We start from the raw sequence: 57,088 nt of genomic DNA, 5'->3' as shown, positions 1-57,088 counted from the left end.
CATCACCCGGTCTGCCAGCATGGTCGCCGGCTGGATGGCGGCGGGATTTGTCCATGGCGTTCTGAATACGGACAATATGAACGTCTCTGGCGAGAGTTTCGATTATGGGCCCTGGCGTTTTCTGCCTGAGGCGGATCCGGCCTTTACCGCCGCCTATTTCGACGAGCGCGGGCTTTATTGTTATGGCCGCCAGCCAGAGGCCGTCGGCTGGAACCTGGCGCAGCTCGGCGGTACGCTGACGAGCCAGGCGAGCCAGAAATCGCTGAACGCGGCCATCGCCAGGTTCCCGCTCATGTATGAACGCATGATGGCGTTCCAGTTCTCGCGCCGTTTCGGTGTCGAGGGCCTGACCGGCGATTTCGTCGGCTCCTTGCTGAAATGGATGGAGGCGACGAGAATCCCGTTCGAGCGGGTCTTCTTCGACTGGTTCTGCGGCGCGGCCAGCGAGGCGCGGGCTGATCGCTCGCCTCATGCCGATCTCTACAAGGCGGAGGAGTTCAAGCCGATCCGTGACAGGCTGATGGCGGCGAAGCCGGTCCGGCCGGAGCGGCTTGAGAATGCCTGGTTCGACGGCGAGCCCTGCACCATGCTGATCGACGAGGTCGAGGCGATCTGGGAGAAGATCGACGAAGACGACGACTGGTCGGCCTTCGAGCAGAAGCTGGAAGACATCGCCGTCATGCGCAAGGCCTACGCGCTCTACGGGCCTAACACCGCCTGATAGCACGGTCTGATCACAGGGCTGGCATTCGCCGCGAGGGCAGTCTATAGCCGCCGCAAAAACATGCCGCGCGGCGGAGGAGGCAGCTGTTGTTCGACCGGGCAGTGATCATCGACAAGGCGTTCATCGACAGGGTCGGGGCAGGGGACCTGCCCGGGCCATTGAGCGATACAACGCTTGCCGATTCTGGCCTTGACGCGACCGCGCTGGCCGGCCTGTTCGAGACGCAGGTGATGAGCCGCCATCTCGACCTGATGGCGCGCCGGTCCAAGGGCAGGACCTTCTATTCCATCGGCTCGTCCGGCCATGAGGGCATGGCGACGCTGGGGCGCCTGTCGCGGCTGTCCGACATGGCCTTCCTGCACTACCGCGACGGCGCCTTTCTGCTCGAGCGGAAGAAGTCCGTATCGGGATCGACCTATCTCTATGACATGTGCCTGTCTTTTGCCGCCAGTGCCGAGGACCCGGTCTCCGGCGGGCGCCACAAGGTGCTGGGCGGGCATGAGGTGTTCGTGCCGCCGCAGACCTCGACCATCGCCTCGCATCTGCCCAAGGCTGTCGGCGCTGCGCATTCTATCGCGCTGTCGCGCAAGCTGACCGATGTCGAGGCGGTGCTGCCGCGCGATGCAGTGATCCTGTGTTCCTTTGGTGATGCTTCGGCCAATCACTCGACGGCGCAGGGCGCGTTCAATACGGCCGCCTGGACCGCCTACCAGAACCTGCCAATGCCGATCGTCTTCATCTGCGAGGACAATGATATCGGCATTTCCGTGCGCACGCCCAAAGGCTGGATCGCGTCGACATTCTCCCATCGTCCGGGGCTGACCTATATGGCCTGCGACGGGCGCGACATTCTCGATGCCTGTCGCGGAACGGCGGCGGCGGTGGATTATGCGCGGCGCACGCGGCGGCCTGTCTTCCTGCACATGAAGACCGTGCGCCTGATGGGCCATGCCGGGGCTGATATCGAAGCGGCCTATACGGATGTTTCGCATATCGAGGCTTGCGAGGCACAGGACCCGCTGCTGCACACGGCCCGCCACCTGATCCGCGAGCGCGTCATGAGCGCGGAGGATATCTGCCGGCTGTATCACGAGACCGGTGAACGCGTTATGCGCGTTGCCGAAGACGCCTGTGCCCGGCCGAGGCTGACCAGCGCGGCGGCGGTGATGGCGCCGTTGGTCCCGCCGGTCTCGGCCGGCAAGGCGCCGGCCCTGCCGGGCGAGGCGGCGCGGTCTGAAGTGAAAGAGCTGCGCCAGAAGGACAAGCCGCTCCCTCTGGCCCGCCACATCAATCTCGCCCTCGCTGATATCATGCTGCAGTATAAGAATATCGTCGTCTTCGGCGAGGATGTCGGGCGCAAGGGCGGTGTCTATTCCGTCACCACCGGCCTGCAGGCGGCCTTCGGCCCGGCGCGGGTAATCGACACGCTGCTCGACGAACAATCGATCCTCGGGCTCGCTATCGGCATGGCGCATAATGGCTTCCTGCCGATCCCGGAAATCCAGTTTCTCGCCTATATCCACAATGCCGCCGACCAGATCAGGGGCGAGGCGTCGACCCTGTCCTTCTTCTCCAACGGTCAGTACACGAACCCGATGGTCGTGCGCATTGCCGGGCTGGCCTATCAGAAGGGCTTTGGCGGGCATTTCCATAACGACAATTCCTTTGCCGCCCTGCGCGACATTCCCGGCATCATCATCGCCTGTCCGTCCAACGGCACCGATGGCGCGCGCATGCTGCGTGAATGCGTGCGGCTGGCGGAGGAAGAGCGGCGCGTCGTCATCTTCCTCGAACCCATCGCGCTCTACATGACAGCTGATCTTCACGAGGACGGCGACGGCAAATGGGCCTCACGCTATCGCGCCCCGGCGGAGGATCATCGCGTCACGCTGGGCGAGGCCGGGCACCATGGCGACGGGCGGGATTTGTGCATCCTGTCCTATGGCAATGGCTATTACCTGTCACGCAAGGCGGCGAAAGTGCTGGGCGAAAGTCATGGCATCCGCTCGCGCGTCGTCGATTTGCGCTGGCTGCATCCGCTGCCGCGCGAGGCGATGCTGAAGCACGCCCGCCAGTGCCAGACCGTGCTGGTCGTCGACGAGACACGGCGCACCGGGTCCGTCAGTGAACAGATCATGACGCTGCTGGCGGAGGCCGGCGTGACAGCTAGGACCGCCCGCTATTGTGCCGACGACAGCTTCATCCCGCTCGGGCCCGCCGCTTATGAGGTGCTGCCCTCGGTTGATGGTATTATCGATGCGGCGGTGAAACTGTGTGGAGGCGGCAAATGACCAGGAAGAAAGCGGTCATCGTCTGCCCCGGGCGCGGCACCTATAATGCGGCGGAGCTCGGCTATCTCACCCGCCACCATGGCGACAAGGCGGATTTCATCGCCATGCTCGATGCGTTGCGCGAGGCCGAGGGCCAGACGCCGGTCAGTGCGCTCGATGGCGCCGAGCGGTTCTCGCTCGCCCGCCACACCTCCAGCCAGAACGCCTCGCTCTTGATCTTCGCCTGCGCGATTGCCGATTTCATGGCCATCGACCGCGAGCAATACGAGCCCGTCGCCGTCACCGGCAATTCCATGGGCTGGTATCTGGCGCTGACCGCCGGGGGGACGCTGTCGCACGAAGAGGGCGCGCGCCTGGTCAACACAATGGGCACGCTGATGCAGGCCGAGGGGCGCGGCGGGCAAATGGTCTATCCGGTCGTCGACGATGACTGGCAGCCGGACGCCGCAAAGCAGGCGCTGATCGACCGGCTGATCGCCGAAAACGATAATGTTCACCAGTCGATCAGGCTCGGCGGGATCAGCGTGCTTGCCGCGGACGAGGCCGGGCTGAAGCTGCTGGAGCGGGAATTGCCGGCCTCCGACCGCTATCCTATGCGGCTCGCCAACCACGCGGCCTTCCATTCGCCGCTGCTCTCCCATGTGCCGCCGCTGGCGCAAGAGAAGCTGGGCGCGGAGATGTTCGCCAGGCCCGCCATGCCGCTGATCGACGGCAAGGCCAACCAGTGGTCGCCCTGGTCGACGGACACGGACGCCCTGCACGGCTATACGCTGGGGGCGCAGATCGACACGCCCTATGATTTCTCGAAGGCGATCGAGGTTGCGGCCAAGGAGTATGCGCCGGACGTGTTCATCCTGCTCGGGCCGGGCACGACCATGGGCGCGCCGGTGGCACAGGAACTGATCCGCCATCGCTGGCGCGGGCTGACGGGCAAGGGCGCGTTCAAGACCCGGCAGGGCAGTGATCCGCTGGTCCTGTCCATGGGGATGGAAGACCAGCGCAAACTGGTGGTGCAATAGCTGTTGCAAGGCACCGCGCTGCCGCCTAAACGATTGGGGTTATGGCTGATTTACTCCTTGAACTGTTCTCAGAAGAGATCCCCGCGCGCATGCAGGCGCGCGCCGCCGCCGACCTTGAGCGCCTGGTCAACCAGCAGCTGCTCGATGCCGGGTTCATGCCGGAAGGCGCCAAGGGCTTTGCCACGCCGCGCCGCCTGGCGCTGGTCGTCACCGGTCTGCCCAATGCCCAGCCGGACCGCAAGGAAGAGCGAAAAGGTCCCCGCGTCGGTGCACCGGAGAAGGCGGTCGAGGGATTCCTGAAATCGGCGGGTCTCGACAGTCTCGACCAGTGCGAGGTGAGGGACGACAAGAAGGGCCAGTATTACGTCGCCCTGATCGAGGAGAAGGGCCGCCCGACGGCGGAAGTGATCGCCGGGTTCATGCCGGAAGTGATCGCGAAATTCCCGTGGCCGAAATCCATGCGCTGGGGCGATGGTGAGCTGCGCTGGGTGCGCCCGCTGCACGCGATCCTGTGCGCCTTCGATGGCGAGATCGTGGCGTTCGAGATCGACGGCGTGACCGCCGGCGACCGCACATGGGGTCATCGCTTCATGGCGCCGCAGGAGATCCAGGTCCGCAATTTCGAGGATTACGCCGCGCAGCTGAAGCGCGCGAAAGTCGTTCTCGATACGGAAGAACGAAAAGACACGATCCTCGGCGAGGCGCAGCAGCTGTGCAAGGCTCAAGGTTTGGAGCTGGTAGAGGATGAGGGGCTTTTGGCCGAGGTTGCAGGGCTGGCCGAATGGCCGGTCGTGATGGTCGGCACGTTCGACGAGAAATTCCTCACCGTACCGGACGAGGCGCTGACGGCCTCGATGCGCGGGCACCAGAAATATTTCTCCGTACGCGACCCGAAGACGGGCCGCCTCGCCAACAAGTTCGTCTATGTCGCCAATATCGAGGCGCCCGATGGCGGCGCGGCGATGCGCACCGGCTATGAGCGCGTGCTGACCGCGCGGCTGTCGGATGCCTGGTTCCTCTATCAGCAGGATTTGAAGACGCCTTTGGCCGAGCACGCCAAGAAGCTGGAGAAGGTGACCTTCTTCGAGGGCCTCGGCACCGTCGCTGACAAGGTCGAGCGCATCGCGGCGCTCGCCCGTGAACTCGCCCCGGCGGTCGGGGCTGATCCGGACATGGCAGAGAAGGCAGCCCGCCTCGCCAAGGCCGATCTCGTCACCCAGATGGTCTATGAATTCCCGGAACTGCAGGGCCTGATGGGCGCCTATTATTATGAAGCACAGGCCGCCTCGTCCTTCGTGGCCGCTGGCGCGGCACCTCAGGATGAGGCTGCTCCGGGTGCTGAACAAGATCCTCATCCTGAGGCGGCGACGAAGTCGCCCACGAAGGACGAGGATCGGGCTATCTCAAACGCCATTCGCGATCACTACAAGCCCGCCGGCCAGAATGACGACGTGCCGACCGAGCCGGTGACTGTTGCGGTTGCGCTCGCCGACAAGCTCGACACGCTGACGGCCTTCTGGGCCATCGGCAGGAAGCCGACCGGATCGGGCGATCCGTTTGCCTTGAGACGGGCAGCGTTGAGTTCTTTCGCCTTAATTCTAGGCGGTGGGTTTCGCTTTGAACTTATACCCCTCGTCGAACGACATCTTAAAAGGGTTGCAGAAGTCGTTATGCGAGACGTGGCCCATGACGCTAAACTGGCATTTGAAAAAATTGAAAAAGCTACAGGTAAAATCCTTGCTGAAACGCGCCGAGAGTATGTGAACTCACCGCAACTCAAGAAAGTATATGAGCACCGCGGGCTGCAATTTGCTTCCGTAGCGCCTGACTTAATTGCTTTCTTCCATGAGCGTTTGAGGATTTATCTACGTGAGAAATGCTCCACTTACGACGTTATCGACGCATCGGTTTTTCGAGCAGATGACCTCATTGAGGATGACATTGTCTTGATCGTGGCGAAGCTCACCGCGCTTGATGCCTTTCTCAAGACCGATGACGGGGCGAACCTGACCGCTGCCTACAAGCGGGTCGCCAATATCCTCAAGGCCGAGGAGAAGAAGGGCGACACCGATGTCAGCGGTTCAGTCATCGAAGAAAAGCTCGTCGAGCCCGCCGAAAAGCAGCTTTACGCCGTGCTGAAAGAGGTTCGTGATACCGCTAACAGTGCGTGTGCGGAAGAAGATTTCGAAAAAGCCATGTCGGCGTTGGCAAAACTGCGGGTTCCGCTTGATACCTTCTTTGAAGACGTTACGGTCAATTCGGAAGATGCTGCATTGCGGAACAATCGTCTCGCCTTGCTGTCTGAGATTAAAACAACATGCGAACAGGTGGCAGACCTGTCGCGCCTGGAGGGCTAGGGAAACGCCCTCCAACCTGATGGAGAGCGTGGAATGAGTGACAAGTGGGTCTATAATTTCGGCGGCGGCGATGCCGACGGCGATGCAAGCCTGAAGAACCTTCTGGGCGGCAAGGGCGCGAACCTTGCCGAGATGGCCAGTCTGGGCCTGCCCGTGCCGCCGGGCTTTACCATCACCACCGATGTGTGCACGCTTTTTTACAAGAATGACCGTCAGTATCCGGACGGGCTGGCGCAAAAGGTCGACGAGGCCGTTGCCCGTATCGGCGAGCTGGTCGACAAGCACTTCGGCGATACGAAAAACCCGCTGCTCGTTTCCGTACGCTCCGGTGCCCGCGCCTCCATGCCCGGCATGATGGACACGGTGCTCAACCTGGGCCTGAATGACGAGACGGTCGCCGGGCTCGCTGCGCTGGCCGGCGATGAGCGCTTTGCCTATGACAGCTATCGCCGCTTCATCCAGATGTATTCAGACGTGGTGCTCGGCGTCGATCACTATCATTTCGAGGAGATCCTCGACCTCTACAAGGAAGATCACGACTACAGGCTCGACACCGACATGACCGCGGCGGACTGGAAGGCTGTCATCGGTCAGTACAAGGATGTGGTCAGCAAGGAGCGCGGCGAACCGTTCCCGCAGGATGTGACGGCGCAGCTTTGGGGCGCGATCGACGCCGTGTTCGGCTCCTGGCGCAACGAGCGGGCGAACACCTATCGCCGCCTGCACAATATCCCCGAGGAATGGGGCACGGCGGTGACCGTGCAGGCCATGGTCTTTGGCAATATGGGCGAGACGTCGGCGACCGGCGTTGCCTTCACCCGCGACCCGTCGACCGGCGAGCGCGCCTATTATGGCGAGTTCCTGATCAACGCCCAGGGTGAGGATGTTGTCGCCGGCATCCGCACGCCGCAGCCGCTGACGATCTTTGCCAAGCAGAAGCAGGGCGAGGATCTGCCCTCGATGGAAGAGGCGATGCCGGAGACATTCAGGGAGCTGGTCGCTGTGTTCGAAAAGCTGGAGCAGCATTATCGCGACATGCAGGACATCGAGTTCACCATCCAGGAAGGCAAGCTGTGGATGCTGCAGACGCGCACCGGCAAGCGCACGGCGAAGGCCGCGCTGAAGATTGCCGTGGAAATGTGCGCCGACGGGCTGATCAGTGAGGAAGAAGCGGTTATGCGCGTCGAGCCCGGCTCACTCGACCAGCTGCTGCACCCCTCGCTTGACCCGAAAGCGAAGCGCGACGTCATCACCAAGGGCTTGCCGGCATCGCCCGGCGCAGCGGCGGGGGAGGTGGTGTTCTCCTCGGATGAGGCAGAGCGGCTGGCGCAGGACGGTAAGCCGGTCATCCTCGTGCGCGTGGAGACGAGCCCGGAAGACATTCATGGCATGCATGCCGCGAAAGGCATCGTCACCGCCCGCGGCGGCATGACCAGCCATGCGGCGGTCGTCGCCCGTGGTATGGGACGGCCCTGTGTGTGCGGCGCCGGCGATCTGCGCATCGAGAAGGATGGATCGGGCTTCACCGCCGGTGGCCGGTCCATCGCCAAGGGCGACTGGATCACCATCGATGGCGCGACCGGCGAAGTCTTTGCCGGGGAGGTCAAGACCGTGCAGCCGGAACTGTCCGGCGATTTCCGGAAGATCATGACCTGGGCCGACCGGTATCGCCGCATGAAAGTGCGCGCCAATGCCGAGACGCCGCTTGACGCGAAGACCGCCCGTGATTTCGGCGCGGAGGGCATCGGCCTGTGCCGGACCGAGCACATGTTCTTCGAGGCCGAGCGGATCGTCGCCGTGCGCGAGATGATCCTCGCCGAGGACAAGGCAGGGCGCGAGACGGCGCTGGCCAAGCTGCTGCCGATGCAGCGCGGCGACTTCAAGGCACTGTTCGAGGTGATGGCCGGCCTGCCGGTGACGGTGCGCCTGCTCGATCCGCCATTGCATGAATTCTTGCCGCATTCCGATGCCGAGATCGAGGAGGTCGCCAAGGCGTCCGGCCTGGAACCTGCCGCGCTGAAAGCGCGGGCCCACAAGCTGAACGAGTTCAACCCGATGCTGGGCCATCGCGGCTGCCGCCTTGGCATCACCTATCCCGAAATCTACGAGATGCAGGTACGCGCCCTGATGGAGGCCGCGTGCGAGGTGGCCAAGGAGACCGGCGAGACGATCGTGCCGGAAATCATGATCCCGCTCGTTGCCGAGGTGAAGGAGCTGTCGACCCTGAAGGTGCGTGTCGATGCGGTCTGCAAGGCGGTGCTGGTCGAGAAAGGCCAGGACATGACCTATCTCGTCGGCACGATGATCGAGCTGCCGCGCGCCGCGCTGACCGCCGACAAGATCGCGGTGGAGGCGGAGTTCTTCTCCTTCGGTACCAATGATCTGACCCAGACGACCTTCGGCCTGTCGCGCGACGATGCCGGCTCCTTCCTGCCGGCCTATCAGAAACAGGGCATTCTCGAGCAGGACCCGTTCGTCACGCTCGATCAGGCCGGCGTAGGCGCGCTGATCGAGATGGCTGCCACAAAGGGCCGCTCGGCCCGGGCAAACCTCAAGCTGGGCATCTGCGGCGAGCATGGCGGGGACCCCGATTCGATCCATTTCGTTGAAAAGCTCGGCCTCGACTATGTGTCGTGCTCGCCGTACCGGGTGCCGATAGCGCGCCTTACGGCGGCGCAATCGGCGCTATCGGTTAACAAATAGTTAACGCGCAGGGCGTTGTTTTTGCTGGAAGAATAGCCGTGCTGCAGACGAGATTCCGCATTGCAGCGCGGTTTTTTCACGTTTGCGTGGGGAAAAACCTGCGTTCAAAGAAGATTAACATTATGTCATCATCATCAGAGAGAATTTGCCAAGCGCGTTTTCTTCCGTCATAAGCCGCAGACCCGGCACGGAAACTGCGTGGCGGAGCGAGGTTTGATCGAGCATCAAGGATTGCAGAGACCTTTAAAGGGACACCGCGGGGAACGCGGATTGTCCGGTGAACAACCGGTTATTTTACCAGGGACACAGAAGAAGAGGCTTTTGACCGTCATGAATTGGGCGATCGATACTGATACACACGCGCAGAATCCGGAACAGAGTCCGGCTATGCCGAATTGGCAGGCCCGGCGTTGGCTGGCCGCGCTCGGCATCAGCGTTTGCGCCGTCGCCCTGACGCTGAGCGGTCATCACCGCGTCCAGTTGCATGAGGCTGAGCAGGAAAGCCTGCAGATGCTCGCAGAGGCCGAGGCCGCCGCTGCGGAGTTTTCGCAATGGCAGTTTGCCCAGTCCGAAGGCGGCGATGATGGTTTGTTCGATACGGCGCCCGCGATGCAGTTCGCCAGTGCCGATATCTCTGATCTCGTCAGCTATGATTTTACCGAACTCGAGGTCGCGCGCATCCAGTCGGCCGAACGCCGCTGCCTCGCCGACGCGATCTACTACGAAAGCCGCAATGAATCGATGCTCGGCAAGCTTGGCGTCGCCGATGTCGTCCTGAACCGGGTCAAGAGCCCGTATTATCCGGACACGATTTGCGGTGTGGTCTATCAGGGCTCCGAACGCACGACCGGGTGCCAGTTCTCCTTTACTTGTGACGGATCGATGGACAAGCGCGGCAAGACCGGCCTTTATGACGATATCGACGAACTGGCCGGCGTGATCATCGCTGGCATGCACATGCCGGTTTCGCGCAACGCGACGCACTATCATGCCGACTATGTCTCGCCATACTGGGCGCCGACGCTGACGCCGACCGCCCAGATCGGTGCGCATAAATTCTATCGCTTCCCCAACAAGACGACGGAAACCATCGTCTCGGCCGCCCAGTAAGGCTGCTCAGCAGGCTGAACGATCAGTCGCCGAGGACGACGCTTTCCGTCTCGTACGCCATCTCATAAATCTGCGGCTAGAGCGGCCTGCGTCCGGATGGATGCAGAGGAGCTGCTCTAACACTTTGGAAGCGATCAACTTTCCTGCCTTCAAATGATTCCATTTGAAGGCGGGTTGATCTAGTCCGGCAGAGGACCTGGCGTGTTACACTCAGGCCCAGTCGAGGCCGAGATCGAGTGCCGGGGCGGAATGGGTGATCCAGCCAGACGAGATGACATCGACACCCGTCTCCGCGATGGCGCGGACGGTCTCGATGGTGACATTACCCGACGCTTCGAGGATCGAGCGCCCGGCCGTCATCTCGACGGCCTTGCGCATATCGTCCGTGGACATATTGTCGAGCAGGATGACATCTGCCCCTTCCTCGAGCACTTCGCCAAGCTGGTCGATCGTATCGACCTCGATCTCGATCTTGACCATGTGGCCGGTCGCGGCCTTGGCCGCCTGCAGGGCTTCGGCGATCGAGCCGGCCGCGGCGATGTGGTTGTCCTTGATCATCACCGCGTCATACAGGCCGAACCGGTGGTTCTGACCGCCGCCGCATTTGACGGCATGTTTTTCAAGCGCGCGCAGGCCGGGCGTCGTCTTCCTTGTGCAGACGATCAGGGCGCCGGTGCCATCGACAGCCCTGACGAGATCAGCTGTTGCCGTGGCGATTCCGGACAGGTGGCCCAGATAGTTAAGCGCGACGCGCTCGGCGGTCAGGATCGCGCGGGCAGGGCCCGACAAGCGGATGATCTCTGTGCCCGGTTCCACGCGGCCGCCGTCTTCAGTCACGATCTCGACGGTGAGGGCGCGATTAACGAGCGTGAAGGCGGCTTCGGCCAGCGCCGTGCCCGCGATAATGCCGGGCTTGCGCGCGGCGATGACAGCGTTTGCCTGGGCATGCGCCGGGATCGTCGCAAGGGTTGTAATGTCACCGGCATCGCCGAGGTCCTCGACGAGCGCCGCGCGCACATGGGTTTCGACGAGCGGCCGGGGCAGGGGGAAGCGGGCCATCAGATTCTCTCCAGATCTGTTTTGTAGTCAACGGCGCGCGGTGAGACGGTGAGGCCCGTCTCGGCACTGAACGTCATCACCGTGTGAACCGGTGGCGGTGCAGCCTTTTCAGGATAATCCGTGCGGAAATGACTGCCACGGCTCTCGCGGCGGTCGAGCGCTCCGGCGAGGATCATCGTCGCCGTCAGCAGGCAGTTGAGCATGCCGCTGTTCAGGCTGGAGCGTTCTTCCAGTTCGCCGATCACCGCCATTGCCGCCATCAGGCCATCCCTGTTGCGCAGAATGCCCGCCTTGTCGGCCATGGTCCGGCGCAGGCGTGCGATGTCCGCCGCGACAGGCGGCTTGGCATCCAGTGCCAGGCGATCGGGAAGCAGGTTGATAGAGGAGGGGGCGATCGTGGTATCATCCTGTTTCAGGCTCTCCGCCGCACGGGCGCCGAAGACGAGCGCTTCGAGCAGGGAGTTGGAGGCGAGCCGGTTGGCCCCGTGAATGCCGGTCGAGGCGACCTCGCCGACGGCCCACAGGCCGGGGCGGCTGGTGCGCCCGTCGACGTCGGTGCCGACGCCGCCCATGTGATAATGCACGGCGGGGGCGACGGGCATCAGCTCCGTCACCGGATCGATCCCCGCGTCGCGGCAGGCGGCGTAGACGGTCGGGAATTTCTCCGGGAAGGCTGCGCCGATTGCCTCGCGCGCGTCAAGGAACGCCCCGCCATTATGAACGGCCTGGGCGACCCCGCGGGCGACGATGTCGCGCGGGGCCAGCTCTGCATCCTCGTGCAGATATTTCATGAACCGGCGCCCCTTGCCGCTGACAAGGATCGCGCCATCGCCGCGCAGGGCCTCGGTCGCCAGCGGTGCCGGGTCGATACCGACATCGAGCGCCGTCGGGTGGAACTGAACGAATTCAGGATCGATGATCTCCGCCCCGGCCCTTAGCGCCATGGCAAGGCCGTGGCCTTGCGCCCGGACCGGATTGGTCGTGACGGCATAGAGCCCGCCAAGGCCGCCGGTTGCCAGCACCGTACGCGGACACAGGATCAGCACGCGCTTCTGCTCGATAATGTCGTGGATCAGCGCGCCAATGACGTTGCCTTGATCATCCGTAGCCAGATCTTCGGCGATCATGCGTTCGCGCAGGGTGATGTGTTCTGCCGTGTGGGCAGCTTCATCGAGGCTCGCCATGATTGCAGCACCGGCGCGGTCTCCGGTCGCGTGCACGATACGCTTCCGGGAATGGGCGGCCTCGCGGCCGAGTTTGAGAGTTCCGCTATCGTCGACATCGAAAGCGACGCCGAGATCGATCAGGTCGCGGACGCGGGCAGGGCCTTCGCCGGTCAGAATACGGGCAGCTTCCGGCTCGACCAGACCGGCGCCGGCATCGATCGTGTCCTTGAAATGTAGCGCCGGTGTATCGTCGTCGCCCATGGCTGCGGCAAGGCCGCCCTGGGCCCATGTCGACGACGCGCCGCGCCCGATCGGGGCGGCGCTGATGACGGTCACCGGATTGGGGGCGAGTTTCAGCGCTGTGAAAAGACCGGCGACACCGGCCCCGATGATCAAGGTACTGCCTTCTGGCAGGGCAAGCGTTTCAAGGGTTTCCTTCATGCCCCGCCGCCCGTCAGGCGCTGATTTCCAGCGCGCGGCCGGCAAGTTCGCGGTCTTCCAGCGCGATGACTTCGGGCTTGCCGATATGGGAATATTCCGACTGCTTCTCCAGCTTCACGTCGATCATTGCCTGCACCGCCTTGCGTGCCCTGGCGGCAATGACGGGATCGACCTCGACCTTGTGCTCCATCCTTTGCAGGGCGCGAAGGATGCCCGGCAGGGTGATGCGCTTCATGTGCGGGCAAAGATTGCAGGGCCGCACGAAATTAACGTTCGGGTTTTCCAGCGCGACATTGTCCGACATCGAACATTCGGTGATCAGCACGACATTGTTCGGCTGCTTTTCCTTGACGTAATTGCTCATGCCGCTGGTCGATCCGGCAAAGTCCGCCTCGGCCAGGACTTCCGGCGGGCATTCCGGGTGGGCGAGCACGATGACGCCCGGATTGCCGGCACGCATCTCGCGAATGTCTTCCGGCGTGAAGCGCTCATGCACTTCGCAGGATCCTGCCCAGGTGATCACCTTGATCTTAGTCATCGCGGCGACATTCTTGGCCAGATACTGGTCAGGAATGAGAATGACCCGGTCGGTATCCCATTCGGCGCAGATATGCTCGACGATCTGCACGGCGTTCGACGACGTGCAGCAGATGTCGGTCTCCGCCTTCACATCGGCGGTCGTGTTGACATAGGTGACGACCGGCGTGCCAGGGTATTTCTGTTTCAGCAGGCGCACATCATCGCCGGTGATCGAGGAGGCGAGGGAGCAGCCGGCCTTCATGTCCGGGATCAGCACCGTCTTTTCCGGCGACAGGATCTTCGAGGTCTCGGCCATGAAATGGACGCCAGCCTGGACGATGACAGAGGCTTCGGTCTTCGCCGCTTCCATCGCGAGCGCCAGGCTGTCGCCGCGGAAATCACCGACACACGCAAAGATCTCCGGCGTCATATAGTTGTGGGCGAGGATGACCGCGTCTTTCTGCTTTTTCAGATCATTGATCGCAGCGATGTAAGGCGCATGCATTTCCCACTCGATGCGCGGGATCTGGCGCTGGACGAGCGGGTAGAGATGCTCGGTCTTTGCCTTGACCTCGGCGGTGTAGGGCAGCTCGTTCTCGAATTCATTTCCAAACGCGGGCATGGAAGCCTCCAATCATTATGCTCAACTAGAGCATATATGGGGTCTAAAAAAGCGCCCTTCAAGGGCAGAATGCGGAAAATAGGCTTCGGCCCGATATTGTCAAGAAGCAAAAAACTGAAGGGAAAACAGGTATTTGTGAGGTCGTGGCGCACTCACGGTTCTGTCGGGCATTCAAAGCCGGGCGTCTCCAGCAATCGGTTCAACCGATCAATGCTTGTCTCGCTTGAAAAGGTGTCCTTGGCTTCCTCGTCAGGCTCATCGCGGTTCGCGGCTTCCTCTGCGGCCCGTTCGGCATCGCGCCGGACCCACTGGGCGACCTTGGCGATATGACTGCAGGCGCGCTCGGGTTCGCCAGCAAGCAGCAGCACCTCGCCGAGCTCAAGATGTGTCTGCCAGAACACCGGATTACGGCGATAGCTTGCGAGGAAATCGACCGCGCCAAGGGCAAGGGCGTCAGGCTGACTGCGGTCGAACGTGAAGGTGGATATATAATGTCCGGTCGCGGTCGGATTGGTGGGGTCTGCCTTCACGACCTCGCCGAGGTGATAGCGGGCCTTTTCAAGATCGACAGGGTCCGGATCTTCCGTATCGGCATAGCGATGGTAATAGGCATCGCCGGCAGTGAGATGTGCATCCGGACTGCCCGGAAAGGCTGCGATTGCCGCTTCGCCCCTGGCAACTGCATCTCCATGGTCTTTGGCAGAAAGAGCCAGCGCCATGCGAGCCCGCGCGATTACCGGCGCAGGACCGTGTCGTTCCTCCAGGTCATCGAGATTACGGGCGATTGTTCGGCGTGCCTTTTTCCCGTCATCTCCATGCGGATAGAAGATTCGTTTTCCGCCCAGCATGATGAGGTCAAAATCTTGCCGGTCCAGCCTGCGAACCTCAATCGTGTCCTTGAAGATTTCCTCCGTATATCGGAATTGTACGGAAGCGAACCGGTTCGCGCGCCAATAGTCACGTAACAGGTCTGCGAACTCATCCTGGGTAATGCCAAAACCTTTCTCGAAGGCTTCTGTCGGTTCGACGCCCTGATTGATCAGCCCAATGTAATCGCCCAAGCGACTGCTCAATTCCGGCGTGTTCTGAATGTAATGAACTGCGATCCAGCTTATCCCATAGAACATGTTCCCCCGCATGAAGCGGACACGGTTCGCCCCGCCAAAATCAGGATACCTTGTAATGGCATTGAGAACCGTGTCGATATCCATCCAGTTCTTGTTCTGGAGAATGTTACCGAAACGGCTGGTCGGCATGCCAATGGAGACGAGATCGCCTTCCACCTTGAAAGCCGCAATGTATTCGGCGAAGCCCTCATTGAACCAGTGCGGAAAATACTCCTCCGTATAGGAACCGATGATGTGATGGGCATATTCATGCAGCGCGACATGGCGGGAGAAATCCTCGTCGTCGAAACCGCCATCGCTGACCATCACGAAGACTGGATAATCATCGCGCAGGGTGTAAACACCGCCGATGTTCGACATGTTGGTAAACTTGCTTATCTCCTTGCCGCTGCCAACGCCGTAAATCCGTACCGGCCTGACTTCGGTTCTGCTGTTGAGACCGGCAAGGGCAAGAACCGTGGCGCGATAAATCTCCAGATCCTTGACCAGTTTGAGGGCGTCATCCTCGCGCACATCGCCGACAAAAATGAAATTTGTCGAACGGATTTCCAGCGGCTCGGCCCGAACCGGCAGAATGGTTACCCCGAGAATGGTAGCCCACAAGGCCCCCAGCACCATGGCGCGGTTGATCATTCGGTCCTCCCTCAAAGCGCTTCTTGATCAGATACGTCGCCCAAAGCCTATCCTGGGTTGAGAGGTTTCGACAAGTCGCGGCTGGCTGGGGTCAGAGGGGAAAAGACGGCGACTGGCGCAGGCGCGGCAGGGTCAGGCCCTGGATCGTTCGGTCATGGTTTGCCGTCTGCGGATCGCGATTGACGCGGTAGAGCGCTGCTGGCCGGCCGCCGGTCTCGGCGCTGGTCGAGCCGGTCTTCTTCACGAGACGCGCATTCTCGACACCGCGGCGGAAATTCTGCTTGTGCAGGGCAAAGCCGATGATCGATTCTACGCCTCGCTGCAGGTCGAGAAGAGTGAAGGTGTCGTCCATCATCTCGAAGATGACCGGGCGATATCGCAGCTTGCCGCGCAGACGACCGATCGCCGTGGCGAGGATGCGCCGGTGGTCGGAGATCATCGCCGTACCGGTTTCGCAAGGCCTGTCGCGGCCTTCGTCGCGCCATGCTTCGGAGACGAGGCCGGCCTCATACATCAGTTCATAGCGATCGAGCACCCGCTCTTCCTCCCAGCCGGCATCCTCATAGCCAAAGGCGAGGCGCACACGGGCGCGGCGGCGAGCCTGGCGGGCCTTGTCACCGGTCTTGTCATCGGCCTCGGCAATCCACCTTGAAAAGCCCGGCAGGATGCTCTGTACAAGGATGGTGGGCTCGCCATTGCGCCAGTCCTCCCATGGAAAGAAGTCATACCAGTTCGTCCACGCGGTATTGGCCATCTCGACCGGTGCGGCCCGCGGGGCGAGGGCGAGATAGCCGACGGAGATGATCCTGTCGCTGGCGCGCCCGCCTTCGAACGCGGCGCTTGGTGCTTCGCGGCCCTTGTCCCCGAATGTATACAGCTGTTCGACATAGCCCAGCTGCATACCGGTTTGTTGCGAGACGAACTCGCGCAAGCCCAGTTCGAACGTGCGATGCAGTTCCGGTGAAAAGGCGCCATAGGGCAGGGCCAGCAAAGGCCGTGCAGCTTCGCTGCGCAGGCTGAGAACGAGGGGGCGGTCGCCCATAATGGCGGCGACGACCGCGTTGAGGCCAATGATGACGCCGCTGTTATCGCCGGTCCTGTTGCTCATCGGGCGCTTCTGCCGTCTTTGTGGCGGACGATCAAGCAGCCTTTTCGGGGAGATAGGGAATGCGGAGCACGTCGCCGACGGATGCGCCGCTGCCCTCGCCCATGCTGTCGAGCGCATCGAGCATCCGGCCATCGCGCTGCAACAGATCATCGGCCTGTGCCAGCATCATGAAGCTCGGCTCGACATCATGGGACAGGGTGCGCAAGTCTTCGGCGAAGCGCCGTTCCGGGGTATTGGGCGACAGGGCGCACTGGATGATCAGGGCGGCCGCTGGCGAGCGCGACAGGCCGAGCCGGCAATGGACGAGCAGCGGCCTTGTCCAGTCATTGCCCGCGGCAAAGTCGATCATCTGCCGGATACGGACGGTGTCGCAATGGGGCGCGCAGGTTTGCGTGCGCGCGGCCTCGGCCATCGTGTAGCCGATCTTCAGATGGCGTTCCGGCGGGATCCCGGCAAAACTCGTTGATCCGGCGCCGTCCATGATGGTGATGACGCGGTCAGGCGCGAATTTCTTCAAGGCTGCTTCAACGCGGTCATAAGGGCTTATGATGATCATGCTGCAAATGTGGGGCAAGTTGCCGCAAACCACTAGTACCCGGCACCGAGAAAACGACTAATTGCCGCGATGTTCACGCAATAGTGCCTCGAAGCGTTGCAGAAACAATGTCTGGGAGGCCTCAGGGTCGAGCGCCTTGATCGTCAGGGGTGCCGCGTCGCGCGGTGCGCCGAAAAACTTGCGTGCCTCCTCGTGGGAGAAACCTGCGATCTGGGTCGCCTCGTGATAGGCGCAGATGCGGTCGGCGCGCTTGATCGTGTTCTCGATCGCTTGGGGCAGTTCGGCAGGCAGGCCGAACCGCAGGTGGATCGCCTGTTCGAGACCGCGCTCGACACGTTTGTAGCCTTCGCCAAGCGCCGCCTTGAACGGCGAGATCATGTCGCCGATGACATATTCCGGCGCGTCATGCAGCAACGCGGCCAGGCGCCATTTCACCGGCCAGCCGGGTTTCAATTCCTGGCACAGCGCCTCGACGATAACCGAGTGATGCGCGACGTTGAAGGCGAGGCCGCCAACGGTCTGACCATTCCAGCGGGCGACGCGGGCCAAGCCGTGGGCGATATCCTCGATCTCGACATCGACGGGCGAGGGGTCGAGAATATCGAGACGCCGCCCGGACAGCATACGCTGCCAGGCACGCGGAGCCTGTCCCTTTTTTTGATCGAGTTTTGCCATGTCCTGCGTCCGGTGAGCATTGAGGAAGAAGCGCCTCGCATGTCACCGGCCGGAAATCAATAACCAGTCTGTCAATCGAAACGGGCTGGCGCGGGAATTTTTCCACGCCAGATGGCGCCACGTCGATGGATGAGCCTATTGCTCGACGGGAGAGGGCAGGTCTTCCATCGCATCCGAGATCAGCTGCATCGTCTCAGGATCGGTCTGGTAAAGTCTCTGCATGGCGCCCATCAGGCGCATCTGGGTGTCGGCAAGCTCCGTTGTGAAGCTCATGGCGAAGCGGGCCTGTTCGATCTGCGACATCGTCTCGGCCTTTTTGGCGATGATCTCGAGCTCCGCCGACGCATCACGGATGACCTGCGCTGCAACCTGCGCGCTCTGCTCGTCAGTAACGGCCTCAACCGCGTCAGCGATGGTGATCAGCTGCTTTTCATACACGGCGACATAGTCTTTCGGGCCGTCAGCCTGCTCGGCAGTGATGTTGATATCCGAGGCCTCGCCATCATTTCCACCGCCGCAGGCAGTCAGAGCCGCAAGGGAAAAAATGGCAAGGCTTGTGGTGATGATTGTCTTCATGGTCTCTCTCCTGATTGTCCGAATATCCTAACGGCAGCTGAGCGAGGCTGCAAGCAGCGACAAAGGCCAATCCAGCCAGGACAGCTGAAACTCTTCATCCATTGTTCAAGAAGAAATACCGCAATCAGGCAAGCGCTGGCTTTCTGACTTCCCGACAATGCTATATAGCTCTGCTGGTCTTTCAAAACGGGTGCCCTTGGCAAGATTTGCAATTCCAACAGGCTTCGCTTAACTTCTGTCCGACCTTTCAAACAACATCATGAGGATTTGCCCGGTGCCGAGACGTGACAGCGCTGTTGACGGAAAGAGGCAGGCGGCGATCGCTTTTACCGCCATGGTGCTCTTCTTCGCAGTCTCCCTCGTCGCCACCACCGACTCCGCTCAGGCGGAAGATCGTAGCGCAATCGAGGCGGAGACCTTCATCTTTCCGCCCGAGTGGGAGCCTCATGAAGCTGTCTGGATGAGCTGGGGCTCACGCGGCGATCCGCATCCGGAGAACCTCGTCCCGCTATGGACCGAGATCATCAGTGCCCTGACAGTACATGTGCAGGTGAAGCTGGTCGCGGCGTCCGAAGAGAGTGCTGCAGATGCCCGCGATAAACTCGCGGCGGGCGGGATCGATCTCGACAGGGTCACGCTCATCGTCCAGCCTTGGACCGATTACTGGTACCGCGATTTCGGTCCGCTTTTCCTCACCGACGGCGCGGAGAAGAAGATCGCCGAATTCCGCTGGGCGTATTACGGCTTCCCCTGGCCCTATGCCGATAATGGCGGCATGCGGAACGAAGAGATCGATCGCGGACTGGCCGCGATGTATGGCTGGGATGCCGTGACCTCCGACCTTGTTGCCGAAGGCGGCGGGCTCGATGTGACAAGCGATGTTATCGTTGCTTATGAGGATGCGGCCCGCCTCCGGAATCCCGGCAAGAGCCTCGAGGAGGTCGAAGCCGAGTATTTGCGCCTGTACGGGAAGAAGAAAGTTATCTGGCTTTCACGCGCACCGATCTCGGATCGCGTATTTGCAGGGCCGAAGGTCGCGAATTTCTTTGGCTGGGGCGCCAATGGCCATGTCGACGAGTATGTCCGTTTCGTCAGTGACGACACGGTGCTGGTTGCGCAGGTGCCTGAACGCGAGCGCGACGCCAATGCTCTGCTGCGACTGGACCACGAAATCCTGACGGAGAATATCGAGGAAATGCGCCGTGCCCGGAATGCCGATGGCGAGCCGTTCACCGTCATCCCGGTACCGATGCCGGACATCACGGCCCTGATGGACACCCGGACGCTCACTGAAGAAGACTTCATGCCCGGCGAGGGCGGCTGGGACCCGCGCAGCGTCTATCGTGACTTCGAGCCCGGCGACGAGATTCACTTTGTTCCGGCGGCAAGCTATCAGAACTTTCTCGTGACCAATGGAGTTGTCCTCGTTGCCGCTTATTGGCGCGAGGGGCTGCCCGAGCACATCAGGGAGACCGACGAGGAAATGCGCCGCATCCTTGCCGCGCAGTTTCCAGACAGGGAGATCGTCCAGATCAATCCCCTGGCGATCAACTGGTCAGGCGGCGGCATTCACTGCATCACCCAGCAGGAGCCGCTCGTTGCCAAGGCGGAATAAGCCCTCTGGCGGCCTTTACGCTGCGCGGCGGACGATGACCGAGCCGGCGGAATAGCCGGCCCCGAAGCCCGAGATGACACCGATCTCGCCGGCAAAGAAGCCGTCGCGGTGGCGATGGAAGGCGATCATCGACCCCGCTGACGAGGTATTGGCATAGGTGTCGAGCACGACCGGGGCTTCTTCCTCGCTGGCATCGCGGCCAAGCACCTTGCGGGCGATGAATTGGTTCATCGACAAATTCGCCTGGTGCAGCCACATGCGTTTAAGCGTCGCCGGGTCGATCTCATTGTCGGCGAGGTGACCCGAGATCAGTTCGGCGACCATCGGCACGACATCCTTGAACACCTTGCGGCCCTCCTGCCTGAACAGTTTGTCCGTATCCGGCGCGGAGATGTCGAGCTCGTCCGAGGTATGGTTCAGGAAGCCGAAATTGTTGCGGATATTGTTGGAGAAGACGGTTTTCAGGCGGGTGTCGATAATGTCCCAGCTGTCCGGGCCCGGCGTGCCCTCGGCGCGCTCGACGATCACCGCGGTGGCGACATCGCCGAAGATGAAATGGGCATCGCGATCGCGGAAATTCAGGTGGGCGGAACAGATTTCAGGATTGACCATCAGCACGCGGCGCGCGCCGGTGGCGATCAGCCCGACGGCATTCTGGATGCCGAAAGCGGCAGAGGCGCAGGCGACATTCATGTCGAAGCCATAGCCATCGATGCCAAGGGCGTTCTGGATCTCCACGGCCATGGCCGGATAGGCGCGCTGCATATTCGAGGCGGCGCATATGACGGCGTCGATATCGGCAGGCTGAAGGTCTGCAGCCTTCATTGCTTCTCGCGCGGCGGTCACCCCCATCTCGGCCATGATCGATAGCTCGTCATTGGAGCGCTGCGGCAGGCTGGGGCGCATGCGGTCGGTGTCGAGAATGCCGTCTTTGTCGAGCACGAAGCGGGCCTTGATACCGGACGCCTTCTCGATGAATTCCGCTGAAGAATGCTGCTTCGGGTCATCGGCTGGGTGTTCGGCGTTCCATTTGTCGACCCAGGCATTATAGGCCTCGACCAGTTCTTCATTGGAGATCGACTGGGCGGGAGTGAACAGGCCGGTACCGGCGATGCGGGCGAGGGGAGATTTGCTCATGGATACATGCCTTGCGCTGGTCGGGCAGCCCTGGCGGGGTGCTCTTGATTCTGGTTGGCCGTATCTTGCGCGCTGGGTAGCGCCGGGGCAAGGCCAAGCCTCAGCGGGTTCTTCAGTCTTCGAGCAAACCGTGGCGGGCGCGGACCGGGTCCAGTAACAAGCGAAGTTCCGCTTCGGTGGCGGCAATATCGCCAAAGGCACTCGTCGGCACGGCGCCCGGGTCCTCCTGATGGTCCTGCGGCGGAAAGCGCTCGCCGACATGATCGATCAGGGCCGTTGCCGTTGCCTTGTCGGCGGTGATTTGCTCGAGCAGCCATTCCAGTACGAGGCGCTGGGCGGCCAGGCGGGCTTCCAGATCGGCGGTCTTGTCGGTCATGCTATTCCTTTCCAATCGGCTCCGGGTCAGGCCAGTGGGTTATTGACCCGGTTGCGGGCGTTCCGCCAGTTCGATTTCGAACAGGGCGGGCCAATACTTGCCTGTCACGAACAGTCTGCCGCCGTCTTTGTCCCATGCGATGCCGTTGAGCACGAAATCGCGGCTCGGGCCGATACCAGCCATTTGTGACAGGCCGGTGAGGTCGATGACCCCCGTGACCCCGCCCGTCGCCGGGTCGATGCGCACGATCGCGTTGCTCTGCCAGACATTGGCCCAGATCTCGCCTTCGATCCATTCCAGTTCGTTGAGGCGGCCAACGGGTTGACCCCGGGCCGTGACGCGGAGGGAGGACACCTCTTCGAAGGTTTCAGGATCGAGGAAGCGGAGGCGGTCGCTGCCATCGCTCATGATCAGTTGCGCGCCATTGGAGGTAATGCCCCAGCCCTCGCCGGGATAGGTAAACTCGCCTTCGACCTCGAAGGTTTCCTGATCGAGCACGAAGGCCTTGCCGGCGCGCCAGGTGAGGTTGATCAGCTGGCCGTTCCAGTCGACAAGGCCCTCGCCGAAATACTCGAATGGCACATCGTGGCGCTGCAAAACCTCACCGGTTTCAAGGTCGACCTTGCGCACGGTCGACTCGCCATTGCGGCCGGTGCTCTCGTAGAGATGCCCATCCTTCCACAACAGGCCCTGCGTAAACGCGCCCTGGTCATGGGGATAGGTGTTGACGATGGAATAGCCATAGATCGGGATGTCGGCCGGTTCGGCAGGATCGCTGGCGGTATTGGCCGCCTGAGCGTCCGCTGGAGCCGGGGTCGCGACGGCGGTCTCGGCCCGGGGGGCGGCATCGGTGTCGTCGGCGCTGCCGCAGGCGGCCAGCGCCAGGGCGGCAAGGAACAGGGCGTATCTCATCAGTCTCATTCACGCTCACTTGCAATTTCACGCCAGCATAGACGGGTTTTCAGGCCTTGTTGAGTTCTGAATGGCTCTTGAGCACTCCGGAGCCGTCCTTCTTTCGTCGCTAGGGCAAACGCAGGATAGCGGCGGTGGTTCAGCCCATGCGTTTCACGACGTCGTGACGGTGGCAGTCGGCCGTGTGGTCATTGACCATGCCAACCGCCTGCATGAAGGCATAGATGATCGTCGGGCCGCAGAACTTGAACCCGCGCTTTTTCATGTCTTTCGAAATCGCCTCGGACAGGGGCGTTGCGGCGGGCACGTCCCTGATCGTCTTGCGCTTGCCCTGCAGCGGCGCGCCGTCGACATAGTCCCAGAGATAGGCGGAGAAATCCTCGCCGGACTCTTGCATGTCTTGCCAGATCTGCGCGTTCTTGATCGCCCCCTCTATCTTGCCACGATGACGGATGATACCGGCATCGCCGAGCAGGCGGATAACATCTTTCTCGCCGAACCGGGCGACTTTCTCGGGCTCAAAGCCCTTGAACGCTGCACGGAAATTGTCGCGCTTGTAGAGGATCGTCCGCCAGGAGAGGCCGGCCTGGAAGCCGTCGAGGATCAGCTTCTCATAGAGCGCCCGGGCGTCGCGCTCCGGCACGCCCCATTCCTCGTCATGATAGGCGGCGTAAAGATCATCGCCTTCCGGCACCCAGGCGCAGCGCTTCATGGGATCAGTCCTCGAGATAAGGTGGCAGGGTCAGGCTCACCGTCTGGCCATCGACGAAAATGCCGGTGTCGCCGGCCTTGTCCAGCCGGTCGAGCCGGACAAGGGCGAGGCCTTGGTTGCCTGCCGTGGAGGTGATCTCGCCCAGCGTCGACTCGCCTGCCATGACAGGGCTGCCAATGGCGAGCGGGGCAGTGGCATCGGCGATCAGCGTGCGCTTGCGCACCTCGCCCTTGCGCTTCATCCGGCTGGCGACTTCCTGGCCGACGAAACAGCCCTTCTTGTAGTCGATGGCATTGAGCCGGTCCATGTTCACATCCATGGGGAAGGTCTGCTCACTGACAAAATCCCTATCGAATTCAGGCACGCCCAGCGCGGTCCGGTGGCCATCCCACTCGGCGCGGGAGACCTCGCCCGGCAGGGCAGGCTTGGCCTGTGTCGGGCCGAGCACGCGCACGCCGAGAGCCGGGAGGCGCGGGTCGCGATAGGCATGCAGGAATGCCGGGGCCTCGGCGATCACCTTCTCCAGCCGTTCTTCCTCGCCCCACATCTGTACGGCGGTCCAGACATGGCTGACATCCTCGATCTCGACCGTGGCGCGCAGCTTGTAGAGGGTGAGTTTCTTTTTCAGGGTTTCGGCGACGCTGGCCGGGCATTCCAGCAGCAGGTCGTCGTCCTTCTTCGCGATGAAGAAATCCGAGATGATCTTGCCCTGGGGCGTCAGCAGCAGGGAATAGACGGGCTGGTCGTCCGTCAGCTTCGTCAGCGACTGGGTGACGAGACCGCGCAGGAAATCCAGCGTGTCAGGGCCGGAAAGGTGCAGGATCGCCCGGTCGGGCAGGGTGTAGGAGTGGACTGTCATGTCTCACACTTAAGCGATTTGCCGGATGCTTTCAAAGCGCTTATGAAGAAGGGCATGAGCATTTATGACCTGATCCTGAAGAATGGCACCGTCGTCAATCATGACGGCGAAGGCAAACGCGATGTCGGCGTGGTCGGCGGCAAGATTGCCGCCATCGGCGATCTTGGCCAGGCGGATGCCGGCGAGGTGATCGACTGCACCGGGCTTCACGTGCTGCCCGGCATTATCGACAGCCAGGTGCATTTCCGTGAACCCGGCAACGAGTACAAGGAAGACCTCGAAAGCGGGGCCCGCGCGGCGGTCATGGGCGGCGTGACGGCCGTATTCGAAATGCCGAACACCAAGCCGCTGACGACGACGGCCGAAGCGATCGAGGACAAGCTGACCCGGGCGAAGGGCCGGATGCGCTGCGACCATGCCTTCTATGCCGGCGCGACCCACGACAATGCCCGCGACCTCGCCGAGCTTGAAATGCTGCCCGGCGTGTCGGGCGTGAAGATATTCATGGGCGCCTCGACCGGCGATCTCTTGATTGCCGACGATGAGGGCGTGCGCGAAGTGCTGAAGCATGGACAGCGCCGGGTCGCGATCCATTCCGAGGACGAAGAGACCCTGCGCGCCAATGCGCCGCTCGCCCGCGAAGGCGACTGGACCAGCCACCCGGAGGTCCGCTCCTGGCAGGCCGCGCTGCGGTGTACGGAACGCCTGATCGCGCTGGCGCGGGAGACCAAGCGGCGCATCCATGTGCTGCATATCTCGACCGCCGACGAAATCCCGATCCTGACGGCCAATAAAGACCTCGTCACCTGCGAGATCCTGCCCCAGCACCTGACGCTGGAAGCGCCTGACTGCTATGAGCGGCTGAAGGGCTATGCCCAGATGAATCCGCCGATCCGCGATGCGCGCCATCGCGAGGCGCTGTGGAAGGCCGTGCAGCAGGGCGTGTTCGATGTCATGGGCTCCGACCATGCGCCGCATACGACCGAAGAGAAACAGAAGCCCTATCCGGCCTCGCCATCGGGCATGCCCGGCGTGCAGACGCTGGTGCCGCTGATGCTGACCCATGTCGCCGAGGGGCGGTTGAGCCTGATGCGGATGATCGACCTGTTGTGCCACGGCCAGCAGCGTGTTTTCGGCATTGCCGGCAAGGGGCGCCTGGCGCTCGGCTATGATGCCGACTTCACCGTCGTCGACCTGAAGGCGAAGCGCACCATCACCGCCGACTGGATCGAATCCAAATGCGGCTGGACGCCTTTCGACGGCATGGAAGCCAAAGGGTGGCCCAGGGGCACGATCATCCGCGGCCGCAAGGCGATGTGGGAAGACGAGCTGATCGGCGATCCGTTCGGCGAGCCGGTGCGCTTCCAGGAAACGATCCGGTAGGTCTCATGCTGCGATATTTCCTTATCAGTCTTTGCGCCGTGCTCGCCCTCGCTAGCTGTGGCGCTGGAGCGGAGCCGAGATATATCGAATTGATGCCGACCCAGGCCGTCGAGATGATTGGCAAGGACACCGGGTTGACGGTTCTCGATGTTCGCACCGCGGAAGAATTCGCTGCGGGCCATCTGCCGGGAGCGATCAATATCGATTACCATGCAGACGATTTCGCCCGCCAGTTAGCGACGCTGCCAGAAAACCGGCCTGTGCTGGTCTACTGCCGTTCGGGCAACAGATCCGGCAAGACAGTGCCGCTTCTGCGGGACCTGGGGTTTGCCGATATCCGCCACATGAATGGCGGCTGGCTTGCGTGGCAAGACGCTGGCCTGGCCGCCGAATGAAGAGACCGTAACCTGGCAGCCCTTCGCCCTGCGGAACGCTGATACCCCTCCGTGTGTCTCCTTTACGTACTCTAAAAGGAGGACCACTATGTCTACTTCCGAACAGACAGCTGACAAGCTGAATGATGTCGTTTCGATCATGCGCGACGGTGTGTCGTTTTATAACGATGCCATTGAACAGGTCGACGACTCCTCGCTCAACTCAGTATTCCGCCGCTATCGCGATGCCAAGCAGACGCTGGTGACCGATCTCTCGACCGCCGTCTCCCTGCGCGGGCAGGACCCTGAGACCGACGGCACGATCGTCGGCACCATGCGCGAAGGCTATACCAAGCTGAAAGCCAATCTCGGCGATACCGGCAAATCCTTCGTCGACGAACTCGAAGAGCATGAAGACCATGCGCTGCATAAGGTGCAGGACCTGCTGGAAAGCGACGACACGCCGACCGAGGCGAAAGCCGTGCTCAACCGGATCTATCCGGAGATCAAGCAGCTCCACGACGATATGCGCGATATCAAGGAAACCTACGACGCCTGATCGAGGCGGGGATAAAATTTTTCAAAAGCCGTTCCGGGACACACCGGGGCGGCTTTTTTTAATGGCTACTGCTAGTCGCCGGTCGCATCGTAGTCATAGCCGCTGACCTCGCGATAGGGCGCGGCGAGGCGCCCGGCGACAACATCGCCGCTGCTCGCGGTCTGGCGCATTGCCTCGATGGCGGCAGCGGTACACTGAGCATAGCTGTCGCTGGTGGCGCGATAGGCCTCATTGAAGCCGTCGATCATGTCGTCTTTCAGGGTTTCATAGGGATCTTCCAGCGAAACCATTTCCTTCATCCGGTCGCGATAGAGATCAGGCCGCCAGTCGCCGGGATAGCAGAGCTGGTGGTAGTGATGGAGATTGCCGAGAAGGCGCGACATGGTGACCAGATCGGTCGAGCGCTGCTGCCATGCGCTGGCTGTCGCACCCTGCGCGGTAGCAGAGAGGGGCAGGGCGGACAGGGGCAGAGCCGCGATCAGGGCGGCAGCGATAAAGGCAGATTTTCTCATTCTTCGCTCGTGCCATCCCATTGCGGCAGGCTTGTGGCAATCGTCTCGGTCAGGGTGAAGAAGTCTTTCTTGGCCTGATTGCTGGTGCCGTCATTGGTGACGATGGCAATGACTGCGTTTTTTTCTGGCAGTTGCACGACGAGGGCATACCACATGGTGTTCGAGCCATTGTGCCAGATGACGTTGATGTCGCCTTCAGCATCAGTCTCGCCACCCCAGTCGCGATTCCAGGCGACCCAGCCCTTGGCGTAGTCCTCCAATATGGGCATGTGCAGATATTGATATGTTTCCGGCTCCAGCAAGCCATCGGACGCGTCAAGCTGCCCCATCAGGTGGTGATTGCCCCAGGCGGCGAGGTCCTGCAGCGACATGTGGACGGTCCCGGCCGGGCCCATAACGGGCGTGTTGTCGGCGCTGTTGCTGTCCGGGTTCTTGGCGATCTTGCGACCGAAGAATGAGCCGTGGCCCCAGGGCTGCTCGCCTTTCGGCGCACCGAAACCGGCGCTGTCGAGGCCCAGCGGCGTAAACACCCTTTCGTCCATCGCCTGCTCCCACGGGATGCCGAGGGTCGTCTCGATAGCGTGGCCGACGATGGTAAAGCCGACATTGGAATATTGATAGGCGGTGCCCGGCTCGGTCACCGGCGGCTTGGCGAGCGTGCCGGCGAGGATGTCGCGCCGTTTCGCCATCAGCTCTTCCCGCGTGTCCGGCCAGTGGCGCTGGACGAAGATCGAGAAATTCCCGGGCGCGCCGGAGGTGTGGGTGAGCAGCTGTTCCAGCGTCACCGCGCGCCATTGCGGGTCCATTTCGGCGGCCATATCGGGCAGCATGTCGGCGAGGCTCATGTCCCAATCGAAGGTGCCGTCTTCGACCAGCGTCGCGGCGAGGGTCGCGGTCATCGACTTGGTGATCGAGCCGATATGCCAGAGATCGTCGACGGTCGCTTCGTCCTCGCCGCTGACCCGGCGCAAGCCCTCGACAGCCAGCGCCCGCTGTTCCCCATCGACCAGCACGATCGCGCCAATGGCCGGCAGGTCGTTATCGGCACGGATCTTTGCGATGCCTGCCGCCACATCGGCCTGAAGGTCTTGTGCAGCAAGCGGCAGCGGCAGGAACAGCGCGATGGCGCAGGCAATCTTGATGCGTATGTTCATAATCGTTCTCCCTTCCGGGACTCAAACGGGAAATGGCCCGGTCTGTCAAGGGTGCTTTACAATTTGCCCTTTGTTCCCGAATGGCTATGTAGGCCTCAAACAAGGGCACAGACAGGAAAAATACCATGCAATATCTTCATACGATGGTCCGCGTCGCCGATCTCGACGTCTCGCTCGATTTCTATTGCGACAAGCTCGGCCTCGTCGAGTTTTCGCGCAAGGAGGTCGAGAAGGGCCGGTTCACGCTGGTCTTCCTGTGCGCGCCGGACGATCTGGCGGGGGCGACGGAGAACAAGGCACCGCTGGTCGAGCTGACCTGGAACTGGGACCCGGAGGACTATACCGGCGGGCGCAATTTCGGTCATCTCGCCTACCGCGTCGAGAATATCTACGAGACCTGCCAGCGCCTGATGGATGGCGGCGTCACCATCAACCGCCCGCCGCGCGATGGCCATATGGCATTCGTGCGCTCACCCGACGGCATATCCATCGAGCTGTTGCAGGCCGGCGAGGCCCTCGCCCCGACCGATCCCTGGGCCAGTATGGAGAATACCGGCAGCTGGTGATCGCCCTTGAGCGCACATCAACATCGCCGCCACTGTGGAGTGCGAGCGTATAGAGATCGAGGGGCCCGTGGAAGCGGTACCGGCTCCATAAGCGAAAGTGTAAATGTAGGTGGTCAGACGCTCCGCCATAGAGCTTGGGGCTGTTAGAGACGCAGCGGACGAGCCGGGGGAGAAGTCTGCCGGGATCATGCCTGCTCGAGGAATGAATCGATCACCTTCTTGTGGCCGGAATGCTCGAAATCGACTTCGAGCTTGTTGCCTTCGGCGGCGACGACCTGGCCATAGCCGAATTTCTGGTGAAACACGCGCGAACCGACGCGGAAGCTGGAGGAGCCGGGTGATGACGTGGCGACCAGCTCGGCGCGGCCTTCCAGCATCGGCGCAGGGCTGGTGCGGCCTCTCGCAGACTTGGCGCGGCGCCAACCCGGGGTGTCATAGGTGTCGTTCGTTTCGGCCATGTCGTTGAAGGAGGAATAGGCGGCAAGCTCGGACGCGGCGTTGCCGTAGAGGCCGGGTTCGGAGACGACCTCCACATGGGCCTCCGGCAGCTCGTCGATGAAGCGCGACGGCATGGCGTTCTGCCATCGTCCGTAGACCATGCGGTTGGCGGCGAAGGAGATGCGGCAGCTCTCCCGCGCGCGGGTGATGCCCACGTAAGCCAGGCGGCGTTCTTCCTCGAGGCCCTCATTGCCGTTCTCGTCGAGCGAGCGGGCGGAGGGGAAAATCTCTTCCTCCCAGCCGGGCAGGAAGACGACGGGGAATTCCAGCCCCTTGGCGGCGTGCAGGGTCATCAGCATGACCTGGCCTTCGGAATTGTCCTGATTGATGTCGGCAACGAGGGAGACATGGTCGAGATAGCCGGCGAGGGTGTCGAATTCCCCCGCGGCGTTGACCAGTTCCTTGAGGTTTTCCAGCTTGGAGGGCGCCTGCGGGCTCTTCGATGATTTCCAGAACTCCGTATACCCGCTTTCCTCGAGAATGGTCTCGGCGATGATATCGGGGCGGGTGTCGCGCGCGGCCTCGCCCCAGCGCATCAGCCCGTCGAGGAACCGGGTCAGCCCGGTGCGGGCCTTGCCTTTTATCTCGTCGGTCTCGAGCAGCAATTGCGCGGCGCGGGCCAGCGACAGGCCCTGCTTGCGGGCGTTGACCGTCAGCGCCTGGATCGCCTTGTCGCCCATGCCCCGGCGCGGCTTGTTGACGATCCTGAGGAACGACAGATCGTCCTCCGGGTTGCGGGTCAGGCGCAGATAGGCGAGGGCATCGCGGGTCTCCTCGCGCTCATAGAAGCGCGGGCCGCCGACGACCTGATAGGCTATACCGGCGGTGTTGAAGCGCTCCTCGAAAGAGCGCATCTGGAACGAGGCGCGCACCAGCACGGCCATGTCAGACAGGGAGCGGCCCTTGCGTTGTTCATTCTCGATATCGTCAGTGACCGTGCGGGCCTCTTCCTCGCCATCCCAGACGCCGCGCAGCTTGACCTTTTCGTGCTCGCTGTCGTCGTCGGTCCACAGCGTCTTGCCGAGGCGGGTGCGATTGGCCGCGATCAGGCCCGAGGCGGCGGCGAGGATTGCCGGCGTCGAGCGGTAATTGCGCTCCAGCCGGATCACCTTGGCGCCGGGAAAGTCCTTCTCGAAATTGAGGATGTTGGCGACCTCGGCCCCGCGCCAGCCATAGATCGACTGGTCGTCATCGCCGACGACGCAGATATTCTTGTTTTTCTGGGCGAGCAGGCGCAGCCAGAGATATTGGGCGATATTGGTGTCCTGATATTCGTCGACCAGCATGTAGCGGAACCGGTCCTGATATTTGGCAAGAATATCAGGGTGTTTCTGGAAGATCGTGATGTTGTGCAGGAGGAGGTCGCCGAAATCGGCTGCGTTCAGGGTGACCAGCCGCTCCTGATAGGCCTTGTAGAGCTCGATGCCCTTGCCATTGCCGAAATGGTGCGCCTCGCCCCTGGGCACGTTGTCCGGCGTCAGGCCGCGATTCTTCCAGTCGTCGATGAAACTGGCAAGGCCGCGCCCGGACCAGCGTTTCTCGTCGAGCCCGGCGGCCTCGATCACCTGTTTGCACAGGCGCACCTGGTCGTCGGTGTCGATGATGGTGAAGCTCGACTTCAGGTCGACGATTTCGGCATGGATGCGCAGGATCTTCGCCGCGATGGAGTGGAACGTACCGAGCCATTGCATGCCTTCGACCGTGTCGCCGACGAGATGGCCGATCCGTTCCTTCATCTCGCGGGCGGCCTTGTTGGTGAATGTCACGGCCAGCACCTGCCATGGCGCGGCGAGGCGGGTGGCGAGGATATGGGCAAGGCGGGTCGTCAGCGCCCGGGTCTTGCCGGTGCCGGCGCCGGCGAGCATCAGCACCGGGCCTTCGGTGGTCATGACCGCGTCGCGCTGGGCATCGTTCAGCCCCTCCATATAGGAGGCGGCATCGACGGGGGCGGGGCGCGCGGCAGCGGCGGCACGCTGGGACAGGGGGACTTTGTCAGAACTCATGGTGAACATATAGGACCAAGAGAACGATTCTGGAACAAGGGCGCAATGCCGCGTGGCGGCAGGATCGGCATGAAAAACCTGCAACCTTTTGTTGGTCATCGCCGGTTTTCGCAGTTAGGCTGCCTGCGGGGCGTATGCGTAGACGAGGCTATGAGGGGTATCATGAAGCCGAAACTTCGATCGGGGCAGCTGGCGACGAGTTCGCTAGGCTATACGGCGCGGAATATTCCGCTCATCATCGGGCTGTTCCTGTTTCCGGCGCTCGCCGTGGTGGCCATTGAACTCGCCTATGTGATGGTAGCCCATGGCGACGTCTGGTCGGCGATCCTCCGGGGCGAGACCGGGACCATGCAGACAGGGTATCATGGCTTGCCCGGTTATCTCGCCCAATGGGCCCTTTACTTCATCACCATGCTGTTGCTGACCCCCGGTGCCGTCAGGCTGAGCCGTATCATTGCGGGCGATATCGAAAGGCCGGGTGGGCTGTGGCATTTCTCTTTCGGCATGCGCGAGTGGCGCTATGTCGGCGCGTCGCTTCTCGTCAGCCTCGTCTACATTATCTTCGATCTCTCGCTTCCGGCGGGCTGGGCGCAATTTGCCAATGGCGGCGTCCTGCCGAATATGTATGCAATCCTCGGCATTCCGCAGGGGCTGGAGATCTGGATCTTCCTGGCACTGACCATCCTGATGATCTGGATCACCGTCAAGCTTGTGCCCTTTCTGCCCATGGTGGCGATCGAGGACAGGCTCACGATCGGCAGGGGGCTGGGCCTGAGCGTCGGCAATTTCTGGAACATTCTCGGTGCCCTGATCCTGCTGGTGCTCATCCTTGCTGCGATTTACATCGCGCTGATGATCATTGTCGCGATCGTGGCGGTCATCCTGATTTTTGCGGTCGTCCTTGCGTCCGGCATTGACGACCCTGACCAGGGCACGCAGGTCGGTACGGCGATGGGCTTCGCCATCGGTTTCCTGTCCAGCTATGCGTTCAACGCCTTTTCCGGGGCCGCCGCCATGGTGCTTGCCACGATGATCTATCTCGGCATCGCCCGCCCGAAAACCGATCAGGACCTGATCGACAGGCTCGACGATACGCCGCGAAAGCCGGAGGACGAGCCGGACACTGACGATGAGGATGGCGTGAAAAGGGACGGCGAAACAGCGGCAAGCGACCGCAAGTAATGCTGCACTGTAGTGCCGGTCCGTCAATTCACGCTGGCAGATAACACCACGCAATGGTAGTCTCCGCGCGGGCGTGAAGGGGAAATTGCAATGAAAACCAAACTTGAAATCGTGAACACGGTCACGGAGGCCGTGAAGTTCGCCTTCACGAAGCTGCCGATGACCATCCGTTTGGGCTGGCTGGGTGTCGTGCTGTTCTTCGTCATCTTTATCGGCGGGATGGCCGTGACTGTCGGCGCAACCGGCGGGATGGAGTTCATCCAGTCGCTGGAAAACATGGAAAACGGAGATTTCGACCCGCGCTTCATCGGGACGATCCTCGGCTTCTACGCGGGGCTGTTCTTCTGGGGCCTGCTCGGCGTGCTGGCCATGGTGCCGTTCATCGTCGTGATGCACCGGATCGCCGCCGGCGCGATCGAGCCGCCGCACGGCTTTGCCTATTTCCGCTTCGGCGGGCGCGAGATCAAGTTCATCCTCGCCAATATCATTCTATCCGTGCTCGCCGCGGTCGTCCTCATCATCACCATGCTGCCCGGCTATCTCGCGCTGATCATCGGCGTGCTCGGCAATGTGCCGGCCGAGGCGTGGCAGGCGCTGGGGTCCGATCCGGAGATGTTCGAACAAGCCGTCGAGGACAATGTCGAGGGCGGCCAGTCGGCGATGAGCGGGCTGATTGTCGGGCTGGTCTTCCTTGTCGGGATCATTCTCTATGTGTGGTTCTCGCTGCGGGCGATCCTGTTCACGACGGCCGCCGCGGTGGAGAACGAATTCGCGCCGTTCAGTGCCTTCGGCCTGACCGGCGGGAATGTCTGGCGCATCTTTGCGGCGGTGCTGTTCTTCATCGTCGTCATTTTCGCGCTGGAGATGCTGGTCGTCACGGTCTTGCTCGTCGGTGGCGGCATCGCCGGGGCGATGATGATCCCGCTGTTCATGCAGGGCGGCACTGCCGCCGTGATCGGTGGTGTCATTGTCGGCATCGTTGTCCTGTTGCTTTATGTGCTGATGATCGCCTTCTTTGCGGCGCTGGAAATCGGCTTCAAGGGCAAGATGTATCAGAGCCTGACGCGGGACGGTGCGGCGGAGCCGGTCGGGGGCTGACGTCGTGGGAAACAGGACGGTGCGGGTTGGAACCCGCGCCGGTTCTCAGTAGAAAGAGTATCGATGAAGACGAAACTGCAGGTCATCCACACCCTCACCGAAACGATAAAGTTCGTGTTCACCAACATTCCGACGATCTTCCGTATCGGCTGGGTTGGCATCACGCTGTCGCTGCTGATCCTCGCCGGGTTGGGATATGCAATCTATGACAGCGTCGACTGGAGCAAGTTTTCCGCCGCTGAAGACGGTGCCAGCGATGCAGAAACACTAGGCATGATCGGTGACTTCTTCAAGATATACGGCGCGATAGTGGGATGGTTCCTGCTGTCTTACATCGTGCTGACGCCGTTCATGGTCATGCTCAAACAGATGGCAGCAGGCACAGCGGCTGCACCCGCCGGCATCGGCTATTTCCGGTTTGGCGCGAGGGAATGGAGGTTCATCGGCTCTCATATCGTACTCTTTCTGCTTTCTCTTGCAGTCTATATTCTGCTTGCCCTCATCGTTGGCGGCCTTTTCGCCGCCGTGATGATCGGTGGTTCGGCGATCGATCTGTGGGGCAATGTCTTTGCCGACCAGTCAGCGTCGGGCGCTGGGGTTACGCCCTCGGGCGGACAGATCGCCCTGATCATTCTTTTCTATCTCATCGGTGTGGTGCTCTTTATCTGGTTCTGGCTTCGCGCCAGCCTGTTCACGACTGCGGCAGCCATTGAGAACAGCGTCGCGCCCATGAGTGCTTTCGGCCTGACTGGCGGTAATGTCTGGCGTTTGCTGGCGACCTTCGTTCTTTACTCGCTGTTTCTGATGGCGGTGGAGATGGTGCTGCAATTCGTGCTTATATTCGTGTTTCTGGGCAGCAGCTTTTCCATGGTCGGTGCGATGCAGGACGATACGATCCCGTGGGGCCTGTTCGCTGTTCTGGGGGTTACCGGCGGGGCGTTCATGCTGGTCTACATGATGTTGCGCATGGCGCTGGATACAACGCTGACGGCGAAAATGTATCAGAGCCTGACACGATCGTACGACGGTGACACCGACCTGGTCGGTGGTCTCAGCGATCAGCCGCGGCCCCTTTCCTGATTTGACAAGTCAGTCTTCGCCAAGCACGCGCTTCGGATGCATGCCGTTGACCATGCCCATGAAGGGCGGCATTACCGAATAGCCGAGCATGGTCTGGAGCTCTGGCGACAGTGTACGGACGAGTTGCTTCGGCGTCGACAGGAAAAAATTCTCCTGCGTCCGGCACCATGGCTCGCAATATTGCGCCGTCACGGCGAGGCGGGAGGCATTCGAGCGGTTCTCGCCGCCGCCATGCCATAGCGTGCCGCCATAGAAGACGACGGACCCCCTCGGCATCACCGCCTGGATGCGCTGGTCCGTGTCTGTCGGCTGGCGGTCATCGCCCCATGTCTCGCTGCCGGGCACAATATTGGTCGCACCGTTCTCGGCGGTGAAATCGTCGATCGCCCAGACCGTGGCCGCGCCGAGCGGCGGCCGTGGGCGGGGGACGGGATAGAAGGAATCATCCGGGTGCAGATATTGGCCGGTCTCGCCAGGAAGGATGTTGATCACCTGCAGCTGCGAGAGCAGGTAATTCGGCCGGAACATCCGGTCGAGCAGGGCAAGGATGCGCGGATGATCGACCAGCCGGTCGCAGGCCCGCGTCTTGGTCAGCACCGAATAGAGCCGCTGGGTCGCCTTGCCCTCGAACGCGTTGCGGCCGGTATGGGAGAGAAGGGGGGTGAGCGCCTGCTTGATGCGGTCGCATTCGGCATCCGGGATCAGCTTTTCGAGGATGACATAGCCATCGCGCTGCAGCGCCTGCCAGTCGCGCTCGACATCGGCGGGGTCGGCCTTGCGCTCATAATTCTCAAGTTTGTGCGTGCCGGCGAGATCCTTGCGCAGGTCTTCATAGCCGATCACGTCCGGTTGGTTCTTCTTGGATGGGCCGCTCTTGTGAGTCATATCATCCTCCCTTTTGGAGAAATGATAACGCCCCGCCATGACCGAGCAATGACGGGGCGCAGTTCGATTGCAGTCCGTGTTTTATGCCTAGCTCGTTTCGGCGAGCAGGGAGAGCTGTTCGATGACTGCCTTGTTATGGGCCTGGGCCTGGTCGGTCAGCGGCGTCGGATAGTCGCCGGTGAAGCAGTGATCCGTGAACACCGGCGCGTCGTCATCGCGCGGGCCCTTGCCGAACGCCTTGTAGAGCCCGTCGAGGCTCAGGAAGGAGAGGCTGTCGGCGCCGATCTTGGCGCGCATCTCTTCGAGGGAATGGTTGGCGGCCATCAATTCGTCCCGCGACGGCGTGTCGATACCATAGAAATCCGGGAAGACGATGGGCGGGCAGGCGATGCGGAAATGGACTTCCTTTGCGCCTGCATCGCGCAGCATCTGGGTGATCTTGCGCGAGGTCGTGCCGCGCACCAGCGAATCGTCGACCAGTACGATGCGCTTGCCCTTGACGACGCCGATATTGGCAGAGTGCTTGCGGGCAACGCCAGCCTCGCGGATCGCCTGGTCGGGCTGAATGAAGGTCCTGCCGGAATAGTGCGAGCGGATCAGCGCCATCTCGTAAGGGATGCCCGATTTCTGGGCATAGCCGATGGCGGCAGGCACGCCGGAATCCGGGATCGGGGAGACGATGTCGGCCTCGACCGGCGCTTCCTTGGCGAGCTTGCGGCCGAGTTTCTTGCGCATTTCATAGACGCTCTGACCATCGACGAAGGAATTCGGGCGCGCGAAGTAAATCAGTTCGAAAATGCACGGGCGCGGATGTTTCGGCGCGGGGAAGGCCTGGCGGCTTTCTACCGTGCCGTCCTCGTGACAGATGACGACTTCGCCGGGATTGATCTCGCGCTCGAATTCCGCGCCGATCACGTCGAAGGCGCAGGTTTCCGATGCCAGCACCGGCGCACCATCGACGCGGCCGAGCACAAGCGGGCGGATGCCCTGCGGATCGCGCACGCCGATCATGGAATGCTGGGTCAGGATGCACAGCGCATAGGCGCCCTCGATCAGGGCAAGGCTGTCGATCACCTTGTCGACCATGGTGATGCCGCGCGACAGGGCGGCGAGCTGCATGAAGACTTCCGAATCGGTCGTCGTCTGGAAGATCGATCCCTTGCGGATCAGTTCCTTGCGGAGGGTCCGGGCATTGGTGAGGTTGCCATTATGGGCAATACCGAGGCCGCCGCGGTCGATATCGGCATAGAGCGGCTGGATGTTGCGCACGACCGTGTCGCCGGTTGTGGAATAGCGTGTATGGCCGATGCCGGCATGGCCCTTCAGGCCATCGAGTGTCGCGGTGTCGTTGAAATTGTCGGAGACAAGGCCGAGATGGCGCTCGGAATAGAACTGGGCGCCGTCCCAGGTGATGATGCCGGCCGCTTCCTGGCCGCGATGCTGCAGGGCGTGCAGGCCGAGCGCGATTTTCGCGGCGGCCTGGGGGTGGCCGATAATGCCGAAGATGCCGCATTCTTCCTTCAGTTTCGGTCCTCCGCCGTAAAGCTCTGCGAGGGCGGAGGACTGTCCCTTCACCCTGGCATTTTCACGGTTCAAAAAGGCGGCAGCCCAGCGGTTGGGGCTGTAATCGGAATTGGCAGTCACAGGATTGGCTCCGTCAAAACTCTAGATAAACCTGTCAGGGGCATTCGATGCCGCCATGTCACTCGTGTCAGCGGTGCTTGTCACCGTCTCTAGTCCCATGCTCTCAAGCAGGTCGGCAGCACCCGCTGCCAGGCCCAGGGTGAGCGCATCGGTGATCGCCGGCGGCATCCGGTCGTCCTCGAAATAGTAGTCGAGGGCGAGGAACAGAAGGCCGACGACGATATAGCCGCGTAAAAAGCCGAAGATCACGCCGAGCACCCGGTCGATACGGCCGGGCTTTTCTGCGATGAAACGGCTTACCAGACTGTTTAGAACAATCAGGGAAACAATGAAGATGACGAGAAAAACGATCAGAAAGACGATGATCGCCGTCATCGTGGAGCCTGAAGCAAAAAGCTCCCCCAGTGGAGGAGCCAGATAGTAGGCGGCAATGACCCCGGCCGCGAGGGCGCCGAGGGTCGTAATTTCACGGGAAAAACCGCGGAAGGCCGCGAACAGGACCGACAGGCCCAGGATACCCAAGACAATAAGGTCAAACCAGGTCATCAGCGCACGCCTTCACCGTTCCGGTTTCCGTCCCCGGCCTCTCCTTAACGCGATTGGACGGCCTGCGCCATGGCAATTTCGCAAAAGCGTCATCTAATTTCGGATCATGCGGACTGGCGGACCCAGCGGACAAAATCGTCCAATCCGGCAAAGCTGTTTAGCGCTAAGTCGCGGGACTTCAGCTTGGTCGGCGTCAGCGCGCGGCTGAAGCCGAGCTTGGCGGCTTCCTTGAGGCGGGCATCGGCCTGGGGCACAGGCCGGATTGACCCGGACAGACCGACCTCGCCGAACACGGCGGTATCGCGCGGCAGGGCGATATCGGTCAGCGAGGAGACGAGCGCGGCAGCAGCAGCAAGGTCGGCGGCGGGCTCGTTGATGCGGAGGCCGCCGGCGACATTGAGGAACACATCGTGGCGCCCGAAATCAAGGCCGCAGCGCGTGTCGAGCACGGCGAGCAGCATGGACAGGCGGGCTGAGTCCCAGCCGACGACGGCCCGCCTTGGCGCACCAAGCGAGGACTGGCTGACAAGCGCCTGAATTTCAACGAGAACAGGCCTCGTGCCTTCGATCCCGGCGAAGACGGCGGAGCCGGAGATAGTGCCGTCATTCTCCGACAGGAACAGCTCCGACGGGTTGGACACTTCGCGCAGGCCGGCGCCGGTCATGTCGAAGACGCCGATCTCGTGCGCTGCACCGAACCGGTTCTTGACCGCGCGCAGGATGCGGAAGGAACGCCCGGCCTCGCTCTCGAAATACAGCACCGCATCGACCATGTGCTCGACAACGCGCGGCCCGGCGATCTGGCCGTCCTTCGTCACATGACCGACGAGCATGACGACGGTGTCGGTCTGCTTGGCGAAGCGTACCAGTTCCTGGGCACAGGTGCGCACCTGGGTCACCGTGCCGGGCGCGGCGGGCAGCGTGTCCGACCACATTGTCTGGATCGAATCGATGATCACGACATCGGGCCTGGCGGCTTTCAGCGTCGCTAGGATATCCTTCAGCGCGGTGGCGGATGCCAGATGCACCGGCGCATCGGAAAGGCCGAGGCGGGAGGCGCGCAGTCGGATCTGGGCGACGGCTTCCTCGCCGGAGATATAGGCGACGCGCGGGCCGCCCCTGGCGAGGCCCGCTGCGACCTGCAGCAGGAGGGTCGACTTGCCGACGCCGGGATCGCCACCGATAAGGAGCGCCGAGCCGGGCACGAGTCCGCCACCGGCGGCGCGGTCGAATTCATTGTTGCCGGTGGCGATGCGCGGTTCCTCGGCCATCTCGCCCTTCAGCGAGACGAGCTCGATCGCCTTGCCCTTGCCGCTGGACCTGGCCGAATGGCTGCCGGCGGGGGCGGCCTCGGTCTGCTCCAGCTCGATCGTGTTCCACTGGGCGCAGGCCTCGCAGCGCCCGGCCCATTTGCCATAGGCAGCCCCGCAGGACTGGCAGATATACGTGTCGGAGGATCGCGCCATGGGGAAGGTCTCTAGGGGGAAGTTCCTGTTTTGTCCACTCTAGAGTGGTGGGGGCGATTCGCCAAACGGGATCGGTTGGCGGGATCGAGGATCAGAGCCTTTGTTCGGCGATGGTGACGGTAAGGTCGCCATCATGGATCGGCGTCATCCAGTCGGGCCGGGCCGCGTTCATGTAGTCGCCGCCTTCCGGCAGGCCGTTATACCAGCTGGTCACGACCCAGTCTGTCGGTGCGGCGGAGCCGAGTTCGAACCAGATGCGCCCGCAGGCCGCCTGACAGACGAAGACGTGATAGCCGTCGACGGCCTTTTCATCGGCAAGGAATTCCGTGCGCACACCATTGACCCTCACCGCGACGGGCTTTGCTTCGACAGGGATGAGCAACCGCGTGAACCACGGACGGTCGAGGTCCTCGGAACCATCGACAGAGAGCACCAGGGTGCGGCCGTCATCCGCCGGTCGTTCCTCGACACTCAGGGACGGGGCGGGCGGCGGCGTCGTGCCTTCTGCTGCAGCGACATAGGCGCTGGCGAACAGTCCATCGACTTGAGAACCGGGCTCGGCGGAGAAGGCTGCGGCTCGCGCCAGCTCGTCGGGCAGGGGCGTGGCGGAGCGGATGCGCCATTGCGAAGTGCCATCGCGATAATCCGTAGCGTGAATGATATTCTGCCCCTTCGGCATCATCGTTGTATAGCTCGGCTGCAGGCCGAGGACGACGGCAGCGATCAGCACCAGGACGATTGCGCCACCACTGACGGCGAGGCCATGCTTGCGGGTGATGGCGAGCGGCATTAGTGTCGCGGCGGCAAGGGCCAGCGGCACGGTCAGGGCGTAATGCATTTCGCCGGTCAGGGCCGCGATGTTGGAGACGGCCACCGGCGCGATGAAGCCGACGAAGAGCAGGCCGGCGAGGCTCGCGCTGATCCACTTCGTTTTCGTACGATCAAGGAACGCGCCGATGAGCAGGATGATTCCAGCAGCGAGGGCCGGAAGCAGCAGAAGGACGGATGCGCCGGGCAGTAGAATGGCAAGAACGCAGGCCAAGATGGCAATCATCAGCCAGGGAACGAATAAAGAGAGCTTATCGCCAGCGATCCTTGCAAGGCTGGCTCCCGTAATGGCGAGCGATGCCCAGACGGCGATGACAAGTCCGGCAACCAACACAAGCGGCGTTGCCCAGCCGGGTGATGGCGTCATCAGTCCCGCCAGCATATAGACGGCGAAACCGCCTGCTGCCGCCAGAACGGCACACAGTGGCAGTATGAAAACGCCCGCGAAGATCTTCAGCGGTCGTATCGGCTCACCCCGGCTGGCGATGAACGCGGCAGCGCCGATCAGGACCAGCGCCAGCAGGCCGAGCGGCAAAGCCCAACCTTCCGGCACGTAGAAAAATCCCCAGGTCCACAGATCGCTGTAGATCGCGTTTTCCTCGGCCATGTCTGTCAGGTCCGCCGCGATCATCGCGCGAGTCATGGCGAGCATGTTCTCGCCCTGATGCTGGACGCTGGCGGGGCTCAGATTTTCCAAATTATCGAGATGGGTGTGATAGTGGGGCAGGCGGTCGAGGAAGGCGAAGTTCGCCCCGGCTAGACCCGTGCCCTTGACCATGGTCAGGTCGGTGTCGTTCGGCAGCATCTCGTAGATGGTCTGGGTCAGCGAGCTGGCCGAGGGCCGTTTCGCATAAGCCGCATAATCCTTCACCATCCACGCCCCGCCGGGGGTTGTCTCGAACAGGAAGCTCGGGCCCTGATTGCCCCGTGCCTCGACATTGATGACGGCGCCGATGCCGTCGATCAGGCCCTGCTCTTCGAAGAAGGCCTTGGCGCCGAGCAGGCCTTCTTCCTCGCCATCGGTGATCAGCGCCATGACCGGGTTGCCGCTCGGGCCTTCGGCTTTCAGGAGGCGGGCGATCTCCATGATGATCGCGACACCATGCGTGTCATCCGCCGCGCCGGGGCCCGTGGGTACGGAATCGTGATGCGCCATCAGCACGACGGCAGGTCCGTCGCCATCGATGATCGGCACGAGGATGTTTTGCACTTCGGTACAGCTGATCAGGGACCAGTATTCCGACTGCCGGCACGTGGTTTGGGTGATCGTTTCGGTCGCAAGGCCAAGATCGGCAAACGCTTCGAAAATGCGTTCCCGGCCGGCCTCGTTGGCGGGGGTACCGACGGGGCGGGCGCTACCATCGCCGAGCAGGCCTTCGAGCTTTTCGAGTGCGCGGGTGGCGGCGAACCGGTCCGCCGGGGCGTCGAGGGGCAGGGCGCGGGGCGGCTGGACGAGCCAGACCGAGAGCATGACAGTCAGGGCGAGCACGGCCAGCAGCGCCAGCGGTCGGATAAGTGACATTTCGGTCCCCACAATTCTTCCCGTGAGGACCCTATCCCGCGCCGCCCTGAAAAGCGACCCATATGCCACACCCATCGCACCCCGTGCGCGATGCGGCTTTTCTTTTGCGGAAATAGACGTAACTATCCTCGGGTCAGTTATGGGGAAACAGGAGCTTATCCGTTGAAAACCGAGACTTTTATCCGTTACCGCAATGTTCTGGCTGCCTCTGCCGCAGCCCTTTCCATCTCAGCCGCACCGGCTTTTGCGCAGACCAGCGCGCCGATCGTCCAGCCGGGCGCGCCGGGGCAGGACACACGCGACCTGAGCGCCGATGAGGCCAGCAAGATCGCCGACACCCGCTATACGCAGGACGATGTGATGTTCCTGCAGCACATGATTCCCCATCACTGGCAGGCGGTGGAAATGGCCGCGCTGGCAACGGAACGGACGAATAATCAGGATATTCTCGACGCTGCCGGGCGGATCACCGCCTCGCAGGAAGACGAGATCGCCTTCATGCAGGACTGGCTCACCGCCCGCGGCGAGGATGCGCCGGACCCGAGTGACCATCACAGCATGCACATGTCGATGGAGATGATGCGCGCCATGGGCATGGCGACGCCCGACCAGATGGAACAGCTCGCCGCGTCCGAGGGCACGGCCTTCGACCGCCTGTTTCTGGAACTGATGATCAAGCACCACCGTGGCGCGGTGACCATGGTCGACGACCTGCTCGACCAGCCGGGCTCGGCCTATGACCCGATGCTGTTCGACTTCGTCAATGACGTGACCAATGACCAGACCGCCGAGATCGAGCGCATGAGCGCGATCCTTGCCGGCCTGTCGACCGATCCGCGCGTCGGCCTGTCGGCGGGTTTCCGCGATGCCGGCGAGGCGATCTCGAACATGACGCTGGTCGCGGCGCTGCCGAAACCGGCAGGCTTCTTCGATCCGAGCAATCCGGCAGGCCTGCCGCCGAAGATCGAGAAGGCCGACGAGATGGCTGACGAGGAAGATGTCTCCGAAGACGCTGCCGACCGCGATGACAACGAACAGAGCCTTGCGGGCACCCAGTGGGGCACGCGCTCGCCGCTGCTGTCCTTCTCCAATACCGACATGGCCTTTGCCGGCGACAAGCTGGTGGTCGGCTCCTATCACGGCTTCAACATCTATGACCTCGGCGAGGACGGCGTGCCGGCGCTGTACAGCTCGGTCGTCTGCCCGGGCGGTCAGGGCGACGTGTCGGTCGTCGGTGACCTGCTGATCATGTCGGTCGAGCAGACCCGGGGCCGGGTCGATTGCGGCCTGCAGGGTATTGCCGAAGATGTCAGCGAGGAGCGCTTCCGCGGCCTGCGCATTTTCGACATCAGCGACATGAAACGCCCCGTGCAGGTCGGCCAGGTGCAGACCTGCCGTGGCTCGCACACCCATTCCATCGTCTCCGCCGATGACGAGACCATCGTCGTCTACAATTCCGGCACCGCGGGCGTTCGTGACGCGGAAGAGCTGGAAGGCTGCATCGGCTATGTGCCCGGCGACCAGCGCACGGCGCTGTTCCGCATAGACGTGATCGAGATCCCGGTCGACAATCCGGCGGCCTCGCGCATCGTCGACAGCCCGGCCGTTTTTGCCGACGAGGAAACCGGCAGCATTGCCGGCCTGTGGCTCGGCGGCGACCATGGCGACGATACCCAGACGACGAGCCAGACCAACCAGTGCCACGACATCACCGTGTTCCCGTCGGCCAATCTTGCCGCCGGGGCGTGTTCGGGCAATGGCATCATCTTCGACATTTCCGATCCGCTGAACCCGACACGGATCGACGCGGTGACCGATGAGGGCTTTGCCTACTGGCACTCGGCGACGTTCAACAATGACGGCACGAAAGTTCTGTTCACGGATGAATGGGGCGGCGGTGCCCGCGCGCGCTGCCGGTCCCATGATCCGATGACCTGGGGTGCCGATGCGATCTACGACATCGAGGACGGCCAGCTCGAATTCAAGGGCTATTACAAGATGCCGGCGCCGCAGAGCGAGGAAGAGAACTGCGTTGCCCATAACGGGTCGATCATTCCCGTGCCGGGCCGCGATATCTTCGTCCAGTCCTGGTACCAGGGCGGCCTGTCGATCATGGACTTCACCGACTCCACCAATGCGCAGGAGATCGCCTTCTTCGACCGAGGCCCGATCTGGGACGAGAAGCTGGTGCTCGGCGGCTACTGGTCGAGCTACTGGTATGGCGACAAGATCTACGCGACGGAGATCGTTCGGGGTCTCGACGTCTTCTCGCTGGAGCCGAGCGAGTATCTGACCGAGAACGAGATCGCCGCTGCCGCGCTCGCCGATCAGGGCGAGATATTCAACCCGCAGCAGCAATTCCCGGTCACCTGGCCGGCCGTGCCGGTCGTCGCCCGCGCCTATATCGACCAGTTGAGCCGGGACGAGGCGCTGTCGCCGGAACTCGGGACGCAGCTGAAAGAGGCGCTCGACAAGGCCGATGCGGCCCTGGCTGAGGGCGGTCGCGACCGCCAGCTGGCCACGACGCTGCGGGGTCTCGCCGATGATCTCGAAGGCGGCGAGGGCATGACCGCCAAGCGCATGGCAGCCCTGTCCGAAACCCTCGACGGCATCGCGGCAGAGCTGCGCTAAGCGCCTGATCGCGCTTTGAGATAGCGCGATAACATTGCATGATAGCCCCATGATGAAGTCATTCCTCATGGGGCTTTTTTTGTGCGCCGGGCTCAGCGCCTGCGCCAGCGTTGACTATGCCGCGCCGGACCCGGCGGCTGAGATGGTGGAGCTGTATCAGCAGGACATGCAGCGCGCGGCGATCGACCTGCAGCTTGCCCGCCGGGCGCGGCTCTATGACCTTGCCTGGCCGGTGCTGAAGGAGAATGTCGCGCTGTGCCCCCAGACGAAGACCTCCATCGGGGTCGTCCTCGCCGGGCGCGAGGACCTCGGCGCGTTCGTTGGCGGCATTGATGAAGACTACCTGACCCGGCTGGGTTATGGCGACGATATCAAGGTGCTGCACGCCATGGCGGGCAGCCCGGCCGCCGAGGCGGGGCTGGCAGCCGGCATGGCGCTGCTGGCGGTCAATGGCGCGGAACTTGAGACCCGGCAGGCCGAGACGGCGGTTGCCGCCATCGTCGAGGCTCTGGATGAGGACGAGAGCGTGACGGTGACCATTCGTGACGAGGCGGGCACGCGGGACATCGCCATCGAGGGCGTGGAGACCTGCGCCGCGCCGGTGAAGATGTCGACCTCGGACGCGATCAACGCCATGGCCGCGACCGGCGATATTGTCATCCATGCGGGGATGATGCGGGCCGCCGATGACGACACGCTGCAATTCGTCATCGCCCATGAGCTGGCCCATATCGCGCTCGCCCACCGGCCCAAGGTGATCCGTAATTCCATCGTCTCCGGCGCGGTGCTCTACGGCCCGGTCCTCTATGCCGGGGGTATGGTCGCCGACACGGTGCTGCGGCTGACCGGCTCGCAGCGCTCCGGCTCGCTGTCTTCCCGTGCGCTTGCCGCATCGGTGCCGTATATGAATGAATTCGAGGCGGAGGCGGATTATGTCGGCCTCTACATGCTGGCCCGGGCCGGCGGGAATATCGACGCCGCGCCGGAGCTGTTCACTCTGTTTGCGACGGAAAAGCCGGAATCGACCTGGCTGCTCTATACTCACCCGCTGACGCCGCAGCGCTATGCGGCGGTCGAGGCGGCGGTGGCCGAGGTCAAGGCCAAGATGGCGGCGGGCGAAGAGTTGCTGCCGGAAAAGGCTGAATGAGCGTCATGCGCTTTCAGGCGGTGCCATCGCCGGTGAAAACTGCTAAAGCGGGCATACTGCCTGATGTTTCGTGGCTGCCTGCGGCAGCACCTCAGCATGAGGAGCGATCTAACAGAACCTCATCCTGAGGCGGCTCCGGAGGAGCCCACGAAGGATAAGGCGTAGGAGAATAAAGTGCCCGGCGATATGTATCAGGAATATACCCGGCTCGGCGAGAAGGTCGACCTGCCGGACGATCCGGACAAGGCGATTCTCGACCCGGTGCCGAACCCGCACACAGATGTCGACTATCTCGCGCGCTTCGTCGCGCCGGAATTCACGTCGCTGTGCCCGGTCACCGGCCAGCCGGATTTTGCCCATATCGTCATCGACTATGTGCCGGGCGAGCATCTGGTGGAATCGAAGTCGCTGAAGCTGTTCCTCGGCTCGTTCCGCAATCATGGCGCGTTTCACGAGGACTGCACCGTCGCCATCGCCAAGCGGATCGTCGCCGCGATAAGCCCGAAATGGCTGCGCATCTCCGGCTACTGGTATCCGCGTGGCGGCATTCCGATCGACGTGTTCTACCAGACCGGCGAGGTGCCCAAGGGGGTCTATGTGCCGGAAACCGGCGTCCAGCCATATCGGGGGAGAGGATGATGAAGAGATTTCTGACCGGATTTGTGACGGGCGCAGCGGCGCTTGCGATGATGGCGCCTGTGGTAGCGCAGAATGCTGACGAGGCGGCGCAGGCCGAAGCGCCGAAGACCGTCGACGAGGTCATGGCGATGGCGGGCGAGGCCGACTGGCTCGCGCCGGACCCGGACAGCACGATCTATATGCTGGTGCCGCACGGACTGATCGTCATCGTGCTGAGCGACGACCTTGCGCCGGGCCATGTCGAGCAGGTCAGGACGCTGGTGCGCGAAGGCTATTATGACGGCCTCAATTTCTATCGCGTGATCGATGGCTTCGTCGCCCAGGGCGGGGATGTGTCCGAGGAGAAGGACAAGGGCAGTGCTGCGGAGAGCCTGCCCGCCGAGTTCGAGGAGCCGATCCCCGACGGGCTCGCCTTTACGCCGCTCGGCAATTTTGACGGCTATGCGCCGGAGGCCGGGTTCATCAACGGCATGCCGGCAGGCATCGACCGCGAGCGCGGCAGCGTCTGGCTTGCCCACTGCACCGGCGCGTTCGCCTTTGGCCGGAACAATGAGCGCGATTCGGCGTCGACCGAGTTCTACATCGCCCTGCAGCCGCAGCGTTATCTTGACCGCAATCTGACGGTCTTCGGACGGGTCATCTGGGGCATGGATGTGGTCCAGGCGATCAAGCGCGGCCGCCCGAACAATGGCGGCGTGATCGAGAATGAAGAGGACTGGACGCCGATCATCTCCGCGCGCCTTGCCAGCGACGTGCCGGAAGCGGAATTGCTCGACCTGCAGATGATGGACACCAACAGCGATGTCTTCCTTGAGTTGATCGAGGCCCGGCGCAACCGCATGGGCGCGTTCTTCTATGTCCAGCACGACTATCTCGACCTGTGCCAGCTGCAGCTGCCGGTTCGGTTGAAGCCGGTTGAGGAAGAAGAAGGCGAGAGCGAATGAGCGATGTGAAGCGCGGCCATGTAAGGCGCGGACCGTGGATCATCCATGGCGAGACCGTCTCCTTCGATAATCCATGGATCGCGGTGCATGAGTTCCCGGTGACAATGCCGAGCGGCGATCCGGGGCGCTATGGCGTCGTGCATTTCAAGAACCGCGCGATCGGCGTCCTGCCGATCGATGAGGAGGGCTACACCTGGCTCGTCGGCCAGCATCGCTTTCCGGCCGATGCCTATAGCTGGGAATTGCCCGAAGGCGGCGGCCCGCTGGACGAGGAGCCGGAAGATGCTGCCCATCGTGAGCTGGAGGAAGAAACCGGCGTAAAGGCCGGAAAACTCACGCAAATCGGGACATGGCACCTGTCCAACTCGGTGACGGACGAGATTGCCATCGCCTATATCGCCACCGGGCTGTCTTCAGGTCAGTTTGCACCGGACCCGACGGAAGTGCTTGAAATAAAAAGACTTCCCTTTGGCGAGCTTCTCGATCTCGTGATGTCGGGCGAAATAACCGATGCGTTTACTGTTTTGATGGTACAAACCGCTTACATAAAGGCGCAGCGAGGGCTGCTGCCTGAAGAGATCAGCCGCCATATCGTGCCCGATCAATGAAGGAGGAGTGTGATGGCTCCAGCAAATACCGCATCCGCCGCTGACACAGCGAAAATCATCAGCCTGACGACGGACCAGACCTGGTCGCGAATCCGGGTTGAGGCGGCGACGGGCGCCGCGCAGGAACCGATCCTGGCGAGCTTTCTCAACGCGACCGTGCTGAACCATGACAGTTATCAGGACGCGCTGTCCTATCGCATTGCGCAGAAGCTCTCCGATGGCGAGATGAACGCGATGCTGTGGCGCGAGGTCTGCGAGGAGGCGTTCGAGGAGGACCCGTCCATCGTCGAGGCGGCGCTCGCCGACACGCTGGCGACGTTCGAGCGCGACCCGGCCTGCCGCGAATACATCCAGCCTTTCCTGTATTTCAAGGGCTATCAGGCGATCCAGTCCTATCGCATCGCCAACTGGCTGTGGCGTCAGGGGCGCGAGGCACTGGCGCTGTATCTGCAATCGCGCATGTCGGAGCTGTTCTCGGTCGACATTCACCCGGCGGCGAAGCTGGGTCAGGGCATTTTCCTCGATCACGCCAATGGCGTCGTCATCGGCGAGACGGCGAGCGTCGGCAATAATGTGTCGATGCTGCATTCGGTCACCCTCGGCGGCACCGGCAAGGCCGGCGGCGATCGCCATCCGAAGATCGGCAATGGCGTGTTGATCGGCGCGGGCGCGAAAGTGCTCGGCAATATCAAGGTCGGCGACAATGCCAAGATCGCGTCGGGCTCTGTCGTGCTGGCCGAAGTCCCGCCCGGCTGCACCGTTGCCGGCGTCCCGGCCAGGATCGTCGGCGATTGCCCGTGCAAGGAGCCGGCAAAGGACATGGACCAGAATATCTGATCCTTCGAGGTCGGCTACGCCGACTCCTCAGGATGAGGAGTGCACTGACCTCACCCTGAGGTGCCCGCGAAGCGGGCCACGAAGGGCGGCAGTAGCTGCGGCAATCATCCAGCTTGTGAGCGATTGGCGATACCGGTAGACTGTCGGCCATGATCCTTGCCCTGAAAATCCTGCTGTTTCTCGGCACCGTGCTCGCCATGGAAGGCGGCGCGTGGCTCGCCCACAAATATCTGATGCACGGGCCGATGTGGTTCCTGCACAAGGATCATCACGTCAAGCGGCCGGACCAGGTGATGGAAAAAAATGACTGGTTCGCCTTCCTGTTCGCGCTGCCCGCGATCGCGCTGATCTGGATCGGCGTGCATGTGTGGTCCTGGGCCTTGCCAGTCGGGATCGGCATCACCGCCTATGGGCTGATCTATTTCATCTTCCACGACATGATCGTGCACCAGCGCATCAGGATGAAGCTGCCTGACTGGCCGTATCTGAACCGCATCGTCGAGGCGCACCGCATCCATCACCATGTGCGCACGAAAGAAGGCTGCGTCTCATTCGGCTTCGTGATCACGCCGAAGCCGTCGTGGTTGAAGGCAAAGCTGAAAGCAATGAAGGCGGCGAAAACCCCGCAATAGGCCCCCGAGGGTTGGAGAGGAGAGGGCGATGAGCCGACATAAAGACCTGCAACCCTATGACGAAGACACCCCGCAGCCCGAAAGCCTGGAACTGGTGATCGTGCCGCGCGCCCGCGACATTGGCGGGTTCGAGGTGCGCCGCGCCCTGCCGGTCGCCAAGCGCCGGCTGGTCGGCCCGTTCGTGTTTTTCGACCAGATGGGACCGGCCACCTTTCCGGCGGGCAAGGGCCTCGATGTCCGGCCGCACCCGCATATCGGCCTCGGCACGGTGACCTATCTGTTTGACGGCAAGATCACCCATCGCGATTCACTGGGCACCGCGCTCGATATCGAGCCGGGCGCGGTCAACTGGATGCTGGCCGGGCGGGGCATCACCCATTCGGAGCGGTCGCCGGCTGATTTCCGCGACGCTGCAGCCGCGCCGCTGTCGGGGATCCAGACCTGGCTGGCGCTGCCATCGGACAAGGAAGACGTCGCGCCCGCCTTCGAGCATGTGGCAAAGGCCGACTTGCCCATGGTCGAAGACAGTGACAAGTCACTGCGGATCATCCTCGGCGATGCCTATGGCGCGAGCGCCCCGGCGAAAATGCTGTCGGAGACATTCTATGTCGATGCCGCGCTGAAACCGGGGGCGACGCTGCCGCTGCCGGACAATCACGAGGATAGAGGTATCTATATCGTCGAGGGGGAGATCAGCGTAGAGGGCGTTTCGTATGAGAAATCCCGTATGCTGATTTTCAGGCCAGGCGATGCCATTTCGGTCAGTGCCGGCGAGCAGGGCGCGCGGCTGATGCTGTTTGGCGGGGCGACGCTGGACGGTCCGCGGCATATCTGGTGGAATCTCGTCTCGTCCTCGCAGGAGAAGATTGAGCATGCGCGCGAGGAATGGCGTGCCGGAAAATGGGGGGAGGGCTTGTTCACCCTGCCCCCGGGGGATGATCAGGAATTCATTCCGATCCCTGACTGATCGTCATCAGCTTTCCGCTGCTTCCTGAATACGAGTGGCAAGGGCTTCATCCTGGCTCGCCATCGCATAAATCTGGTTGTAGCGCTCGGCCGTCATGCCTTCGTCCTCGACGGCGGATTTCAGTTCGGCCTGCATTTCCTGCTGGACCGTGGCAGCTTTTTCCGTGCCTTGCGCTTCCTCCAGCTTTGGTTGCCATTGCTGGACAATGGTCTGCACTTCCATGGTCACCGTGATAAAGGTTTCGATCTCGTCGTCCGTCACCGGTTTTGCTTCAGCCATCTGCTGCTGCAGGGCGCCTGGTGCGGATTGAGCTTCCTGGGCGAAAGCGGGCGTTGCGCCGGCGAGCATAAGGGCAGCGGCGGCGGTTCCGGCAAGAGCCTTTTTCAGGGATGAAATCATCAAGTTTTCTCCTAATTTTGTGCCGCTCCGACGGTCGGCGGCAGAGTCCCGCTAACAAAACGAATCGACGCATGCAAATGCCGATCCCGTGCCGAAAATGTGGCGAACCCGTCTTATTTCCCGGTAAGCCCCGCCCTTAGCGGCTTACAGAACATCGTGCCGGGAGGAATGACGCGCCTTAAAATTTCGTCATCCATGCCTGGTCCCTGTTGCGTGTCTCTAATGCCCCACATGGGTCATGGCGCTCTTGCCCGACATCGCCATCATCGGCACGCTCAGGTCACCGGCCTTCTCGAAAGTGATGGTGATGTCATAGGTCTCGCCTTCGACGAGGGGGCCCGCAACACCGATCAGCATGACGTGATAGCCGCCCGGTTCGAGAATGACTTCATCGCCTGCCGGTATCTCGAGGCCGTTCACCGGACGCATCATGGATCGCCCGTCCTGCTCGATCGATTCATGCAGTTCCACCACCTCGGCAATCGGGCTTGCCAGCGACACGATCCTGTCCGGCTCATCGCCCTGATTGCTAATCGTGCCATAGGCGGCGGACATGCGCACGCCCTCGCCGACAGCGCGGACCCAGCTGCCACTGATGGCGACATCGCCGGCGGCAACCGCTTCCGTCCGGTGAATCTCGGGCTGATCCGGCCCCGAGCAGGCGGCGAGGGTCAGCAAAAGCGCGGCGAAACCGGCAAGGGCGGGGGTGTTCATCGGGGGCATTACATGCTCCAAGGGTTGATCATCGACATTCAGGGCCGTCGTGCTAGCTATTAGCCTGACGCGACCGGGCCACAAAGACAAACAGGTTGCGTAACAACGCCGCGGAGAACGGGATCATGCAAGAGACAGAAATCGCCAAGTTGCAGCTTTATCTGCGTCGCCGTTTCAATGACGAGAATTTATCCGTCCGGGACAGAGCAAACAAGGACGACTCAGCCGAAGTATATATCGGTGATGAGTTTATCGGCGTCCTGTTCAAGGACGAGGACGAAGGGGAAGTCTCCTATGACTTCAACATGGCGATTCTTGAAATCGATCTGCCGCAAGGATAGGGCACGGTCGGACCGGTTGAGTGCCACGCATACGTGCGGGGCCTTCCATGGCTGACGGCCGCCCCGATACCTCCTTTCATCTCGGCCCGCCAGGGCCTTTCATCGTCCAGCGCCCTTTCCTGACCCTGTTGCTTGCCGGCTGTACCATCGCGGTGCTGCTGACGTCCGGCGATCCTGCCGCCATTGATGCAGTGGCTGGCGCCGACGCGCTGTTCGCGGCGTTGAAGGCGCTTGGCCTGACCGGACTTCTTCTGGGTCTCGCCGGCCTGTTCCCGCCAGCGGGCCGCTGGCGCCTGCCGCTCCTCGGTATACTGCTGGCCTGTGCCCTTGGTGCCTCGGCGATAGCGCCCGATCCGGCGACCCGCCTGGCTTTCTCGGTCGGCGGCCTGATCGCCATCGCCGTCGTGTGGTTCGGGCGATATGCCGGACGTGCCGCCATCCTGATGGCGATCGTCGGGCTTGTGCCTGCCGTGGCGGGCTGCGTGGCGCTGGTCGTATGGTCGGGCAAGAACGGCGCCGGCTGGGAGCCGTCGGGCCTTGGCCTCGTATGGTTGTGCCTTTCGCTTGCGGTCATGGCGTCCGTTTATGCAGCCGAGGGCTTCGCCGACCGGCTGGCAAAGCGTGACGGCCTGCGCCTCGCGGCAGCCCTGACCGCGAACCGGCTGGCGCGGCAACTGGTCTGCCTGGTCCTGGTCGCGACGCTGTTCAGCCTCGCCGGGGCGGTCCTCGGGCAGCCACCCATGCTGCCGCTGAGCGACGGACCCTATGGCTTTGGCGCCATGCCGCTGATGCTGGCGGCCTTTGCTGGCGGCGTCATGGTGATCTCCCTGGCGCTCCTGTCGCTGCTGCCACTGCCGGAACGGATTTCGCGGTCAGCCGACCGCAGCTGGTTCGCGGCGGGGATTGTTTCCGCGCGCCTGCTCGGTCGTGTCAGACCGGTGGTGCCGGGCGCAATCCTCGCCGCTGCGGGCCTCCTGGGTGCCATGATGCTGTCGCTGCGACCTGACATTCTGGCGGCAGGCCAGGCTGGCAACCCGATGCTGGCAGTGGCCGTCTTGATCGCCCTTGGCGCAGGCCTGTTTGCTGTTCTGATGGTGACGACCATGTCATTCCGCACGAGCCTGCTGGTCTTCGTCCCGCTGATGCTGGCGACGATTCCGTTCGCTCTCATTCCGGGTAATCATGTGCCGACCCATCTTGCCGGTCCGGTTCACCTGATCATTGTCTTCGCCCTGCTGCGCCAGGCAATCGTCTGGCGCCGTGAGGTAGAAAAGCGGGCGAGGGGCAAGGAACTGATGGTCCGGGCCGTTGCCGCCGGCCTGCCGGCGGGCGCTGTGTCCGTGCTTGCGGCATCCTTCCTGCTGGTCTGCCTCGCGGTTCTCGTGCCGGAGACAGGCCTCGGCGTGACGGGTATCGTCATGATCCTCGGGGAAGCCGTTCTCGCCCTCGGCATGGGGCATTGTCTCGGCATCCTGCTGCGCAGCATCGTGCGCGCGTCCGAACGTCAGCCGATATCGGCGATACCGTAAAGGAAGCGCTGAACCTCGGCGTTGATCTTCTGCCACTCCGGCAGATAGGCCTTCTTGAACAGGAAGCGCACCGTGGTGCCTTCGGAGAAATCGAATTCGCGCCAGCATTCCGGCGGGATCACGTTGATCTCGTGCTCCTTGAAGCAGAAAATGACGATCGTGCCGCCATCGGCATCCTCGGTCACGAACATGTCCTTGTCGCTATAGCCATTGGTCTGCATGTCCTCGCCGCCGCCGCCGCTCTTGAACTCGAATTTCACCAGCCCGTAATCCGATTGCTGCCCGGCCTTGTCGACGGTGTGGGGCAGGTAGAGGGTTTCCAGCCGGCGTTCCTCGGAGAAGACTGAACTGCGCTGGTCGACAATGATGTCGATGCGGCGGGTATCCGGGTCATTGTCGATGAATTCAGAGCGCCGCGCCGGGGTGTAGCCATTCATTGTCGGCCACAGGGCATAGAGCGTCAGCGAATCACGCGCGCCGCCGCGCCGGTCGCGCGGATAGACGGTATAGTTGGCAGGCACCTGGAAGGCGACATCGCCGACTGTCAGGGAAATCTGTTCCTCGCTGATGGTCGGCTTCGGCGTCGTGCCCTGGATCTCGTCATATCCCGGGCCGACATAGTGATAGAGAAAGATCGCGCAGAGAATCAATGTCGAGAAGAAAATCACCAGCGGATAGCGCCAGGATGATTCTTCCTTGATCTCGTCGCCGCCGAAACCGTAGCTGTTGCTCATGCCCTGCCTGTCGCCTTGTCCTGTCGAGCCTTCCGCTTCCTAGCATAACCCTCCGGGCAGGCGAAGGGAAAGAGCCATACAAAAAGCAAAGAGCCCCGCAGCAGGCTACGGGGCTCTGATCCTTCACACGGGCAAGCGCCTTAGAGGACGCCGATCATTTCCGCGACCAGCGGGTGGCGCACCACGTCCTTCTCGTTGAACTTGATCACCGAGACGCTGTCGAGCGTATCGAGCTTGGCCGAGATATCGGACAGGCCGGACATGCCCGGCAACAGATCGGATTGCTCCGGGTCGCCGGTGATGACCATGGTCGATGACCAGCCGAGGCGGGTCAGCAGCATCTTCAACTGGCCATAGGTGCAGTTCTGCGCCTCGTCGATGACGACGAAGGCATTGTTCAGCGTACGGCCACGCATATAGGCAATCGGCGCGATCTCGATCACGCCCTCGGCTAGCAGCGCCTTCAGCCGCCGGCCAGAGAGCCGGTCCGTCAGTGCATCATAGAGCGGGCGCAGATAGGGGGAGAGTTTTTCCTCCATGTCGCCGGGCAGGAAGCCGAGGCTTTCGCCCGCTTCGACGGCCGGGCGGGACAGGACAATGCGGGTGACCTCGCCGGCTTCAAGCGCCTCGACCGCCTTGGCGATGGCGACATAGGTCTTGCCGGTGCCTGCAGGGCCTGAGGCGACGACGAGGGAGTGGTCGTTCAGGGCTTCCATGAACAGGCGCTGCGATTCGTTCTGTGGCCTGAGGTTCTTTCGATATTTTGTTTCCGGTTTTCGCGCCCCCGGGTGTGGCTGCATCGTCTCGGTCTCTTCCTCCATAGGTGACCAGTCGGTATCGAACAACGGCTGGACGTTACCTCCGTGATAGTCGTAAGTGTCCAGGGTTTCCCTGGCGAGACGTTTCGTCGATTTGCGTGCAGCACGTTTTCCCATGACTGACCTCCTTGGGGCTGGCTGGTGGAAAGGCGAAATGCGACCGCCTGCCAAAAGTACCCGGACAATCATCACGGGAACCATCAGCATACGAACTATCAGATAATATGGAAAATAACGGGAAGTAGGGAGCAGGCCGGCTTTCCCCGGCGGGGCGGTGGAATATGTTGGTATATCCCACCATCAGAGCTAACCTGAAACCGAATCAATCATCCCCTTGATACTACTTCAGATCACCCGGCCTGGCGATAGCAGGCCGGCGTGTTTGACAAAAGTTTTTTAGTCGTTAACAAAGTCTTACCAAGGGGTTGAAACTCGGTATACAAACCGATTGCTCATCGCGCTGCTCACGGCGTAGAACATGGCCCAGCTCAACTGGCCAGTCTTCATCGGGAAATGCGTTGCCGGCTGGCGGCTAGCGCGGCAACCAGGCCTTGATCATCTTGGAATGCTGTTCCGGCGGGAAATTCTGCCAGATGCTGCGGCCGCGGGTCGAGTCGACAATGAAGACCGGCTCGCGCACCTGCAGATGCGGGGTCAGCAGGTTTTTCAGGCCCATCAGGGTCTGGTCGCTGGACACGGCCCAGACATTATCCGTGACGCGGAAGGCCGGGCCGAGATTGCGAATTACATGTTCCAGCCTGCTGGCGGCGCCGGAGACGACGTCGAAGATCACCAGGAAGTTGGCGATCTCCGGGTCTTCGCGCTCGCCCGGTTTCTTGTGGATCGACCTGGCGACCTGTTCGGCCGTGATGGTTTCGGTCCGGCCGCCTTCGAGAATCTCGGCGATATTCGGATATTGCTTGGCGGCGCGCCACATCTTTCCGCCCGCCGGTGCGACGAGCGATTGCGGGCCGAGGCGGCCCTGCTCGGCGAAGGTCTCGAGCTGGTCGGTTGAGTAGGGTCCGTAAACCCGTTCTGCCACCTTGATGCACCAATTGTCGGTAGAGAGCATTATCGACTTATCCCTGTCATTCAGTCCCGGGTAAACTCCAGGCCAATCCCTGTTTCATGATGGCGAACGACCCGGCCGCGCATCTTGCCGATTACCAGTACACAACCAATGTCGGGTCTCGGGTCGATCGCGACGGACGCGCCGGTTACCGAGATATCGAGGATGCGGCAATCCACGGTCGAGCCGTCTTCCAGTTCCGCCTTTGCGGCGCGGTTCTGGCGGATGCGAATCGCGCGGCGGCGTTCGAAATCATGGGTGCCGCGATTGACGAGACGAATCAGCGTGTCGGCCATGCGGGCCCGGCGCGAGCGGCGAACGTCGAAATAGACGCGAATCGCTTTCGATGCCGTCGCCTTCACGATGCCTTCCATGCGACCGATATGGTCGATGTAGAGAATAACCTTGTCGCCGCGCATCACCGGGGCTTCGCACTCGATCACCGCTTCGCCGGCGGAAATGGTGCGCAGTCTTGCCGGAAACTCGCGCTCGTCATTCAGGAGGAAACGGGCATCGAGCGGCAGGCGGATACGCCGGTAGGTCCGCCTGTCGGTGACACTCGACCGCATGGAGCTTGTCTCAGGAGCGCGTTCCTGCTGAGCTTGCATGTGAAATCCCTTGCCTGTTCGTTCAGGAAACTTAGCCTTCTAAAGTGAAGAAATGCTTGCCAAGCCTCATTCTGATGCAGATTTGTTGGCGTCCGGGCCCTCCGGGCAGGTCTGTTGCGTTCTGGCACAGGCAGGCACCGGGCTGGCCAATGCCCCCATAAATGGCGGCACCGTTATGAAAGGTGGCCTATGAGACCCTCGCAGATGCACCGAATGGCCGGACACGAGCCTGCCTATACGCCGCCGACGGGGATCCCGCCGGTGATCCTGGTGCTGCTGGCGATCAATATTGCCGTCTATGCGGTGCGATTCGCGGTCCCTGCCGGTCTCTATGAGGGTCTGATCAGGTTCTTTGCCGTGGTGCCGGGGCGGGTGGCCTCGACCGATCCGGACAATCTGCTGGCGCTCGGCCATGAATTGATGACCTTTGTCACCCATGCCTTCCTGCATGGCGATTTCGGCCATGTCGGGTTCAACTGTATCTGGCTGCTGATTTTCGGCACGATGATGGCCTCTCGCTTCCGCGCAGAAACGGCAAGCGGGCTGATCGTTTTCCTGAGCTTCTACCTTACCGCGGCAGTGTTCTGCGGCATTGTCTTCGTCTTCGTCAGCCTCGGCGAGAATGTCCTGCTGATCGGGGCGTCCGGCGCCTTGTCGGCGCTGATGGCCGGGGGCGTGCGCATCGGTTTCAAGCGATTCGCCCATCTCGGGCCCCTGCCGGCGCCGCCGCTGCCGATACTCGACAAGCGGGTGATCGGGGTCAGCCTCGTCTATATCCTGCTGAACCTGACACTGGTGACACCGCTCGGCGGGCTCGTCTTCATGACCGACGAGCCGGGCAGCGTCGCCTGGGAGATCCACATCGCCGGCTTTC

Annotated in this window: 52 protein-coding genes (2 of these 52 running past the window's edge); 25 read left to right on the top strand and 27 right to left on the bottom strand. The window is 62.2% G+C overall.

The features are described 5' to 3' along the window. The 6 genes from IEV88_RS07800 to IEV88_RS07775 form a co-directional block, all read left to right on the top strand. Positions 1–721 carry the 3' portion of a protein adenylyltransferase SelO gene (locus tag IEV88_RS07800; protein ID WP_188158982.1) on the top strand. 716 nt of this gene lie to the left of the window's left edge, so only the last 721 of its 1,437 coding nucleotides appear in the window; its start codon lies off the left edge, out of view; its stop codon occupies positions 719–721. An 89-nt stretch (positions 722–810) separates the two neighbouring features. After that, positions 811–3,015, top strand: a complete 2,205-nt coding sequence (locus IEV88_RS07795) for a thiamine pyrophosphate-dependent enzyme (protein WP_188158983.1) — start codon at positions 811–813, stop codon at positions 3,013–3,015. After that, on the top strand, positions 3,012–4,034 hold the full coding sequence (locus IEV88_RS07790) for an ACP S-malonyltransferase (protein WP_188158984.1): 1,023 nt from the start codon (positions 3,012–3,014) through the stop codon (positions 4,032–4,034). The genes IEV88_RS07795 and IEV88_RS07790 overlap by 4 nt, the downstream gene beginning before the upstream one ends. Before the next feature lie 41 nt (positions 4,035–4,075). Continuing rightward, positions 4,076–6,391 (top strand): glycine--tRNA ligase subunit beta, encoded by a 2,316-nt coding sequence (gene glyS, locus IEV88_RS07785; protein ID WP_188158985.1) that lies wholly within the window; start codon positions 4,076–4,078, stop codon positions 6,389–6,391. 33 nt (positions 6,392–6,424) lie between these two features. Beyond that, the gene (gene ppdK, locus IEV88_RS07780; protein WP_188158986.1) at positions 6,425–9,094 is read left to right on the top strand and encodes a pyruvate, phosphate dikinase; all 2,670 of its coding nucleotides are present in this window, start codon (positions 6,425–6,427) and stop codon (positions 9,092–9,094) included. Positions 9,095–9,481: 387 nt separating this feature from the next. Further along, positions 9,482–10,204, top strand: coding sequence for a cell wall hydrolase (locus tag IEV88_RS07775; protein WP_188158987.1), 723 nt, complete (start codon positions 9,482–9,484; stop codon positions 10,202–10,204). 210 nt (positions 10,205–10,414) lie between these two features. Here the strand turns inward: IEV88_RS07775 and nadC are convergent, their stop codons facing one another. From nadC to IEV88_RS07735, 8 genes are all read right to left on the bottom strand, one after another. After that, on the bottom strand, positions 10,415–11,263 hold the full coding sequence (gene nadC / locus IEV88_RS07770) for a carboxylating nicotinate-nucleotide diphosphorylase (RefSeq protein ID WP_188158988.1): 849 nt from the start codon (positions 11,261–11,263) through the stop codon (positions 10,415–10,417). Further along, the gene (locus IEV88_RS07765) at positions 11,263–12,870 is read right to left on the bottom strand and encodes an L-aspartate oxidase (RefSeq protein ID WP_188158989.1); all 1,608 of its coding nucleotides are present in this window, start codon (positions 12,868–12,870) and stop codon (positions 11,263–11,265) included. The genes nadC and IEV88_RS07765 overlap by 1 nt, the downstream gene beginning before the upstream one ends. A gap of 13 nt (positions 12,871–12,883) precedes the next feature. Then, positions 12,884–14,011 carry a quinolinate synthase NadA gene (gene nadA, locus IEV88_RS07760; RefSeq protein WP_188158990.1) on the bottom strand — a complete coding sequence of 376 codons (1,128 nt, stop codon included), beginning with the start codon at positions 14,009–14,011 and terminating at the stop codon, positions 12,884–12,886. 152 nt (positions 14,012–14,163) lie between these two features. Further along, positions 14,164–15,771: a hypothetical protein gene (locus tag IEV88_RS07755; RefSeq protein WP_188158991.1), complete on the bottom strand. Its 1,608-nt coding sequence runs from the start codon at positions 15,769–15,771 to the stop codon at positions 14,164–14,166. 91 nt (positions 15,772–15,862) lie between these two features. Beyond that, a complete protein-coding gene (locus IEV88_RS07750; protein WP_188158992.1) occupies positions 15,863–16,879 on the bottom strand; it encodes an NUDIX hydrolase in 1,017 nt (338 codons plus the stop codon). 31 nt (positions 16,880–16,910) lie between these two features. Continuing rightward, entirely contained in the window at positions 16,911–17,435 is a 525-nt protein-coding gene (locus tag IEV88_RS07745) for a tyrosine phosphatase family protein (RefSeq protein WP_188158993.1), read from the bottom strand. 57 nt (positions 17,436–17,492) lie between these two features. Further along, complete coding sequence (locus IEV88_RS07740) at positions 17,493–18,110, bottom strand: YfbR-like 5'-deoxynucleotidase (RefSeq protein ID WP_188158994.1); 618 nt, start codon at positions 18,108–18,110, stop codon at positions 17,493–17,495. Between the two features lie 135 nt (positions 18,111–18,245). Further along, positions 18,246–18,686: a hypothetical protein gene (locus tag IEV88_RS07735; RefSeq protein WP_188158995.1), complete on the bottom strand. Its 441-nt coding sequence runs from the start codon at positions 18,684–18,686 to the stop codon at positions 18,246–18,248. Positions 18,687–18,960: 274 nt separating this feature from the next. Between IEV88_RS07735 and IEV88_RS07730 the strand changes: the two genes are divergently transcribed. Continuing rightward, entirely contained in the window at positions 18,961–20,301 is a 1,341-nt protein-coding gene (locus IEV88_RS07730; protein ID WP_188158996.1) for an agmatine deiminase family protein, read from the top strand. Between the two features lie 15 nt (positions 20,302–20,316). On the opposite strand, the gene IEV88_RS07725 is transcribed toward IEV88_RS07730, so the two are convergent. The 5 genes from IEV88_RS07725 to ygfZ all read right to left on the bottom strand — a co-directional run bounded on the left by IEV88_RS07725 (position 20,317) and on the right by ygfZ (position 24,297). Then, positions 20,317–21,438: a beta-ketoacyl-ACP synthase III gene (locus IEV88_RS07725; RefSeq protein WP_188158997.1), complete on the bottom strand. Its 1,122-nt coding sequence runs from the start codon at positions 21,436–21,438 to the stop codon at positions 20,317–20,319. A 112-nt stretch (positions 21,439–21,550) separates the two neighbouring features. Continuing rightward, the gene (locus IEV88_RS07720; RefSeq protein WP_188158998.1) at positions 21,551–21,814 is read right to left on the bottom strand and encodes a hypothetical protein; all 264 of its coding nucleotides are present in this window, start codon (positions 21,812–21,814) and stop codon (positions 21,551–21,553) included. A 39-nt stretch (positions 21,815–21,853) separates the two neighbouring features. Beyond that, positions 21,854–22,735: a glutaminyl-peptide cyclotransferase gene (locus IEV88_RS07715; RefSeq protein WP_206711245.1), complete on the bottom strand. Its 882-nt coding sequence runs from the start codon at positions 22,733–22,735 to the stop codon at positions 21,854–21,856. A 130-nt stretch (positions 22,736–22,865) separates the two neighbouring features. Continuing rightward, on the bottom strand, positions 22,866–23,438 hold the full coding sequence (locus IEV88_RS07710) for a DNA-3-methyladenine glycosylase I (RefSeq protein WP_188158999.1): 573 nt from the start codon (positions 23,436–23,438) through the stop codon (positions 22,866–22,868). A 4-nt stretch (positions 23,439–23,442) separates the two neighbouring features. Further along, positions 23,443–24,297, bottom strand: coding sequence for a CAF17-like 4Fe-4S cluster assembly/insertion protein YgfZ (gene ygfZ / locus IEV88_RS07705; RefSeq protein WP_188159000.1), 855 nt, complete (start codon positions 24,295–24,297; stop codon positions 23,443–23,445). 54 nt (positions 24,298–24,351) lie between these two features. On the opposite strand from ygfZ, the gene IEV88_RS07700 reads away from it, so the two are divergent. The 3 genes from IEV88_RS07700 (at position 24,352) to IEV88_RS07690 (ending at position 26,613) form a co-directional block, all read left to right on the top strand. After that, positions 24,352–25,680 (top strand): dihydroorotase, encoded by a 1,329-nt coding sequence (locus tag IEV88_RS07700; RefSeq protein ID WP_188159001.1) that lies wholly within the window; start codon positions 24,352–24,354, stop codon positions 25,678–25,680. Positions 25,681–25,685: 5 nt separating this feature from the next. Further along, the gene (locus IEV88_RS07695) at positions 25,686–26,075 is read left to right on the top strand and encodes a rhodanese-like domain-containing protein (protein WP_188159002.1); all 390 of its coding nucleotides are present in this window, start codon (positions 25,686–25,688) and stop codon (positions 26,073–26,075) included. Between the two features lie 88 nt (positions 26,076–26,163). Beyond that, positions 26,164–26,613 (top strand): PA2169 family four-helix-bundle protein, encoded by a 450-nt coding sequence (locus tag IEV88_RS07690; protein ID WP_188159003.1) that lies wholly within the window; start codon positions 26,164–26,166, stop codon positions 26,611–26,613. A 71-nt stretch (positions 26,614–26,684) separates the two neighbouring features. On the opposite strand, the gene IEV88_RS07685 is transcribed toward IEV88_RS07690, so the two are convergent. Beyond that, a complete protein-coding gene (locus IEV88_RS07685; protein WP_188159004.1) occupies positions 26,685–27,125 on the bottom strand; it encodes a TIGR02301 family protein in 441 nt (146 codons plus the stop codon). After that, positions 27,122–28,279: a serine hydrolase domain-containing protein gene (locus tag IEV88_RS07680; protein ID WP_188159005.1), complete on the bottom strand. Its 1,158-nt coding sequence runs from the start codon at positions 28,277–28,279 to the stop codon at positions 27,122–27,124. Before IEV88_RS07680 ends, IEV88_RS07685 begins: the two co-directional genes overlap by 4 nt. A 125-nt stretch (positions 28,280–28,404) precedes the next feature. On the opposite strand from IEV88_RS07680, the gene IEV88_RS07675 reads away from it, so the two are divergent. Next, on the top strand, positions 28,405–28,845 hold the full coding sequence (locus IEV88_RS07675) for a VOC family protein (RefSeq protein ID WP_188159006.1): 441 nt from the start codon (positions 28,405–28,407) through the stop codon (positions 28,843–28,845). 185 nt (positions 28,846–29,030) lie between these two features. Here IEV88_RS07675 and IEV88_RS07670 read toward each other — a convergent pair whose 3' ends face one another. Further along, complete coding sequence (locus IEV88_RS07670) at positions 29,031–31,355, bottom strand: UvrD-helicase domain-containing protein (protein ID WP_188159007.1); 2,325 nt, start codon at positions 31,353–31,355, stop codon at positions 29,031–29,033. Positions 31,356–31,508: 153 nt separating this feature from the next. Here IEV88_RS07670 and IEV88_RS07665 point away from each other — a divergent pair, with 153 nt between their 5' ends. The 3 genes from IEV88_RS07665 (at position 31,509) to IEV88_RS07655 (ending at position 34,706) form a co-directional block, all read left to right on the top strand. Next, positions 31,509–32,528, top strand: coding sequence for a hypothetical protein (locus IEV88_RS07665; protein ID WP_188159008.1), 1,020 nt, complete (start codon positions 31,509–31,511; stop codon positions 32,526–32,528). Between the two features lie 90 nt (positions 32,529–32,618). Further along, a complete protein-coding gene (locus IEV88_RS07660; protein WP_188159009.1) occupies positions 32,619–33,626 on the top strand; it encodes a hypothetical protein in 1,008 nt (335 codons plus the stop codon). Positions 33,627–33,689: 63 nt separating this feature from the next. Continuing rightward, the gene (locus IEV88_RS07655; RefSeq protein ID WP_188159010.1) at positions 33,690–34,706 is read left to right on the top strand and encodes a hypothetical protein; all 1,017 of its coding nucleotides are present in this window, start codon (positions 33,690–33,692) and stop codon (positions 34,704–34,706) included. Between the two features lie 9 nt (positions 34,707–34,715). Here the strand turns inward: IEV88_RS07655 and IEV88_RS07650 are convergent, their stop codons facing one another. The 5 genes from IEV88_RS07650 to IEV88_RS07630 form a co-directional block, all read right to left on the bottom strand. Next, positions 34,716–35,591: a phytanoyl-CoA dioxygenase family protein gene (locus tag IEV88_RS07650; RefSeq protein WP_188159011.1), complete on the bottom strand. Its 876-nt coding sequence runs from the start codon at positions 35,589–35,591 to the stop codon at positions 34,716–34,718. Positions 35,592–35,678: 87 nt separating this feature from the next. Further along, positions 35,679–37,166, bottom strand: a complete 1,488-nt coding sequence (purF, locus tag IEV88_RS07645; protein WP_373291180.1) for an amidophosphoribosyltransferase — start codon at positions 37,164–37,166, stop codon at positions 35,679–35,681. Positions 37,167–37,256: 90 nt separating this feature from the next. After that, positions 37,257–37,781, bottom strand: a complete 525-nt coding sequence (locus IEV88_RS07640; protein ID WP_188159012.1) for a CvpA family protein — start codon at positions 37,779–37,781, stop codon at positions 37,257–37,259. A 104-nt stretch (positions 37,782–37,885) separates the two neighbouring features. Further along, a complete protein-coding gene (gene radA / locus IEV88_RS07635) occupies positions 37,886–39,247 on the bottom strand; it encodes a DNA repair protein RadA (RefSeq protein WP_188159013.1) in 1,362 nt (453 codons plus the stop codon). Between the two features lie 91 nt (positions 39,248–39,338). Continuing rightward, entirely contained in the window at positions 39,339–41,597 is a 2,259-nt protein-coding gene (locus IEV88_RS07630) for a M20/M25/M40 family metallo-hydrolase (protein WP_188159014.1), read from the bottom strand. 162 nt (positions 41,598–41,759) lie between these two features. Between IEV88_RS07630 and IEV88_RS07625 the strand changes: the two genes are divergently transcribed. From IEV88_RS07625 to IEV88_RS07590, 8 genes are all read left to right on the top strand, one after another. Continuing rightward, positions 41,760–44,228: a DUF305 domain-containing protein gene (locus tag IEV88_RS07625; protein ID WP_206711247.1), complete on the top strand. Its 2,469-nt coding sequence runs from the start codon at positions 41,760–41,762 to the stop codon at positions 44,226–44,228. Positions 44,229–44,277: 49 nt separating this feature from the next. Next, the gene (locus IEV88_RS07620) at positions 44,278–45,375 is read left to right on the top strand and encodes a M48 family metalloprotease (RefSeq protein ID WP_188159016.1); all 1,098 of its coding nucleotides are present in this window, start codon (positions 44,278–44,280) and stop codon (positions 45,373–45,375) included. Between the two features lie 186 nt (positions 45,376–45,561). Next, entirely contained in the window at positions 45,562–46,014 is a 453-nt protein-coding gene (queF, locus tag IEV88_RS07615; RefSeq protein ID WP_188159250.1) for a preQ(1) synthase, read from the top strand. After that, positions 46,014–46,958 (top strand): peptidylprolyl isomerase, encoded by a 945-nt coding sequence (locus tag IEV88_RS07610; protein WP_188159017.1) that lies wholly within the window; start codon positions 46,014–46,016, stop codon positions 46,956–46,958. The genes queF and IEV88_RS07610 overlap by 1 nt, the downstream gene beginning before the upstream one ends. Then, positions 46,955–47,566, top strand: coding sequence for an NUDIX domain-containing protein (locus tag IEV88_RS07605; RefSeq protein ID WP_188159018.1), 612 nt, complete (start codon positions 46,955–46,957; stop codon positions 47,564–47,566). Before IEV88_RS07610 ends, IEV88_RS07605 begins: the two co-directional genes overlap by 4 nt. A 12-nt stretch (positions 47,567–47,578) precedes the next feature. Further along, positions 47,579–48,403, top strand: a complete 825-nt coding sequence (gene cysE, locus IEV88_RS07600; RefSeq protein ID WP_188159019.1) for a serine O-acetyltransferase — start codon at positions 47,579–47,581, stop codon at positions 48,401–48,403. A gap of 149 nt (positions 48,404–48,552) precedes the next feature. After that, on the top strand, positions 48,553–49,035 hold the full coding sequence (locus IEV88_RS07595) for a sterol desaturase family protein (RefSeq protein WP_188159020.1): 483 nt from the start codon (positions 48,553–48,555) through the stop codon (positions 49,033–49,035). A 28-nt stretch (positions 49,036–49,063) separates the two neighbouring features. Next, a complete protein-coding gene (locus IEV88_RS07590) occupies positions 49,064–50,002 on the top strand; it encodes a pirin family protein (protein ID WP_188159021.1) in 939 nt (312 codons plus the stop codon). A gap of 6 nt (positions 50,003–50,008) precedes the next feature. On the opposite strand, the gene IEV88_RS07585 is transcribed toward IEV88_RS07590, so the two are convergent. Further along, positions 50,009–50,401 carry a DUF4168 domain-containing protein gene (locus IEV88_RS07585; protein WP_188159022.1) on the bottom strand — a complete coding sequence of 131 codons (393 nt, stop codon included), beginning with the start codon at positions 50,399–50,401 and terminating at the stop codon, positions 50,009–50,011. 219 nt (positions 50,402–50,620) lie between these two features. Then, positions 50,621–51,124, bottom strand: a complete 504-nt coding sequence (locus tag IEV88_RS07580) for a copper chaperone PCu(A)C (RefSeq protein WP_188159023.1) — start codon at positions 51,122–51,124, stop codon at positions 50,621–50,623. 116 nt (positions 51,125–51,240) lie between these two features. On the opposite strand from IEV88_RS07580, the gene IEV88_RS07575 reads away from it, so the two are divergent. Further along, complete coding sequence (locus IEV88_RS07575; protein WP_188159024.1) at positions 51,241–51,456, top strand: DUF3126 family protein; 216 nt, start codon at positions 51,241–51,243, stop codon at positions 51,454–51,456. A gap of 47 nt (positions 51,457–51,503) precedes the next feature. Then, positions 51,504–52,985, top strand: a complete 1,482-nt coding sequence (locus IEV88_RS07570; protein WP_188159025.1) for a hypothetical protein — start codon at positions 51,504–51,506, stop codon at positions 52,983–52,985. Here IEV88_RS07570 and IEV88_RS07565 read toward each other — a convergent pair. The 4 genes from IEV88_RS07565 to IEV88_RS07550 form a co-directional block, all read right to left on the bottom strand. Continuing rightward, on the bottom strand, positions 52,961–53,719 hold the full coding sequence (locus IEV88_RS07565; RefSeq protein ID WP_188159026.1) for a hypothetical protein: 759 nt from the start codon (positions 53,717–53,719) through the stop codon (positions 52,961–52,963). The genes IEV88_RS07570 and IEV88_RS07565 overlap by 25 nt on opposite strands. Positions 53,720–53,859: 140 nt before the next feature. Further along, positions 53,860–54,654, bottom strand: coding sequence for a PhoH family protein (locus tag IEV88_RS07560; RefSeq protein ID WP_188159027.1), 795 nt, complete (start codon positions 54,652–54,654; stop codon positions 53,860–53,862). A gap of 415 nt (positions 54,655–55,069) precedes the next feature. Further along, complete coding sequence (locus IEV88_RS07555) at positions 55,070–55,609, bottom strand: DUF4339 domain-containing protein (protein ID WP_188159028.1); 540 nt, start codon at positions 55,607–55,609, stop codon at positions 55,070–55,072. Positions 55,610–55,629: 20 nt separating this feature from the next. Then, positions 55,630–56,175, bottom strand: coding sequence for a PilZ domain-containing protein (locus tag IEV88_RS07550; RefSeq protein WP_188159029.1), 546 nt, complete (start codon positions 56,173–56,175; stop codon positions 55,630–55,632). A 252-nt stretch (positions 56,176–56,427) separates the two neighbouring features. On the opposite strand from IEV88_RS07550, the gene IEV88_RS07545 reads away from it, so the two are divergent. Next, a protein-coding gene (locus tag IEV88_RS07545) for a rhomboid family intramembrane serine protease (protein ID WP_188159030.1) crosses the window boundary here: on the top strand, positions 56,428–57,088 show its 5' portion. The gene runs 71 nt beyond the window's last position; only the first 661 of its 732 coding nucleotides appear in the window; its start codon is at positions 56,428–56,430; its stop codon lies beyond the right edge, outside the window.

It is taken from the genome of Aquisalinus flavus, from assembly GCF_014640095.1.
Taxonomy (GTDB): domain Bacteria; phylum Pseudomonadota; class Alphaproteobacteria; order Caulobacterales; family Parvularculaceae; genus Aquisalinus; species Aquisalinus flavus.
The sequence above is the reverse complement of the archived record's forward strand: the minus strand, read 5'-3'. Positions and strand labels throughout refer to the sequence as shown.

Bases quoted from the DNA above. Each gene is read 5' to 3' on its own strand.
- IEV88_RS07790 (WP_188158984.1), top strand. From the start codon at position 3,012: ATGACCAGGAAGAAAGCGGTCATCGTCTGCCCCGGGCGCGGCACCTAT.
- nadA (WP_188158990.1), bottom strand. From the start codon at position 14,011: ATGCCCGCGTTTGGAAATGAATTCGAGAACGAGCTGCCCTACACCGCC.
- IEV88_RS07565 (WP_188159026.1), bottom strand. From the start codon at position 53,719: ATGAGCAACAGCTACGGTTTCGGCGGCGACGAGATCAAGGAAGAATCA.
- IEV88_RS07655 (WP_188159010.1), top strand. From the start codon at position 33,690: ATGAAGACGAAACTGCAGGTCATCCACACCCTCACCGAAACGATAAAG.
- ygfZ (WP_188159000.1), bottom strand. From the start codon at position 24,297: ATGACAGTCCACTCCTACACCCTGCCCGACCGGGCGATCCTGCACCTT.
- IEV88_RS07650 (WP_188159011.1), bottom strand. From the start codon at position 35,591: ATGACTCACAAGAGCGGCCCATCCAAGAAGAACCAACCGGACGTGATC.
- IEV88_RS07640 (WP_188159012.1), bottom strand. From the start codon at position 37,781: ATGACCTGGTTTGACCTTATTGTCTTGGGTATCCTGGGCCTGTCGGTC.
- IEV88_RS07585 (WP_188159022.1), bottom strand. From the start codon at position 50,401: ATGATTTCATCCCTGAAAAAGGCTCTTGCCGGAACCGCCGCCGCTGCC.
- IEV88_RS07620 (WP_188159016.1), top strand. From the start codon at position 44,278: ATGATGAAGTCATTCCTCATGGGGCTTTTTTTGTGCGCCGGGCTCAGC.
- IEV88_RS07720 (WP_188158998.1), bottom strand. From the start codon at position 21,814: ATGACCGACAAGACCGCCGATCTGGAAGCCCGCCTGGCCGCCCAGCGC.
- radA (WP_188159013.1), bottom strand. From the start codon at position 39,247: ATGGCGCGATCCTCCGACACGTATATCTGCCAGTCCTGCGGGGCTGCC.
- IEV88_RS07580 (WP_188159023.1), bottom strand. From the start codon at position 51,124: ATGCCCCCGATGAACACCCCCGCCCTTGCCGGTTTCGCCGCGCTTTTG.
- IEV88_RS07775 (WP_188158987.1), top strand. From the start codon at position 9,482: ATGCCGAATTGGCAGGCCCGGCGTTGGCTGGCCGCGCTCGGCATCAGC.
- IEV88_RS07550 (WP_188159029.1), bottom strand. From the start codon at position 56,175: ATGCGGTCGAGTGTCACCGACAGGCGGACCTACCGGCGTATCCGCCTG.
- IEV88_RS07695 (WP_188159002.1), top strand. From the start codon at position 25,686: ATGCTGCGATATTTCCTTATCAGTCTTTGCGCCGTGCTCGCCCTCGCT.
- IEV88_RS07670 (WP_188159007.1), bottom strand. From the start codon at position 31,355: ATGTTCACCATGAGTTCTGACAAAGTCCCCCTGTCCCAGCGTGCCGCC.
- IEV88_RS07610 (WP_188159017.1), top strand. From the start codon at position 46,014: ATGAAGAGATTTCTGACCGGATTTGTGACGGGCGCAGCGGCGCTTGCG.
- cysE (WP_188159019.1), top strand. From the start codon at position 47,579: ATGGCTCCAGCAAATACCGCATCCGCCGCTGACACAGCGAAAATCATC.
- IEV88_RS07750 (WP_188158992.1), bottom strand. From the start codon at position 16,879: ATGAGCAACAGGACCGGCGATAACAGCGGCGTCATCATTGGCCTCAAC.
- IEV88_RS07735 (WP_188158995.1), bottom strand. From the start codon at position 18,686: ATGAAGACAATCATCACCACAAGCCTTGCCATTTTTTCCCTTGCGGCT.
- IEV88_RS07685 (WP_188159004.1), bottom strand. From the start codon at position 27,125: ATGAGAAAATCTGCCTTTATCGCTGCCGCCCTGATCGCGGCTCTGCCC.
- IEV88_RS07680 (WP_188159005.1), bottom strand. From the start codon at position 28,279: ATGAACATACGCATCAAGATTGCCTGCGCCATCGCGCTGTTCCTGCCG.
- ppdK (WP_188158986.1), top strand. From the start codon at position 6,425: ATGAGTGACAAGTGGGTCTATAATTTCGGCGGCGGCGATGCCGACGGC.
- IEV88_RS07575 (WP_188159024.1), top strand. From the start codon at position 51,241: ATGCAAGAGACAGAAATCGCCAAGTTGCAGCTTTATCTGCGTCGCCGT.
- IEV88_RS07555 (WP_188159028.1), bottom strand. From the start codon at position 55,609: ATGCTCTCTACCGACAATTGGTGCATCAAGGTGGCAGAACGGGTTTAC.
- glyS (WP_188158985.1), top strand. From the start codon at position 4,076: ATGGCTGATTTACTCCTTGAACTGTTCTCAGAAGAGATCCCCGCGCGC.
- IEV88_RS07665 (WP_188159008.1), top strand. From the start codon at position 31,509: ATGAAGCCGAAACTTCGATCGGGGCAGCTGGCGACGAGTTCGCTAGGC.
- nadC (WP_188158988.1), bottom strand. From the start codon at position 11,263: ATGGCCCGCTTCCCCCTGCCCCGGCCGCTCGTCGAAACCCATGTGCGC.
- IEV88_RS07740 (WP_188158994.1), bottom strand. From the start codon at position 18,110: ATGGCAAAACTCGATCAAAAAAAGGGACAGGCTCCGCGTGCCTGGCAG.
- IEV88_RS07630 (WP_188159014.1), bottom strand. From the start codon at position 41,597: ATGTCACTTATCCGACCGCTGGCGCTGCTGGCCGTGCTCGCCCTGACT.
- queF (WP_188159250.1), top strand. From the start codon at position 45,562: ATGTATCAGGAATATACCCGGCTCGGCGAGAAGGTCGACCTGCCGGAC.
- IEV88_RS07660 (WP_188159009.1), top strand. From the start codon at position 32,619: ATGAAAACCAAACTTGAAATCGTGAACACGGTCACGGAGGCCGTGAAG.
- IEV88_RS07560 (WP_188159027.1), bottom strand. From the start codon at position 54,654: ATGGGAAAACGTGCTGCACGCAAATCGACGAAACGTCTCGCCAGGGAA.
- IEV88_RS07755 (WP_188158991.1), bottom strand. From the start codon at position 15,771: ATGATCAACCGCGCCATGGTGCTGGGGGCCTTGTGGGCTACCATTCTC.
- IEV88_RS07595 (WP_188159020.1), top strand. From the start codon at position 48,553: ATGATCCTTGCCCTGAAAATCCTGCTGTTTCTCGGCACCGTGCTCGCC.
- IEV88_RS07570 (WP_188159025.1), top strand. From the start codon at position 51,504: ATGGCTGACGGCCGCCCCGATACCTCCTTTCATCTCGGCCCGCCAGGG.
- IEV88_RS07675 (WP_188159006.1), top strand. From the start codon at position 28,405: ATGCAATATCTTCATACGATGGTCCGCGTCGCCGATCTCGACGTCTCG.
- IEV88_RS07745 (WP_188158993.1), bottom strand. From the start codon at position 17,435: ATGATCATCATAAGCCCTTATGACCGCGTTGAAGCAGCCTTGAAGAAA.
- IEV88_RS07590 (WP_188159021.1), top strand. From the start codon at position 49,064: ATGAGCCGACATAAAGACCTGCAACCCTATGACGAAGACACCCCGCAG.
- IEV88_RS07725 (WP_188158997.1), bottom strand. From the start codon at position 21,438: ATGAGCAAATCTCCCCTCGCCCGCATCGCCGGTACCGGCCTGTTCACT.
- IEV88_RS07605 (WP_188159018.1), top strand. From the start codon at position 46,955: ATGAGCGATGTGAAGCGCGGCCATGTAAGGCGCGGACCGTGGATCATC.
- IEV88_RS07765 (WP_188158989.1), bottom strand. From the start codon at position 12,870: ATGAAGGAAACCCTTGAAACGCTTGCCCTGCCAGAAGGCAGTACCTTG.
- IEV88_RS07715 (WP_206711245.1), bottom strand. From the start codon at position 22,735: ATGAGACTGATGAGATACGCCCTGTTCCTTGCCGCCCTGGCGCTGGCC.
- IEV88_RS07710 (WP_188158999.1), bottom strand. From the start codon at position 23,438: ATGAAGCGCTGCGCCTGGGTGCCGGAAGGCGATGATCTTTACGCCGCC.
- IEV88_RS07700 (WP_188159001.1), top strand. From the start codon at position 24,352: ATGAGCATTTATGACCTGATCCTGAAGAATGGCACCGTCGTCAATCAT.
- IEV88_RS07690 (WP_188159003.1), top strand. From the start codon at position 26,164: ATGTCTACTTCCGAACAGACAGCTGACAAGCTGAATGATGTCGTTTCG.